Genomic DNA, 57,671 nt, shown 5'->3' on the forward strand with positions numbered 1-57,671 from the left:
AATAGACCTTGATACAACAAAAAAATACGCTGCAGATATTTTAAAAGTGCAAGGAAAGGGGGGTACTCGTATGGGTGGACTTATTGGCTCTGGTACGCTGGGTGAAAACAGCTACCTAAGTGCTGAGCAACGCCTTTCTTTACTAAAAGCCCTTTCAAGTGTTGCTAAAGAACACAACGTTCCTTTAATCAGTGGCGCAGCGGCAGAAACCAAAGAAGAACTAGCCAAAATAGTAAAAGAACTCGCAACGGTCGGCGTAGATACCGTTATGGTAATGCCACCAAAAACCAAAGAAACACCTTGTGATGAACAGATGTATGCTTACTACGCGCTTAGCGCCTCAGCGGCAAAAGAGGCCGGCATAACAATAATGCCCTATAACAACCCTGACGCAGCGGGCTACCATGCGCTTTCAACTGATCTGCTTACAAGGCTTGCAGCTCTACCAGAGGTAACTGCGCTTAAAATATCAACTATCGATGTGTCAGTTATTGAAACAATGATGTTAGAGAACAAAAATTTAAAAGTATTGGCCGGTGTTGACACCGTTACTGTACATGCAGGACTCGCAGGCGCATGTGGCGGCATTACAGGTGTGGGCTGCATATTCCCAAAAGCGAGTATTACAATGCAAGAGTATGTAAATAACGGAGAATGGGCCGAGGCAAACAAAATCTCTCAAGCGATGAACTCTATATCCTATCTTGATGCACAGCCGTTACTTTTAGAATACCTTAAGTTTGCTTTTGGCATTCATCATAATGATCTAACAGGTGGGCTTCGCACCTTTGGCAAGAAGTTAACCCAACAGCAAATTGATGACGTGCACACACGGTATGCCCTAGCAAAAGAACGACTTGAGGTCCTCGATTTACTAGACTGATGTTTTAAAATATTCAAATAGCAAAAACTCCGTTGTTACGGAGTTTTTATCTTTACAGATTGGCTATTTTTGAGATTGTTACATCTTATTTTATTCAAAACAGGCCTAGGCTACTTGCCATGATTAGGTTAACCGATGAATGTCTCGGCTCTGGCATCCTGCTTCGTTCTACCTTCTAAATCTATTTAGTCGTAGTGCCCCAGAAAGTCCAAAAGGATATGGGAAAAACCTGGCTGCGATAAGATCGCAATAAGAGATTACTGCGTAACGCACCCTAGATGTGTTTGCCGTAAGCTACTTGCTTAACAGCCACATCGACATACGAAGTAAACGAATTTGCTTATTGAATTAGAGTTGATTTTTGATTGACCTTCAATTTATAAAACGGTCAAAAAGAACACTATTGCCTATTGACAGAGTTAAGGCTCATATGTATTAGGCAATTGATTCTGCAACATAAATACATCAAACGCAATTACTAACTTCACCCGCAGCAAATGTAAGAGTTTTACCTTTAGTTTTAATAAAGTAAGGTGTGATTTTATGACGTTGATCTGGATATTGAGGATGAGGCACTTCAAATGATGGTTCGTCCATGTCGTTCCAAGGATACTTCCAAATATTAATACCATTGATTTTTTTAGTTTGGGATTCAAAACCAATATCGTGATACTGCCAACCATCCATGTAAATCACCTAACGAGGCTGTAGTATAACTCCAACAGCCAAATTCAATTAAAAGACGAGCTCCTGTAATTAACTCTAAGCGTTTTTAAAGCATTAGGTAATGCATTTGGAACCCATAAAACTGGCTGTCTTTCTTAAAAAAAGAGTAATTCTACAGCCTCAACCCCCAATTAAGGTGTGGGCCACGCTACCACGATGCTCAAATTGAACACCGTAAACACTGAACTAGCCCTAAACTGAAACTGCCAAGCGTGGGGAATCACTCTTAAATTGCTTGTTAGCTATCTTTTTCACAATGCAGTGGGAAATGCTGCGACACTCCCATTGCAGAACCGCATGATAACCTAAGGTGTGTATCACGATAGTGGTCATAGCAATTATCAACTAAATTGATTGTAGCTCTTAATGCCACCTGCACTTCTTGAACTACTAGATCACAAATTTTGTCACGGGAGTTTTCATAAATACCGACCAAATCATAATCAGTGTTGTCGATAACTTTGCCTTCCATCCACGACATATTTTTGAACATTTTATCATCGCCAGTATAGAGTTCACTGAATCCCTTGTGTGCTCGGTCATTACGATCAGTCCGCAATTCTTCACCGGTTTTATCAAGAGTTTTTAAGTCCTCTAGAATTTCAGGGTACTCTGTTTTGAGAGCTTTTTTGAGTTGCTTAATATTTAACTGAAAATCAGAAAGTCCTAGCTCCAAAACTTCATTCACAAAATGAAAGGCTATATCTCTCAAGCTGGAAAAACGGAATAAAGTCAAATCAACGATAGATTTAAGCCAGTCGTATCTATTTATGTCTTGAACGCTGGATTTAACTGGAACAGTTTCAACCCCAAGCATTTGAGGGATAACCCGCAAATCAATGAATTGTTGTTCAAGCATGTTAAATCGGACATAGGTTAATTGTGCATAAGCCATATGTGGGTCAGCTTCAGAAAACTCTTCCCAGTTTTTGTAAGGCAAGTCATGCAAGAAATAACAATTTATCGAGTCGTATAAAACACCCTTGAAGCTAGAGTCTTCCAGATCCCACCAATGATATTCATTATTCATAGATACTCGCAATTTCTGACAGATAGCTAACAGCCTTTTACCAAGAATACCGATAAACACTCTTGAGTGATTACCCTGAACTGCGTAAACACACATTAAAATTTATAATAACAACTTATTAAGGTTACCTTTTTTCGTCTTCGATTTTTAATAATAGCTTTTTAATGTCGTTTTTGGCGCCCAAGATATGCTTTTTCAAAAAGTCACAGGCTTTTTTAGTGTCTTTTGCGCGACAGTGATTTAACAATGTGCGGTGCTCTTCGGGTGCGGTGGTTAAACCACCAGCCAGTAAAATATGCATGCGCACGTAGCGCTCTGAATTTTTACTATACATATCTACCAGCTCACGGGTTTGTGGCCGTTGCGCGCGCGAATATAATTTACCATGAAATCGACTATTTAAATCGCCTGTGGCAAGGTGGGTGTCGCCCGCATCCATAGCGCTTTCAAGCTCAGTTAAAATAAGCTCAGCGTCGATTAAATCTTGATCTGTTAAACCGTCTATTGAATGGCTTAATAGCTCTGCTTCAAGTAAGGCTCTTAAATCAAAAATCTCATCAATTTGTGATGCTGAAAGCTCTGTTGCCGTAGCTCCTTTGTGCGCTTCAAAGTTAACAAGCCCTTCGGCTTCAAGCTGAAGAAGTGCCTCACGTACAGGAATACGACTTACGTTCATCTCTGTTGCCAGTGCAGCTTGACGTAAGGGCTCGCCTGCTTTAATTTCACCAGAGAGAATTTTTGCGCGAATTGCTTCTGCAACAAGCTGGGTGCGGGTTTTGTGCTCGATAGCCATGGTGATCCTCTTACATTGCATTTAGCATACATTATACTCAAGTTCACTCATATGCCAAGTGAGAATCTGTCTGTACCCTATATAAACAAGGGGGAAAGCGGGAATATACAATTTGCATATCCCGCCCAATAAATCCTATGCTTGATAACAAATTGGTCGCATAAAACGTAACATTGCATTTGCGCCCACAGAGGTACTGCGTACATCGGTTGAACTTGGGAACGGCCCACCGTGGTTCATTGAAGCGCACACTTCAACACCTGTTGGCAGCTGATTTTTTATCAAACGACCTACTTTATATTGCAGCGCTTCGATAAGGCTATCGGCGTTGTTTAAATCAGCTTCAGTGCCATGAATACTGGCGGTTAACTGCCCTTGTAATTGGTTTATCAATGTCATGAGCTGCTGTTCACTGTCGTAGCGCACCACTAACGCAGCAGGGCCAAACACTTCTTCTTGCAAAGCTGAGATTGCTAAATAGTCATCAGCATTACAAGCAAATACATGTGCATTAGCATGAAATTCATGCTCCAGCTTGCCTTTACCCAGCACGCTAAGCTTATCAAGCTGAGTTCGCTCTGCTATTTGGTGTTTAAAGGTTTTAACAATCCCAGGGGTGAGTAAAGTGTCTGATGGGGCATCATTAATACACGCTGTTATATGTGCTTCGAGTTCGTCACACCCGGTTGGTACTAACCAAAGCCCTGGGCTAGTGCAAAACTGCCCGTTCCCCATCAGCATTGACTGGCAAAGTGATTGTGCCATCTCTTTGCTATGTTCAATGGCTTTATTGAGTAAAATAACTTGTGGGTTAATACTGCCAAGCTCACCATAAAATGGTATCGGCTCTTCACGCTTGGCAATTGTTGCTTGCAGCTTGCTGGCCACATTAAATGAGCCTGTAAACCCCACCGCTTTTATTGCCGGCGCAGCCACTAATTGATGCGATATGTCGTAGGCTTTACTTTGCACCATTGCAAACACGCCTAACGGCATTGCACATTCTTTAATGGCTGCAAGCGCCACACGTGCCATCAACTCACCCGTTCCTGGGTGCGCGGTGTGGTTTTTTACAATTACTGGGCAGCCTGCTGCAAGGGCTGCGGTGGTATCGCCGCCCAGTGTTGAAAAGGCGTAAGGGAAATTAGATGCACCAAATACAGCCACCGGCCCCAGCGGTAAATAGTTAAGTTCAGTGTGCGGCTTTGGTAACGGTGCTCTGGTGGCATCTGCTTCATCCACTATTTTTAAACCCAGTGGCGATTCAGGGTTGTCACGTAATGCATTAGCAAAGGCTTTAAGCTGATTTACGGTGCGCATACGCTCACCTTGCAAACGTGCCAGCGGTAAGTTGGTTTCTTGCTGTGTTTGCTCAAGTAACTCATCACCAAGCGCTAAAATATGATCAGCAATACATTCTAAAAAATCTGCTCGTTGTGCAAAACTGGTTTTACGATATTCATAAAACGCCGATTGTGCGGCTTCTATTGCACTGTCTAACTCAGTGGCGCTGAGGTTAAAAAAGCGCGTTGCGAGTGGTTCATTGCGGGCGGGGGAAAATGCGTTAAATTCACCATTTCCAGAGTGACCGAGCCATTGCCCTGCTACTAAACTTTGTCCTGTTAATGTCATGCTTTGCTCCTCATTAAATTACTTGAAACCCAAATGCGTATGGGTCATCGTCATCTACGGTGATAGCACTTGTGCCCGTCACCCTAGACCAACCTTGAATACTTGGTAAGATAGCTGTTATGCCTGCGATCTCTGTTACGTGTTCAATGCAACCAATAAACTGGCTGCCAATATAACTTTCGTGAATAAAATTTTGCCCTTGAGCCAACTGCCCTTTGGCAAATAGCTGTGCCATACGGGCGCTGGTGCCTGTTCCACATGGCGAGCGATCAATGGCTTTATCACCATAAAAAACTGCATTTGCGGCGTCTGAATTGGCATTTTTTGGGGTGCCTGTCCATAAAACATGGCTTGCGCCTTGAACGGTTGAGTCAAGCGGATGAACACATTTAATTTTGGCGTTTATTGCATCACGCACTAGCGGGCTATATTGCAAAATTTGCCCAGCCGTTAAATGTTCAATGCCTTTATAATTACCTTGCGGTTCAACAATAATGTAGAAGTTGCCGCCATAGGCGATATCTACTATCAGCTCGCCCAATTCAGGCACTTCAATAACTATCGACTTATGTGCTAAATACGCAGGTACATTATAAATTTTTACCCACTGTACTTTGCCATCACTCATTTCATAGTTGATCTGGACACGCCCAGCAGGTGTGTCTAGCAGCAGAGTTCCCGGCACTTTTGCCTGTAACAAACCATGCTCTAAAGCAAACGTAACGATACCCATTGTGCCGTGGCCGCACATAGGCAAACACCCAGATGTTTCAACAAATAAAATAGCGGCATCGCCGTCTTCCGTGGTCGGTGGATATAAAAATCCGCCCGACATCATGTCGTGACCGCGAGGTTCAAACATCAGTGCTTGGCGGATCCAATCGTGATTTTGCAAAAAATCTTGGCGCTTCTCACTCATGCTCTGCCCGCTCAATTGCGGGTGACCACTGGTTATAAGCCTAACTGGGTTGCCGCAAGTATGGCCGTCAATACAAAAAAAACTTCCTTTACGCATCACTTAGCCCACTTTAATTTTGTTAGGTTAGTAGGGCTTGCTATAGCCAGTGCAATCATGCCGTGAACAGCTTTGTTGATCAGTTCATCGCTCATGTTTGCTGTTGTTGCAAAGTTAATGGAGTCGTCTGCACTAAACTGAGCCATTACTGCTGCACAGACTCCTTGCCAAGTTACTGTCATTTTAATTACCTGATTGATGTTTAGGCTTGATATCATAGGTATATTGTATACAATAATCAATATCCCACCTTAAAGTTTGTTAAAAGGTTTATCTTCTGAGGCTCTTTTGGGATTGGGAATAACTACTTAAGAAACTGAAAAACAATGCTTATTTACTGATTTAATACAGCGGGATTTTTTTCATAAATCACTGTTTAAAGTGAGATGCAATGTATACGCGCCTACAAATCAAGTGTTTGGTATTACTTTTATAGAAGAGGTAAATTATTTTGGCGGATAAAAATAAACAGCAAGTCGCCGTTATAGGAGCTGGTATTATTGGCATTTGTAGCGCATTACAACTACAACGAGCAGGTTTTGCAGTCACCTTGTATGATGAAAATGGTTTAGCGCAAGGCTGCTCTAAAGGCAATGCTGGACACTTTGCGACTGAGCAAGTGTTTCCGCTTGCGCACCCTTCACTATTAAAGAAGCTACCCGGTATGTTATTCAATCCATTAGGGCCGCTACGGATTGATTGGCGTTATGGCTTTAAAGCCCTACCTTGGTTTTGGCAATTTGTTAAAAACATGCCAAGCAAGACTTATCGCACTAACACACAAGCACTTAAGGCGTTAAACCAACTAGCGATCCCCGCTTATGAGCGCTTACTCAGTGAGTATAATTTAGGCCACTTACTAACTAAAAAGGGCAGCTTACTGACTTTTGAGACCACCCCTCTTAGTAAAATTAACGCTATGCTGCGCAGCTACCTTGATCAGGGTATTGAGGTGGAGTTACTTGATGGCGAACACGTGCGTCTACTAGAGCCCAATTTAGCTAAAACCATTACCTACGCTTTATTATTTAAAGAGGTGGCTCACAGTGTTGATCCGCATTTATTTTGCCTCAACTTAGCAGAACAATTTAGCGCGTTGGGCGGCCAATTTTGCCAACAAAAAATCACCTCGATACAGCCTGCAAAGCAAGGTTATACACTCAGTTGCCAAAATCAAATTGTCACAGCGAATAAAGTAGTCATCGCCGCAGGCGCATGGAGTAACACACTATTGAAACCTTTAGGCTACAAAGTGCCGCTTGATACTGAACGTGGTTACCATTGCATGCTAGCCAGTAATTACGGGCTTTCACGCCCTGTGGCCTCTGCCGAGCGTCACTTTATTATGACTCCCATGAGCCAAGGCCTACGCATTGCTGGCACGGTAGAATTTGCCGGCACCAAACGAAAAATGAATAACAAACGCGCATTAGCATTATTACCCAACGCTAAAGCATTACTGAATAGATCAGCCTTTTCATTACATGCTAACAGTACCTGGATGGGCTGTAGGCCATCGCTACCGGATTCATTGCCCGTTATTGGTAGCGCCCCGAACCACGATAACCTGTACTTTGCTTTTGGCCACCAGCACTTAGGATTAACCCAAGGCGCCGTAACCGCAGAGCTAATAACCGCACTGTGTTTAAACCACCCGCCGCAAATAGATATACACCCTTATTGTGTGAGTCGCTTTTCAACGCAACCCGCTTGCAGTAAAGCACAGCCACACGCACAATAGCCGCATATAAATAAAGGAGAGCACCATGACAACATTCGGAATTGGTACGCAAACTAAAGAGCAAGCACTCGCCGGTCTAAGCGATATGACGGGCGATTTAATGCCTATTCAGGCTGATGAGCATTTAGCGCGTATTGCCAAAGCACAAGCCTACATGCAAGCCAATTGTATTGATGCAATTTACTTAAATGCAGGCACTAACTTAACCTACTTTACCGGTATGCGTTGGTATGCCAGTGAGCGTATGGTAGGCGCAATATTACCGGCTAAAGGCGACGTACAATACATTGCCCCGTATTTTGAAATTGGCTCACTAAACGGTTTTAAAGTCATCGATGGCCCTATTCGTGGTTGGCAAGAGCACCAAAACCCTTATGCTTTATTTGTTGAAATACTCGCAGAAATGGGCATTGCGGCTAATGGCACTGTTGGCATTGACGAAAGCGCACAGTTCTTTATTTTTGATGGTATAAACAAAGCACAAACTGGCTTAAACCTAGTCAATGCACAACCTGTGACCGCTCATTGTCGAATGCATAAATCAGCCAACGAGCTGGCACTGATGCAACGCGCTATGGATATGACGTTAGCGGTTCACCAAGCAACTGCAAGTATGTTACACGAAGGAATCAGCACGAGCGAAGTTGAAGCGTTTATCAAGCAAGCACACCAAAAAGTAGGTGCTCCAGGTAACTATTTTTGCATCGTATTATTTGGCGTTGCAACCTCGTTCCCACATGGCGTGAAAGACCCGCAAATTCTTAAAAAAGGCGATATGGTACTGATTGATACTGGCTGTAAAGTACATGATTATTTATCAGATATTACCCGCACCTATGTGTTTGGTGAGGCCACAGAGCGCCAACGCCAGTTTTGGGATTACGAAAAAGCCGCGCAAATCGCCGCCTTCAACGCTGCAAAAATTGGTGCGCCTTGTGAAGCAGTCGATGCCGCCGCGCGTAGTTACTTAGCCGCGCAAGAGCTAGGTCCTGAATATCAAACGCCAGGTTGCCCCCACCGCACAGGCCACGGTATTGGCTTAGATATTCACGAATGGCCTTATTTAGTCGGCGGCAACAAAACCCCACTTGCAACAGGTATGTGCTTTAGTAATGAGCCTATGCTAGTTATACCTGATGAATTTGGCGTTCGCTTAGAAGATCATTTCTATATGACTGATAAAGGGCCAAAATGGTTTACTGAGCCTGCCCATAGCATCGAAGACCCTTTTGGTTTAGCTGACTAAGCTAGTCCATCATAACGACTGCACGGTAAACGCTTACCGTGCAGTTTAAGCACTTATTTCTGTAAATTGAAAATCCCCCCTCTTGAATTAACCCCTTCGCGCCTGCATATAGACCCGTACACACTGTAAAAAATAGGCTCACTCATGAAAAAGCTAAAAATCGACATCGTTTCAGACGTAATGTGTCCTTGGTGCATTATTGGTTATAAAAACCTTGAAACAGCATTAGCGCAATTAAGTGACGAATTTTCAGCTGAGATCAGCTGGAAGCCATTTGAGTTAAACCCAGATATGCCAATTGAAGGGCAAGATTTAAATGAGCATTTACAACAAAAATATGGCCTGAGCGAGGAGCAAGGCGACGAAAACCGCAAACGTATTTTAGAGATGGGTGAAAAAGCAGGCTTTACCTTTAATTTTGACGGTAAACGCATCATGATCAATAGCTTTGACTTACATCGCTTACTCACTTGGGCTGCCACTGAAGGCAAACAAACCGAGCTAAAACTCGCTTTATTTAAAGCCCACTTTACCGATTTAATTTTCCTTAATGAGCAAGACAACCTACTTGATGTAGTACAAAGTGTTGGTCTTGATAGAGCCCGCGCAAAAGAAATTTTAGACTCAGGCGAGTATTTCCAAGAAGTACGCAGCGAGCAAAATGCGCTACAGCAAATGGGCATTTCCTCAGTGCCAACCTTTATCATTAACGATCAATACGCCCTCACTGGCGGCCAGCCAAGCGACGCATTTGTGCAAGCATTTAAACAAATCGCCGAGCAAGAAGCGTAATAAAATGACAAGCGACGCAATTTACCTGTTGCGTCGCTTTTTAACTAACTTTCTTCTTTAACTTAGTGCCCCCCGTTACATTCCTTTACAGACTGACGTTGCTATTTTTATTGTGATTTTATAACTCGTGTTATCCTTAACAAAAAACAGCGAGGCATATCTGCTGCGCCAATTATAAAAATGGAGAACGTATGAGTAATTCTTTCAAAGTACCGCATACTTTGATTTTACTGCTAGGTATGATGGTCACTGCGTTAGTTGCTACCTGGTTAGTACCACAAGGTTTTTTTGACACAACACTCACCGAGTCTGGTCGGGAAATGGTCCTTGCGGGCACCTATCATACGGTCGCTGAACGTCACTATCTTACCCCTTGGGATTTATTAACGGCGATTCCGCGCGCCTTTGCTGCGGCGCAAGATGTGATCTTTTTTGTCTTGATTGTTGGCGGTGTACTGGCCATTGCCCGTGCTACCGGCACGGTTGATGCGTTGATTGGCCGTTTACTTGAGCGCCATGGTAAAAAGCCGCAACGACTTATATTTATGGTGGTTTTTTGTTTTGCCTTAGCATCAAGCAGTATTGGTACAGCGGGTGAATATATTCCATTTGTATTAATATTAGTCGCTCTTTGTAAAGCTATGCGCCTTGATGCAATGACAGCAGTAGGGATGATTGTAGCCGGTTACGGGATTGGTTATGGCGTGTCTGCGTTTAACCCATTCACAGTGTTAATTGCCCAACAGATTGCTGAAATTCCTGTTTATTCTGGTTTATGGTTGCGCTTAGCGATATTTGTGCCCTTTGTACTAATTGGTTTTCATCATGTGTGGCAGTACACTAAAAAGGTGGCCGCCGATCCAAGTAAATCCATGATGCTTGATGTGCCTTGCCCTCTCAATGATCAAGCAACACCGCATTACCCTGAACTTGCACTGCGTCATAAATTAATTTTAGGTAGCTTTATTGTCACGCTAGGTGTTGCTGTATGGGGTATTGCAACCAAAGGCTGGTACTTATACGAATTAGGCGGCGTGTTTATCGCGTGGGGTGTGTTGATCGCTATTCTGGGCCGTTTATCTGCCGATGATGCTGCAAACCGCTTTATTGAAGGTGTTTCAGATCTCGTCACCACCGCTATTTTAATTGGTGTTGCCCGTGGTATTGCTTTAATCCTTGAAGATGGGCAAATATTGCATAGCTTAGTGCATGGCATGTCACTGCCATTATCTTATGTGAGTGCTGAAATATCAGCCATTGGCATGTTAGTAATTCAAACAGTGCTTAATACCTTTATTCCGTCAGGTTCTGGGCAAGCGTATGTCACTATGCCACTTATGGCACCACTGGGCGATTTAGTCGGCGTGCCACGCCAAGTTGCAGTGCTTGCGTATCAATTTGGTGATGGCTTTTCAAATATGATTATCCCTACCAATGCGGTATTAATGGGAATTTTAGGCATGGCGGGTGTCCCTTATGGGCATTGGTTCCGTTTTTGTTTACCACTATTACTTAAATTGATGTTAGCAGCATCGATTGTGCTCGTACTTGCAGTGATGTTTGGTTATGGTTTGGATGTACAACCAAGTGCCGTTGGCAGCTAAAGTTACTGGATACTTAAACGAAAAAACCACCTTTGTAGGTGGTTTTTTCGTTAAATCGAAGTCACTCGTTTTTCTAGCTAACTTTACTCTTACGTTCTATAAAGCACTTTTATCACATGCCAACCAAATTTAGTTTTTACTAAATGTGGTTCTAATATTTCTGCGCCAAAAGCCACTTTATCAAATTGCGGAACCATTTGGCCACGTTTAAATTCGCCTAAATCACCCCCTTTTTTACCCGATGGGCAAGAGGAATGTTTTTTAGCGAGCACATGGAACTTAGCGCCTTTTTTTAACTGCTGAATTATGTCTTCGGCAAGTTCTTTATGCTTAACTAAAATGTGTAATGCGTGTGCGGTGCTAGCCATGATCTATCTCTACAAAATTAAACTGAGGGGATTTTATCATAATAGATAAAAACTAGTCATTATCACTGGCCATAATAGCCAATTAAACGAATCGCGAATCCTACTTCGTCGCGATAATTGAGTTCTTCTCGGTATTCTATAAACGGCTCTAATTCATAAAACAGCCAACTGTATTTTACTTGCTGCCGGTAACGGTACGATACTGTATAGATAGTAAAGTCATCAAAACTATTCTGTACATTGGCACCAAACACTGCGGCTCGCTGCGCATCGGGTATATAACTTAAATAAACACCTGAGCGCATTTCGCTATCTATTTCGTCATCAATTTCACGGTAATTAGCAGAGACATTCAGCGAATAAAACTCATTGATCTTAGTATCACTGGAGAGCTTAATAAAGTAACCAAAGCCATCAGAGAAGTAATACTCTAAGCCGGCAGATGCAAAGTACTGCGTTTGATTAAATGTTTTATTCCAACGAAGTGCACTGCGTCCATAAAGTTGGCTACGTGATATGCCAACACGATTATCAACCTCTAAGTTAGCGGTACGCTCAACTAAAAATTGCAGCGCAGCATTTATGTCTTCAGTACCATTGTTTTGATTAGCTGGGGAGTCGGTTTCAAAAGGCAACCGGCTAAATTCGTCAGCGTCATTATCTATTATTAGATTTAAGCGGTTTTCCCAGCTAGGTAAGCTTAATGATACTTTAAAGCGTACTTCTGTTTCAGCTAGATCAGCACTGCGGGGAAGCCAGCCTAACCGCAAAAAACCTCTCGCATGGGCTTTGTTTGGGTTAACCTCTTCACCGAGTAAATCGTCTAACCACTGGGCGGTATTTTGCATCCGCAGATTAATTCTGTCGCGAACATCTACCACGATTGCAGAGTCATCATGGGTGTCATTTTGAGCATATAGTCCAGCACTAAACACTAAAAACAGTATATTAAGTTTAACCAAATAACCTGCCAACAGTCCGCCTTGTAAAGAAATTATAAGTAGTGGTGATCATACTCATGACTTGGGATCACGCAATAATTATATTTTCCAAATAAGCGATACCGGTTAAGTGCAATGGCATCATACCCCCAGTTGCGTATCCGTTTCGGTATTATTCGTAATATGTTAGCTAAGGGCCATGGCCAACCCAACTGTGAAACAACATTAATCACACCATCACTTTTGGTAACACACTGATTATTTTCAACATAGATCATGGTTTTAAAATTAGCTGTTGGGTAACCAAAGTGCGTGAGGATTGCTTGGCCTTTTAAAGACTGCACACTGCATAATTTAAAACACAGCTTTTTATCGTGCTTAATAATAAAATTACACCATGCATTACAAAGCTTACACTGCCCGTCAAAGAGTATTATTTTATTGTTTTGCATAAGCTGTTGAGCATTTATTTCACACATACTTAGCCTTTAATTGAACGTTTATATCAATATTTATTTAGCCCTACTCACACCAACGTCCTTGTTTTTGCATTATCAACAATAAATGCGCGGCACTCCACGAGAAATTAGGCGCGCCTTGTTGTTCGCCCGTCAAAGGATTGTAATTTTCGCGAATAGGAGCACTGGCCAATAAGCCATCAGCATGAGTAAGTAGTTGCTCACTGAGTTGCTGCGCCTTTTCACAATAACCGTAATGACTCATACCCACCAAACCAAAATACAGCTGATCAAGCCATACTCGACCTCGCCAATAGATATCTGCACCAAAAGCAGGGTTGCTCAAAGCCGCGCTGCCAAGTGGTACGTAGGTATTGAACTCTTTTTCATCAAGCATTACATCAACCACTTGCTGCGCTTGTTCAACCGTGGCTACTTGATTAAATAGCGGCGACCAGCCTTCAGGGCCTTTACCGCGCTTAACTAACGGCTTGCCTGCACAGCCACTTGCTAACGGTTGTGGTGCTATTTCAATGTCATAATAATAGCCAGTTGTTCTATCGAACATACATCGATTTATATACGCTCTTAGTTTGGTTGCTTGTTTTAAAAAATAACTCGCTTGGCGAGGATAATTCAGCTCTTTAGCAATTTTACTTAAATAGCGATTATCCGCTGCCATGTATGATGCCTGATCGACTGATTCTTGCAGTAATGAGTAGCCAATCAAACGCCCCGCTTTATCAAAATTTTCGGCAAAACCTACGTGCCAATCAGTGGCTTTACCGCCATTTTTTATATACTTCGCGAGTTGTTCACTGCTAATGAAACCAAACACCGCTGCATCATCTCGGCCCGACTCCCACGATGCCGCTGTTTGCGCAGGGATCTTTATCTGTTTTTGTGGATGGGCGATAAGCTGATCCTTATAATTTTCAAGACCACTTTGCGCAGCCCAACCCGTTGCTGTTTGCACCTCAAAGCGTAATTTACCGTCATCCGTTGTATGGGCCTTATCAACTGTTGCGCCATACTCTGGCACACCATTGCCATTGTGATCTCGATTAGTTAGCCACCAGTTTCTATAGCTGACCAACTTTGGGAATATTTCCGCAAGCCACTGCTTATCATTTGTGTACTCATAAACTTGCCACACAGCCCAAGCGGCTAAACTGGGTTTAGTATTACGTTCGTTCCAGTTAGTCCCATCACCACCCCGTTCAGGGCTTAAATTATAAGCCACTAAATCAGGAATAAACCCTACATCCCACGGTCTTACAGCATCATTTGCTGTTATTTGGTGCTCAAATACCGCATTGAGATTTTGCTTTGCGAGTACTGGGTGAAAAGTCGCCAGGGCAAAAGCGTGCTTATAACTATCCCACGGCCAAGTCTGATTACCGGAAAACCAGCGTCCCGTCACGGCAGGACTTACGGTATCAAAGCCAACAGCACCGGCTTTAGAACGCCAATTACCAATCAAGGTTTCAATACTTTTGACGGCTAACTTTTTATGCCTTTCATCGGCACTGGCTAACGGGCGCAGCGCACTATTAATATACCCTTGCCAACGCGTGGCACTGCGGGCTAAATACAGCTCGGGCTGGTTTAAAACATCTTTTATAATAGCCTGCTCGTTTGCCGCTTCTTGGCTATTTAATAAGTACGAATAAGTTGTGTAAAACGTGGTATCGCTATCAATTGTTGTGTCACTTGCATAGCTTAATGCTTCATGAGTGGTGTTGACTGATAGCGTTTTATGCAATTGTAACTGCGAGCTGCCAGAAGTTAGTAACTGGCCATGTGCACGCACTTTGCCAAACTTTAGCGTGATAGTATTATCACTCACTTGCCATTGAGGTAACAGTTGCGGGTATACTTCAAAAGGTGAACGCGCATCTTTTGCGATACCGTCTTGAGCTGTTAACTTACTCACTAACCGCCCTTCCCAGCGCAAAATGAGTGGTTTTTTGGTTGTGATCTGTGTTTTAACTAACGAAGTACGATTACTTACAAAACGTAACTCCATGCGAATACTTACGCCATCACCCGTTAATTCTTGCACTAAAGCACCCGGCAAGCTGTAACTATTCATGGCGAGTTTAACTTTATGACTTTGGTCTTTATAGACGCTGAGCTTTTCTAAATAAGGGGCGATAAAATTAAGGTATTCTTCGCTAATAATTGCAGGCCCGGTAAAGCTTCCGATATTGTCATCGCTTGGCAGTAAATGACCATGCCATGCACCTAAGTCAAATAATGGACTAAAGCGTTGATGCTCGCCTCTAGCAAAGTCTTGCATATAATATGGACTTCCCGTGCGATCAATTAAATTTTTATAATGACTATTTTCACCGCTCACTGGGTCATTTGCTGTGGCTTGTAAGCTCAACATCAGCATGGCAGCTATTAAAATAAGTCGCTGTTTAAGTTTCACTGTGGGTATCCTTATTATTTCGCGCTAGAAGGTAAAAACCAAAGCCAGTGAAAAGCGCGATCATTGCAAATAATAGCCACATGAGTGCCGGACGTTGCAGCTCTTTCACTAAGTAACCATAGCTCCAACCTGATAAAAAACCAGCAAATAAAAAACCCAGTGCCATAGATACAAAATAATAACCCATAAACATTGCAGCGCTATCTTTAGGGGCAATACTGGCAACATATTCTTGGCTTTTTGGCGAGGTGAGCATTTCACCCAAGGCAATCAATAAAATAACCGTGATCATGACCGCTCCGCCCAGTTGCGTCATTAATAAACCCGCGCTCATTAGCAATAACACTAAAAAAGCACCCGCAGTAACAATCAAACCACTGATCAAAACCGATATCACCTTAAATCTTTGGCATTTTACACTAACGATTATTTGTAATAATACTATGGCCGCAAAGTCTAAATTAATCAGGTACTCGGGATTAACTTGTCGGTAAACCAGCCATTGCTGGGCAAGTTGTTTACTTTGTTGCAGGGTAAAGTCGCTAGTCGCTATTTGCTCAATAAAAAGCGCTATTTCGCTCACTGGCACGTTTACTTTTAAATGCACTAATTCAAGGCGTATTGCTTCAAGCTCAGTGCTCGCTAAAGGTGATGAAGATGCATAATTGACTGATAGAAGCTGAATTTTTTCACTCAATGCTCCACTATCAACAAACGCAAAAAAATCCACTGTTGATTGACCAAAGCAACTGAGTAAAACAACTAAGTCTTGAGTGTTTGTATAATCGCGTATAAACAACGGTAAAGTGTAAAATAGCTGATTATACACAGTCCAAAACCCTGTCAATATGGCTAAGTACAAGGCAAAATTACGGTTACTTACCCGCACCGGCTGTAAGTGCCAGTTATGGCTTTGCTTAGTACTGACACTTTTATCCCACAACCAGTTTGTCCCTAACCATAGAGCAATTAATACAAAAGCTTGCGTATAACTGAGCCAACTCACGCCTGCGGTCATTAGAATAATCACACAAGTAAATAACAACAGTGCAAAGCGGCTGTTGCCTAATACTTGTTGAGCTTGTTGTAATACCTGCTTAAGGCTGGTATTTGCTTGCGAAGATGGGGTTGTTTCGCGATAAAATAGCAGCGGAATAAAGTTAAGCAAAATCCACACGGCCGACATTACAAATACCGCATCCCAGCTGATCGCACGCATATAACCGGCGACTAATGGGCCAATAAAGCCGCCCAAATTAACCATAGTGTAAAAAATACCAAACCCTAGGCCACGGTTAGTATCATTCGTGCTGCGACTTATAGTACCAACCACCACAGGTTTAAAACACGCCGCACCAAATGCCACCAACATTAAAATCATAAAGAACGAATTAAAGTCAGTTACTTGGCCTAAAAAGTAGTAACCTGGCGCCATAATTATAAAGGAAATTATAAACAGCCTTTTATAACCATACCGATCAGCCAGCGCGCCTGTTAACACCGGTAATAAATATAAAAAGAAAGGAATAATACCTTGCACAGCACCACGCTGTGCATCATTAAAGCCCACCCCACCTTGTTCAACTGGGGTAGTCATATAGACAGATGAAACCGCAAAAAAGCCATACCAAGCTAAGCGCTCAAAAATTTCCATGGTGTTTGCAATATAAAATGCCACACCAAAGCCTTTATTAGCTGGGGTTTGCTTACTCTGCTTTGCTGCTGAGTTGGTTGTTATTGGTATTTGATTATTATTCATAGTTTACTTTCACAATTAAACACAGTATTTTATATTGCATACAATATACACATAAAACAACTATAATTATGAAAAAACTCTCACTCACTTTGTTATTACTGTTACTTGCCGCGTGTCAAAAAGAGCCGCAAGCCGATACTGCGCAGACCGTACAACCACAAACAACAACGTCAAGTGCTATGGAAACTGATCCACAACAGATGCAAGTAGACCTATCAGTACAAGGTTACACCAGTACGTTACACAAAATGGACATTGCATTCTTAGGGAAAACCATCCCCTATACATATAGCGATGGCAAAATTGGTAATAGCCGAGGATATGATTGGTGGGTAAGTAAACACTTTGCACTGAAGAGTGATTTACCAAAAGAAAAAGTAACGCTGTATTTAGCGCTTTTAGAAATGGCTTATCCACACTATGTTGCACTATTCGGTATGGAGCCACCTAATATTGAACGCCAGCGTATCGCTGTAGTGTATGGTAGCAGCCGCGATAGAGTGCGCGAGGCCATGCTTGATGACGGTTTTTTAAGAGGCGTACATAAAACCGCAGGCGGCGAAACTATGTTTTATAACCGCGCAGGATATAACTTCCCAAGCCATCGTGAGCATCACCAACGCTATATTGTCATTCACGAAACCATGCATGCTTTTCACATGGCTTTAAACGGTCATTCAACCTGGGCGCCTAATTGGATCACCGAAGGCTTAGCCGACTCGGTCGCTCACCATGTTTACGATGCCAAGCAAAAACAACTGACTGTGATGGTGTTTGATCGTGCCCCTATGAATTATATTGAGACCGGTTTAAAGCAATATTACAGTGCTGATAAACCCACTCTTGAGCAAATAAACGATGATCCTGCACTTAAACGCGGCCTTAATTTTTTTATCATTCATTACCTTTTAAGCTCTCCAGAACGCGCACAATATTTTGCATATTTTGTGCAGCAACTTAGGCTTGCCAACCCACACAGTGACGCCACGCTCAGCACAGCCAATTCACTCCTTAAACACACTTTTAAAGATTGGCAGGCAATAGAGCAAGGCTTTGCTGACTTTGTGCAAAATATAAAACCCAGTTTTCATATTGTATCAGGCCCGTGGGAGCAAAATGGTAATGCTTATTGGCTACGAAATACAGATTCAAATACCTTATCTCGATTGGATATAAACCCCGCTCTCACTACTGATGTATCGCACCCAGTGATGGACTTTCCCGCACCACAAGTAAATGCGTTAATCGATCTGACAAATAAGCACCAAGTGGCTGCTTTAATTGAATTTGAACCGGCACAATTACAGCGCGGTGAAATAGGCATTGCCATGCAAGGCAAGCGCAGCGAGCAAAACCAACAATACCGCACTACGTTTATTGGTAATGAGCAAGCGAATGACGACCAATTACTAAAACTATTAACAGTAGATGCTGAGCGGTTAATAATAACCGCACGTAATTTCAAGGATTTTCAGCCTGTGCAAATCGCACTTAGTCCTGAGTTAAAAGCCGCTTTAGCTCAACACGCAACACTTGGTTTAAACCTTACATTAGGGAGCAGCCAACTAACGGTGGGCTTAAAAGCGGATAACGGGACGAATATCATTGGGCAAACATTTACCCTTGCTTTATCGACTAAAATAACAGCCGCACTCGATACACAAAAAATCAGCTTATTAAGTAAAAATAACAATCACCAGATCACACCTTACTTATTTGCAACGCCAGCTGGCGATGCTAAATATTTAAATTTAGCAGCACAAAACCAAACACAGCTTACTGATCCGTGGCTATTTACAGGTTATAAATTATTAAATCGAGTGTTTAGAACCTGCCAACAACATCAGCGCAAACTGGTTAATTGCGATGTCGAGCTGAGTAAGTTAATGGCAAAATTACCTCAGCCGAGCAACCATACAGCCATAAATGCTGAACTTGCAGTTATATTTAACCGCTATAAAACCCTATTAGGTAATAGTGGTTTTAGCGCACTCAGTGGTATTAATTCTGGTGTTTACTATCACCACAACAAAGCCTTTTTACGCGTCGAAAACCCTACCGATTTTGAGCTGCAATTGGCCGCCCAAGTTAGCTTTGCAACTGCAGGTAAGGTGCTTAACAAGCACCATCTCCGTCAGCTCTTAAAACCCGGTATCCACAACATTCACTTACCAGCGTCAACACAAGCTCAAACAATTGTTGTCGAACAAGATCTTAATTGGCAAGGATTAAATAAAACCCGTGAAATTAGTGCTGCTAATGTCCCTTTCAACGGAGTTGGGATGACACTCACTCAGACTAAAAATAACGCGGGTGATTGGCTATTTACCGCGACCCTATCAGGCCCTTATTCAGGTGCGACAACGGGGCAAATAACACTGACAGCTACGCCCTTTATACAGCTTGAAAGTGTAATGACACAAAAACACCCTGTGGAGATTGCGCCTTATGCAGTACAAAACTATCAATTTAAATTCACAGCGAGTAGCGAACCGATGTTGATCACCGTCACTGCGTTATTAGATGTCGATGGGGAGGAGATCCGACTTATCAAACGGATAAACTTATAATTTAGTTAGCAGCTAAGAAATAACCTCTTAGCTGCTTTGCTTTAGCCACAACTCAACGACCCGTTGGCACGTCCCTAATATCGCCAAATGCTTTATAAATAAAGACAAAATAGAATTTAGTCCGTAAAATTAGTATCCTTGATTTTAGTCATGGTTACATATATGATAATGCCTATCATTTACAATCATCTTTTCGGATCCACTTTCATGAAAGCATTATTTAAATCAGCAACAACCTTAGGTGTGAGCCTTCTTTTAGTATCAGCATTTGTTGCGCAACCTGCATTTGCTAATGGCCCTATTGGCGAACATGTAAATCACTTACAAGCAAATATCAAAGATTACTCAGAAGAAGTTGAATGGATGATCGGCAAAGTCGATACCATGGTAAGCGACTATGAAAGCAAAGGCGTAAAAGCAGTAAAAAGCGATGACCTAATCGAGTATTGGGAATCAGTGAAGTTTCACAGCGCGATTGAAACAAATTTTGTGCCGGTATATGCGTCAATCTGGCAAGGTATTTATGGCGTAAAAATGGCCATTGATAATAACAAGCCGGCGACTGAAGCTCGTAAAGAACAACAAGCGATGAATGCTGCCTTGTGGCAAGGTCTTGGCGCAGTTAAACTAGCGGCGCAATTTCAACAAAAAGGTTTGCTTGCAAACGTTAAAGCAACTGCAACCACAAGCATGACTCAAAGTGCTACAATCGATGAAATTAAACATAAACTTGATCGTGTCATTGCCAAATATGCAGAGCGTTTAAGTGATGAAGCAACCAGCATTGTGCACGATACTTACCTTCACCTATTTGAAGGTGTTGAAGGCACACTTATCGAACAAGATGCCAAACTTGTTGAAATATTAGAAAAAGATTTTAACGTGACACTGCCAAAAGCAATTTCAGATAACAAAAGTGTTGATGAAGTACGCGATGTGGTAAGTAGCATGCACACTAAATTAGACCGCGCCAAGGTATTACTCGAAAAAGCCGAAAAAGCACGTAAGGATGTATTTTAAGTGAAGCGTAGGACCTTTATACAAGGCCTAGCTGCGTTTGGGGCAATCGGTGCATTACCATTGCCTCTTTCTCGCGCACTAGCTGCCAACATAGCAAACCCAGTTTCTGTTGATGACTTACCTAAACTTGAAGGTGAGCTGACCTTATACCTAGGTCGTGGTGAAGGTGGTTTGTATGAAAATGTGCTACAAGCAATTCAAGACAGAAACCCCAACTTTAAACTAGGCATTCGTCGTGGTCCTACAGCAGCTTTAGCCAATACCATTGTTGCTGAAGCAAAAGCAGGGGTGCGTAGAGCCGATTTGTTTTGGGCTGTTGATTCTGGCGCTATTGGCTTGGTTTCAGATGCCGGCCTTGCACAACCTATTCCGAGTGATTTATCAGCGCAGTTGCAACCACAGTTTCGCTATAAAGATTGGGCCCCTGTCACCGGTCGTGTGCGCACCATACCCTATAACACTTCGCGTTTGACCAAAGAGCAAATTCCAACCAGTATTATGGACATTGCTGATAGTGACTTAAGCATTGGCTGGGCACCTGCGTATGCATCGTTTCAATCATTTGTAACGGCAATGCGTATTCTCGAAGGTGACGATAAAACAGCGAAATGGCTGAAAAAGATTAAGAAGCGTGCTAAAACCTATGCCGGTGAGTTGGGTGTAGTAATGGCCGTTGAACGTGGTGAAGTGGATATTGGTTTTGCTAATCACTATTACACCTTACGTTTAAAATCAGGCAAACCAGATGCCAAACTTGATTTAGCATTTACCCAACAAGATGCAGGCTGTTTAGTCAATGCATCAGGTATTTTGGCATTGAACGACGACCCTCTTGCCACTCACTTTATGCGCTATTTATTAAGCATCGAAGTGCAAGGTTACTTGGCTCGTGAAGCCTATGAAATTCCGCTGGTAAATGGTGTCCCTCTACCTGAAGGGTTACCATCTTTAGCCAATATTTCACCACCCAAAGTGGACTTAACACAGTTAGCTGATCTTCGGCCAACCATAGCTTTGATGCGAAATAGCGGCGTACTGTAATGCGACTACCAGCTTCTTACCCAATGGCGCTGCTTGCAGCGCTTATTGTTTTATCTCCTATCTTTATTTTAATAACGCTGGCCACTGATGCCAGCTCTTTGTTTGATAATCATAATTTAAGTATTCTCGGCAATACTTTGTCCTTGATGGTATTAACGGTCATTGGTTCTATTTTAATCGGAGTACCGTTAGCATTTATCAGCGCTTATGTGCGCTTACCGTTTAAAAAAGTATGGTTGGTGTTTTTTGCCGCGCCTCTAGCCATTCCCAGTTACATTGGTGCATTTACGCTTTATGCGGCTTTTGGCTCCGGCGGAGAGATACATAATCTACTTGGTATTGAACTGCCATCGATGGATGGACTCAGCGGCGCAGCTATTGTCATGACTCTTTACACATTTCCATTTGTAATGATGACTACCCGCTCATCTTTACTTAGTCTTGATGCAAGCATGGTTAATGCGGCCCGCACCTTAGGTATGTCGATGACCGAAAGTGTATTTAAAGTCATTTTACCCCGTGTAGTAAATGGCATTGCCGCAGGTTCGTTATTGGTTGCACTGTATACTTTGTCTGACTTTGGCACACCTGCAATGATGCGCCTTGATACCTTTACCCGGGTTATTTATGTCGAGTACAATGCGTTTGAGTTAAGTCGTGCAGCAATGTTATCGTTACAGTTGTTGGTGATTGTGGGCTTTTTACTGTTGATTGAGTCACAAATTAAAACGGCTAGCGAACGCCATGGCCGGCCATTAATTTTGTTTCCTAGTAAGTTGCAACTAGCGGCTATGTTTGCCACTTTTGCGCCTATTTTATTATTAGCCATTGGCTTACCTCTGGCGATATTTTCGCTGTGGTTAGCACGTGATGGCTTTAGCTCATTTGATTTTAGCATCGCGTGGAATTCAGCGTATGCCTCAGCCATTGCTGCAGTGGTTGCGGTGATTGTAGCTATCCCTGTTGCCCATGCTGCACTTAGCGGTAAAGCGGGTCGTATCATGGAGCGTGTTACTTACTTTGGTTTTGGTATTCCAGGTATTGTAATGGGCACAGCGCTAGTTTACGGTGGTTTGCAATTGCCGTTTTTATATCAAACATTAGGGCTGTTGATCATTGCCTATATGCTGCGTTTTTTACCCTTAGCGGTAGGCTCTGTGCGCACTAGCACTGAGCACCTTGATCCAAGTTTAGTTAAATCTGCGCGGGTCTTAGGCGCCAGTCCGCGCGAAGCATTTACCCGCATAACTTTACCACTAACAATGCGTGGGATCATAGCCGGTGCCGCTTTAGTATTTTTAGAATCCATGCGTGAATTAGAAGCAACCTTATTACTTGGCCCAACTGGCTTTGAAACACTATCGACTTATTTATGGCGTGTTTATGAGGCGGGCTATTTTGGTCGTGCTGCTATTCCTGGGTTATTGTTAGTACTGATTTCTGCGTGCGGTTTAGCTATTATGATGTCTGGCGAAAAACGTAACCAACTCGAACATTGAGGATTTAAATACAAATGCTATCTGTAAGCCAGTTGTCTATAGATTATGGCAGTAACCGTGTAGTAAGCGACCTAAATTTGTTGCTTGGTGAAAGTGAAATTCTCATGCTAGTAGGCCCTACGGGCTGTGGTAAAAGCACAATTTTACAAGCGCTCGCCGGACTAATTCCTATTAGCGAAGGTGAAATTAACTTAGGTAAATGGCAGGCTACCCCTAAATTGACTGTGCCACCTGAGAAACGCAGCGTAGGTATGGTATTTCAAGACTTTGCGTTATTCCCTCATTTAACCGTTGAGCAAAACATTGGCTTTCGTTTAAAAGATACCGCCGTTGCTGATCATTGGATAGCCCTACTGGGTCTTGATGACTTTCGTCATAAAAAGCCAGCCACCCTTTCAGGCGGTCAAAAACAACGAGTTGCACTAGCACGTACCCTTGCCCACCAACCTGACTTTGTGTTACTTGATGAGCCGCTTTCAAACCTTGATGCGGCACTAAAAGATATGCTGCGCTGGGATATCCGAAATGCCCTGAAAAAAGCTGGCGTGCCTGCAATTTGGGTGACTCATGATCAAGAAGAAGCTTTATCAATAGGCGATCGTGTGGGTGTGCTCAAGGCCGGAAAAATCCAGCAACTTGATACTCCTGAGCGTTGTTTTAGTGTGCCCAACAATCGCTTTGTTGCACGTTTTTTAGGTGAAGCAAGTTTCATTAACGGTTTTTTTGAGAATAATCAAGCAACTACAGCCATCGGCAATGTGCCCGCTCAGGGCGTAGATTGCCAACAAGGTGAGGTGGATGTCCTACTTCGCCCCGACGATGTAATGCTAGTACAAGGTGAGATCGGCAACAACGGTGTGGTCGTATGGGTACGCTTTGAAGGAGGGAGTCGTTTATGTGCAGTAGAGCTTGCCTGTAAAACAGTGGTTACTAGCCGCGTAAGCCACGAAGTCGTTGTATACCCTGGCGATAGCGTGCACGTATCGTTAAGTACTTCGCATCCACTCGCGGTGTATAAACGAGCAATCTAAACTCACTTTAACGCTTAAGTTACAACACTAAAAAAGCCCATATAGATGGGCTTTGCTGTAGGTGCTTTACTTTTTTAATATGATAATTTTAACGACACCCTTGGCTATTAAAATCAACCACTAGACTTGCACCAGTACTATTGCCCGACACCTTTAAATAACCCCAATATTGGCTTTGATCACTAATATAAATACATTCGCTATTGCCGCTATTACTGGACTGAGCCTGTTCATTACTGCCATTTGGCCAGCTGCTGTTTGAATAACTTAGGCTGATGTCGCCACTGCCATTAGCGGTAGTTATCGCCACACCACTTTGACTTTGTACGTCAGCAATACTAAACCACATAGGATCGCTGTTACCCAAACAAATCACTTCACCGTCATTTAAACGGCCATTGCTACGACTACCTTGGGTAGCACATGCATCAGGTACACTACTACTTACTCCTGTGTATGAAGCGGTTAATTTCACATTATCAAACATGTTATAGCCACGAATCATTACTTGATAAACACCTGCTTGCGCAGGATTTATTACACATTGTTCACTATTACCACCGACATAAGGACGACAATCATAACTATCCATTGTTGGTGTAGCAGCATAACTCACATATAAATCAGCATCGCCCGTGCCACCACTTAAGTTAAACACTAAGTCGCTGGCACCTTGCGGTACATCAAAGCTGAAATACAACAGCTCATCTTGCTCGCCAGCAATAGTCATTGGTTGAGCGTTTATCAACTCGCCGTTACCAACGCTGCTATCCTCTTCAATACTAGCCAATGTTGATGCGGTTTGGCTGGCACCTTGGTTATCAACAACCGTTAACGATACGCTATATTGTCCTGATGTTGTATAAGTATGCACCGGGTTTGCTTGATTAGAACTACTGCCATCACCAAAGCTCCACTGATAACTAACAATTGAGCCGTCACTGTCAATACTGCCATTGCTCGTAAAATTGATCTCATTGTTTTGCATACCGGCATAAGGTCCATTGATGTATGCGATTGGTGGCGTATTAGTGGTTGTACCTGCAACTAAGTCATCACACCATTGTACAAACTCGTTTTCATAATTATTTGCCCACTGCACAGTTTTCGCTTTATAAGCACTCCAATTACCAATGCGTGTATCTGCAAGCATGGCATTAATTTCACTGTAATGGCGTTCGAACATAAAGCGCACAGCTAAGTAACCCCAGCGATAAATACGGTCTTGATCAAAACCGTCATAGTTAGTGGCAAATACTTGCGCTAAGGTATAACGCGAACCATCACTGATGGTATTTTTAGCGGCGTCATTATTATCAAGATTAGCAACATATTCTGCAACGCCTTCTGACCACCACACAATATCTTCAGTTGGTGAATTAAAGTTTCCATATAAGTCAAAACGACCATCTAAGTAATGCACATATTCATGCTCTAGATTCCACACGTAATGCTCAGCATTGGCGTAGCTCGCCTCATAGGCAATAAAATTTGCTTGATTACCCACAACTGCGGGGTCACCTTCTAAATACATGCCGCCATTATTGGTGTTAATGCCAAAAATCGCACCTGCGTATTTACTATAATCATCGCTGCTATCAAATATATTTACTTGTAAAAAACTATTGTTATCATCGGCAACTGGGGCGTTATTGGTGGCAAGTTTAGTGTGAAATAAACCTTCTTCTGCGCCCATTGCAGCACATGCAGCTGTATGTTGTGCTGCAGTCATATTTTGTGAGCGAATTTTAATAGTGCTACTACAGCTATAATTTTGCGAAAGCGCTTGCTGAGTAAGTTCATCAACAAAGCCACAAATACCATAGTCATTACAATCAGCGTAATAACTGACAGAATCTGCCGCCGCAAGCCATACTGCATCACCATAGCCAAAGCTGTTATAAGTACTAAAAACCGCTTTTAAGCCAGTATCAACAGTAGCTTGAATAGCAGTGTCGGAATATTGCTTAAGGCGCGCAAGCTCACTGGCTGCATTAACAATTAAATATTGTGCGTCAGAGTCAATCATCCACTGCTTTTGGGTAAATGCATTCAGCTTAGTAACTAAATCAGTATCGCTAGCTACAGCTGTAACAAATGCATCATTCCACTGGCCGCGATAAAGCAAAGTAAAAATACCATTCACCGCACTGCGTATATTCCATTTTGCAGCATAGCTTTCGTTAAAACGCGTTAGCCACTGTTTCACCACATACAAGTAACGATGTTGCTGTTCAGCGCTGTCCATCGTAATGATCACTTCAGAAAGCGTTTTACCGTGGCCGTCATTATCGTCATAAAAATGGCTGTTGTTTACAAAAGCATCTATCGCATCAATTACGGCAGGCGTAACCCAAGAGCTAAAGCTCACGTTGTCGTTGTAAAATTCCGCATAAAAACCAGCTCGTAAATATAGGAACAATGCCTCGAGTTCAATGTCACCACCGCCAGCATAAGTCTGTGAGAGTGACTTTGCATGATTAGCAACCGCATACATATTATCAGAACTAAATACTAGGCTCTGAGTTGATGCTGATGCACTAAATAGTTCATTAACACAGCCACTACCTTGATTTTTAAGCTCAGTAATAATGCTCGTTGAACTAGCATTAGCCAGTGCATTTAAATCGCAGCTGACTGTGGCCGCTTGGCTACGCATCATTAACATACTAAATTTTTGGGGTTGTGATTGCAGCTGTGCTATTGGTGCTTTTTCATTATGGCCGTGTTCAACGCCATGATGATGCACACGTTCAACAATCGCAGCTTGTGGCTTGAATACGCGCTGATGGGTCGTATTAGCAAGCGCCATAGAGCTTGCCCCTAGTAACGGTAACGCCAAAATCAATCTATTCATTTTCATAATTTACCTTTGATAAATTTTATTATTTCAATCCAGAACGGGTTATCGAGGACGCAATTTGCAACATATAATCGCCATTACATACAATATACTTTGCCTAAAACTAAAAAACTTAATTCATTAGTTGTAGCAAAATAGAAAACACCAGTACTTTACCATCAAAAAGGGTACATATGTAAAGATATAAATGATAAGGCGACTTTGTGAAAAATCACCCAAACAGTAACGTGTGAGTTAGTAAGCTAGCAGATATAAAAAAGCCAGTACTTTATTATTAATAACAACCACTTTCTAGTTCATTCTTGTTCCTAATACCTAATTACGTAACTTGCTATACACGCTACAATATAATTAACACTTTGATTTAGCGTGAAATATGGTAATTTATTAGTGAATCGCGTTCACTATCATGAGAAGTCGTATGACCCAAAAAAAACATTGGACATTAAAAAGCATCGCCAAAGAATTAGGCGTTTCTAACGCCACCGTTTCAAATGCATTTAATCGTCCAGATCAACTATCAAAAAGTCGTCGCGAGTCTATTTTATTGGCGTGTAAAGAGCTTGGCTATTTTGGCCCCAATAAAGCAGCGCAGTCATTACGCCGTGGTAAATTTAATATTGTTGCGCTGGTATTACCTGACAGTATTGAGTATATGGTGTCGGATCCTGTGGCCAGTAGTTTTATGCGTGGTGTGGCTTCTATCCTTGAAAAAAACAATATTAACTTATTATTATTTTCGGGAAATAGTCAAAACCTTAACAGCGTATTAGATTTTGTTGATGGCTTTATTTGTTATGGTCGTCCGCGCAATCAATCACTTGTAGATCAATTAAAAATTGTACCCAAACATGTGGTTACCGTTGATTTTGATATTGATCGTAATGCCTCAGTAAACATAGATAACGAACAAGCTAGTTATGAAGTGGCCAAACACGTATTAAAAAGCAGTGCTGATCAGGTCGCTATATTGGGACTGCGGTTATTAGATGAAAATGTATTGTGTCGTGTATATGAGCACCATGAATGCGAAGCCGGTCAATCAATTGCACATCAAAGATTACGAGGTTATCAAAAAGCATTAAGCGAAGTTAACATTACCTTAGGTGACGATAGAACTTGGAATATTCCAGAAAGTAGCGAACGTTATGCAAGCATCGCAGCAAAAGAAGCGCTCAACTGCATACCTAGACCCAATGTATTACTTTGTATGAGTGATCTTATTGCCCTCGCGGCAATTCGCGAAGCAGTTAAAATAGGTATAAAAATACCCCAAGAATTGCGAATTGTTGGATTTGATGGCATTGATGAAGCGCAGCGCTCTATGCCAACATTAACAACTATTCATCAAAATAGTGAAGAAAAAGGAGCATTAGCAGCTAATTTATTTATTAGCAAAAAAGAGCAAAAAGCACTTATCAACTACCAATTACAGTTAGGTCATAGTGGCTGATAAGTGACTGATTGTAAGGTTAACTTAGTTTAACAAATCATTTAGTGAGGTGAGTATTTGCTCATTCCCAGTGCGTGCAATTATTAACGCTTCGCGACGTGCAAAATTAACTTTTAGGACAATTTCACTGTCGTTTAATAGCCACTTTAAAGCACAACTATTGTCATCACCTTCAACACTAAACTCACCTGCAAAGGCACTGTGAGTATTACGTATCTCAATTAATTTTAGTAATCCCTGTACAACAGGCTTTGCAAGAGACTGCGCAATGATATCAGCATCTAAATATGGACGATTAATATCACGACCTACATTTGATTTTGCTAGTAACGCCATATCATTTTCAGCTGCGAATAAGCCACCGTAGTAAACTTGTGGTACGCCGGGTGCAAAAAATTGAATCGCGCGCGCAACTAAATAGTCAAAATCATTTGCGCCTAACGCATTGTAATAAGTGCAATTTACTTGGTACAAGTCGACATTACTGGCAGCAGCCCCAGTTGCTTGGCGGCTTTGGTTATTGCTATTTGCATGAATAGTTTCAACTAGATTATCAATTTGCGCTGCATTTAATAATCCTGGCTTATCACCCATTGGACCCGCATCAATAATACCAATGCCATCATGGGTATCGAGTACTGTTAAGCAATTACGTGGTGAAATATTTAACCACTTTACAAGTGCATCACTGTTATTGGTAAATAAGCTGTGCAAAATCAATGGTGGTAATGCGAAGTCATAAACCATATTGACCCGCTTTGCGACGTCAACTTGAGTTTGATAATGGCTGTGGATTTCAGCAATTGTTTCCATACCCAATGCATTAGCTTGCGCCGATAACTTATCTAAATAATCAAACGTTTCATCTAGCATAAAGCAGTTTGTGCCGGCTTGCTTAATCGCGTAACCCGCCGCATCTAAACGAATAATATTAACGTTATTAGCAGAGAACTTCGTTAATACATTATTTAAATACGCAATGCCCGCAGCAACTTTAACATTAATGTCGATTTGATTATCGGTAAACGTGGTCCAAAAATCATACGTTTGACCATCGCCACATGGCATTGGAGTAAAACAACTGCCAGGGCGCGGGCGATAAATCGCTTTTTGCTCGGCGTCGCTCATGCCATTTGGAAAGACATCTTCTTTAGTTAAAAATAAATCCCAAAACGAAGATGCTTTGCCTTTTGCCAGTACGTCCTGAAACTGAAAAGATTGCGCCGATACGTGGTTTACAATCAAATCGGCCATCAGATCATAGTCTGCGCCTAACACTTGAATGTCTTGCCAAGTACCGATCCGTTCATCCACGGCACTATGATCAATAGGGTCAAAGCCTGCATCACTACCATCAATTGGATTATAGAAGGGCAATAGGTGCACACCTCCAAATACGCCGTGTAATGGGCCATTTAAAAGTGTGGTCAATGCGTTGATATCTTGACCAGTGATCCGATCAGCGTATGTGATCAATTGAACTTTATTCTTCATCATTGTGTGATTACCATGTTGAAACTTAATCGATTAAGATATATCTTTAACTAGCGAGTGAGAATTTACAAGTAATTTTTAATAATTTTACATACAAAAATCGTGGCTTACGTAATACTACAATAAGTAACTAACTGACTTACTGAGTGTTAACTGAGCATTTAACGAGGAAAAAAGTACATGACAAAATCACACACACACGTAAGCAGCGACCCGTTGCAACAAATACGCTGGCTTACATATATGATGTTTTTTATGTTTGCCATGACTTCTGATGCGGTGGGCATGATCATACCTGAACTTATTAAAGAGTTTGGTTTAAGCATGACCCAAGCAAGCGCGTTCCATTATGCACCTATGGCGCTAATTGCTTTTAGTGGATTGTTTTTAGGTTTTTTAGCAGACAGTTTAGGGCGTAAAACAACCATCATGCTAGGCCTTTTAATATTTTCGGCGAGCTGTGTCTTGTTTGCGTTTAGCACCAGCTTTACCTTCTTTTTATTGCTACTTTGCTGCATAGGCTTAGCCATTGGTTTATTTAAAACGGGTGCGCTTGCGTTACTTGGTGATATTTCACATAGTAACGAAGATCACACTAAAACGATGAATAAGGTAGAAGGCTTTTTTGGCATAGGCGCCATTGTAGGGCCAGCTCTAGTAGGCGTCTTACTGGTGCAAAATGTAAGCTGGACTTACCTGTACATTATTGCAGGTGTAATGTGTTTAATTCTCGCTTTACTAGCGTGGCGTGCAGACTACCCAGCCGTTGTAAAAACCACAGCAAAGCCCACTTCGCTTGCCACCACCATGAAAATGATCAAAAATCCGTATGCGCTAGGTTTTTCTCTGGCAATTGCCCTTTATGTGGCCACGGAGGTTGCTATTTATGTATGGATGCCTACGCTGTTAAAAGATTACACTGGCTCTTGGCCACTACTTGCAACCTATGCATTGACAATATTTTTTGTACTGCGTGCCGCAGGGCGATTTATTGCCGTATGGTTACTAAACCGCTATAGCTGGCAAGGTGTTATGGCCTATTTAAGCTTAGGCATTGCGCTGTGTTATGTCGGTACATTATTCGGTGGCGTTGATTGGGCTGTGGGTTTATTGCCGCTTTCGGGGTTATTTATGTCGATGGTTTATCCGACTTTAAACTCTAAAGGTATATCCTGCTTTGCAGTGCAACAGCACGGTGCTGTGGCGGGCGTGATATTATTTTTTACCGCACTTTCGGCGGCTTTAGCACCCTTGTTCATGGGTATGATCAGCGATTACTTTGGCCATGTGCGTTACGGTTTTTATTTAGCTACGGGCTTTGCTGTCATTTTATTTTTAGCTATGCTGTTTAATTATTTTAAAGATCCATCAGCAACGGCTTTACAGCAAGATAACCCTGTAACTGAGTAAACCTATATTCTAAGACAATAAAAAATACTTTATAAATCAATGAATGAATAAAAAAAGAGCAAATTAAGCACAAAATAATTTGCTTCTTGTAAAATATTTGTTATTTTTACTTAATCGATTAAGTAAAAATACAAATCCAATTGGGTTCAACACAACGAGGCGTAACCATGACAACACACAACACACCTTTATATTTAATCAGTGCATTAGCACTTGCCGTAAGCCAAGGCGTACATGCGCAACAACAAGATCAAAATTCTCAAGTACAAGCTAACAAAGGTCTTGAAACAATCGTTGTAACTGGTGTACCACGTCGTACAACGATTATGGCATCAAGCGTATCAGTCAGTAGCTTGTCGCTTGAACAGGTTGAAGTGTCTACACCTCGCTCAACCGCTGAGGCGTTTAGAATCATTCCGGGTATTCGCGCAGAATCGACCGGTGGTGAAGGTAACGCAAACATTGCTGTGCGTGGTTTACCTGTGGCATCTGGCGGTGCGAAATTTTTACAATTACAAGAAGACGGTTTACCTGTACTGCAATACGGTGATATCGCTTTTGGTAACGCTGATATTTTTATGCGCTTAGATAATACCGTACAAACAATCGAATCAATTCGTGGCGGCTCAGCATCGACGGCTGCAAGTAATGCACCTGGTGGCATTATTAACTTTATTTCTAAAAATGGTGAAAACGAATCAGGCAGCGTATCAACTACTCTGGGCCTCGATTACGATAGCGTTCGTACAGACTTTGAATACGGTACTTACCTAAGCGATAGTGTACGTTTTCATGTCGGTGGCTTTGTTCGCCAAGGTGAAGGTCCACGCGAAACAGGTTACACATCAAATAAAGGCGGGCAAATTAAAGCCAACCTAACCAAAGATTTTGAAAAAGGCTATGTTCGAATTTATTACAAGCATTTAGATGATAAAAGCGTAGGTTACTTACCGATGCCAATGTATGCAAATGGCGATTCTATCCCTGGGTTTGACGCACAATCGGATACACCACACTCGGCATTATTTACAAAAACAGTGCGTCTAAACGGCGAAAACCAAATTAGCAGTGGCGATATTCGCGACGGTATGAACCCTAACGTTGACTCAATTGGCTTTGAAGCAGTATTTGACTTAGATAATGATTGGCGTATCGAAAACCGTTTTCGTAAATCATCTGTAAGCGGTAACTTTAATTCACTTATTCCTGCTGAAGTAGGCAGTGCAACGTCGATTGCAGAAAGTATTGGCGGCGCAGGTGCAACACTCAGCAATGCAAATACTGGGGCTGCATTTAAAGACAATTTAGCAATGCGTATTCATACGTTTGACGTCACAATGAACGACTTTGACTCTATTGTGAACGACTTTAAATTGACTAAATCGCTCGATGACGACACCAGCATTACGTTTGGTTACTACGCATCAACGCAAAACATTGCCATGTCGTGGTTATGGAACTCTTATCTAATGGAGCTTAAGGGCGATAACGCAGCCTTATTAAATGTCACAGCTGCCGATGGTACTGAGTTTTCTGAAAATGGTTTATACGCATACGGAACACCTTTTTGGGGTAACTGTTGTCAGCGTGATTACGACACAGAATACGACACTCGCGCCCCGTACGTTGCATTTTCTACAAAACTTGGCGATGTAAGTATTGATGCAAGTGCCCGTTACGATAGTGGCGAAGCTCGCGGTAATTACGCAGGTGCAGTAACCTCTACAGTTGATATGAATCGTGATGGTGAAATATCCGTTCCTGAACAAAATGTTGCAGGCATTGATATTACTAATGCCAGCCCAGTTAACTACGACTGGAACTACACATCTTATTCAATTGGTGCTAACTATCAAATTGACCCAAGTCTGGCAACATTTGCTCGTATCAGTAAAGGCGGACGAGCGAATGCTGACCGACTTTTATTTGGTAAAGTACGTGCAGATGGCTCTGTTGCGAAAGAAGATGCTGTAGATGAAGTTAATCAATATGAGTTTGGGGTTAAAAAACGTTTTGATTCCTTCTCTGTATTTGCAACTGCTTTTTATGCAGAAACTGAAGAGCAAAATTTTGAAGCTACATCACAAACCTTTTTCGACCGTGAATACGAAGCCAAAGGGATTGAGATTGAATCAACTTACTTCATCGATGCGTGGGATTTTCGCGGTAACTTAACCTGGACCGATGCTGAAATCGTTAAAGATGCACTAACACCGGAAGTAGAAGGTAATACGCCTCGACGCCAAGCAGATTTAATTTACTCACTAATGGCGCGTTATAGCTACGAGAAAGGTGCAGCTGGTGTAAGCTTTATTGGTACTACCGATGCATACGCTCAAGACAACAACGACCTTAAATTTGATGGTTACACCCAAGTAAATGGCTTTGTAAGCTACGATTTATCTGAAAACCTTAGCATCGCGCTTAATGTAAATAACCTATTTGATACAGTCGGTATTACTGAAGCCGAAGAAAGTTCTATCCCAGATAATAATATTATTCGTGCCCGCACTATTAACGGCCGTACAACGTCACTAACACTTAAATACCTATTTAATTAACCGAGCTTTAGTATTTTTAAGCGCTGAATAATGTATTTTCAGCGCTTGATCTCCTAACATCTATTTACCTTGAAAGACTCTCCCACTACTTTTGACCTAGCCCTTGCTAGGTTTTTTAGGATTTACAATATGACCAAATTACTTAGCCTTGGCGAGCTGCTTATTGATATGCTGCCGCAAGATTCTCAAAACAGTGCTTATTTACCCATTGCTGGCGGCGCTCCTGCCAATGTAGCGGTAGGTTATGCCAAACTGGGCGGCAAAGCGGCTTTTTGTGGCGGTATGGGCGATGACTATTTTGCTAAACAATTAAGTAAATCGCTTGCGCAATATAAGGTAAGTACAGAGTACTTATTTACAATTAAAGACTCTCAAACGGCCGTGGTTATTGTCAGTTTGGATGAAACCGGTGAACGCAGCTTTAATTTTTATCGCCACAATACCGCCGATTTACTGTTAACGAGTGAGCATTTAAACCATATCAAATGGGATGAATTGAGTACCCTACACTTTTGTTCCAACACGTTAACTAATTTAGCCATTGCGCGCACCACGATCAATGCTTTAAAGCTGGCTAAAAAGAACCATAAGCTAGTCAGCTTTGATGTGAATTTACGCTATAGCTTGTGGCAAAATAGCAATGACATTGAGCAAAATGTACACGCGTGTTACGCCTATTGCGATATAGTTAAGCTATCGCGGGATGAGCTAAATTTTTTAGCTGAGCAAACACAGCAAACACCTGATGATTACTTGCAATCGATTCTAGATACGGATGTTAGCTTAGTGTTTTTAACCGATGGTCCCGCGCCTGCAACCGTTTACCATAACGCATTTGCATTTACTGAAGCTGCACCAATTATTACGGCGGTTGATACCACCAGTGCGGGCGATGCGTTTATTGCCGGGGTTTTGTATTATTTAAATCATAATGATGAAAATATATTGCTCACGGATAAACTCAACAATCAGCAAATAGTAAAACGCGCTTTAAATTTCGGCCTTCGCTGTGGTTCAAAAGCCTGTTTAGCCAAGGGAGCATTTCCCGCATTACCAATGTTAGTTGATGTAGTTTAAAAGATTAAAGCCCATGTTAATGCCAGTTAATTAGTATTGACTGGCATGAAACAATAACAGCGCTTGGTATTTACAGTATTTTATAAATACCCTACTCTTCTAGCCACTCAATTGCAGCTGTCGCATTTTCAAAATAGGCCATTTCACCTGATACAACGCGGTTTCCTATTTTAGCAATATTGGACTGCCATTTTTTATTGCCATAAATAGCAACTTTTTTCAGCTCTTTATTGTGTTTTATACCTAACTTTAAATCATCCCATGCGGCTCTAAAGCCACCGCCCTGAAACTCGATACTATCAATGAGTACATTTATTATTGGCTGTTTTACTTGCGATAAGGCTGAATCAATCATCGGGGGGATGGTTTTATAATCTTCGTGAGTAAGCTTGCCAACCGCTTTTAAGGTTAAGAAAAACTCACGGCCTGCGCCTTCAATATCAATAGATAAACCATGGTTTAAATGTGTCATAACTTAGTCTCATTTATACGTTAAGGTTTGAGAATACGTTAAGTTAGATTAATAAATTATGAAGCAAATCAAAATACAGCTGGAAAAGTAAAAAGTGAGCATTTGCTCACTTTTTATATAAGCTTTAAGGGTTTTCCAAGCGATGAATTTGCTTATCTGCATCCGTTAAATGACCTGTTTTAAGCCAAACTTTTGCGCCTTCACTGCCTGCTTTAGCATTAACCATGCTGTTTATGGGAACTCTTAACCAACTGTTTTTTACAAGTGTATCGCCCTGCTCTTCAAGTGAACCTTCAAGTACTAAAAGCTCAGCCCCACCGGGTGCATTTATCGCTATCTCGGCGTTCGCTTTAAAATGCATTAAACTCACCTCTTCAAAGGCGTCTTTATAAAGAGGAGCTACATTTACATCACTAAACTCAGCGTGAGGAACACCTTGCATGGTATTAGTTTGTAAACGTACATGCTCTCTGTCCTCTGGCTGAAACTGCCATAATTTTACAAATATAACGCAGCCGCTTTCGGAGCCTGGAGTATGCTTTGATTCGGGCGGATTACGAATATAAGAACCCTTGGGGAAATCACCATGTTCATCTTGAAAAACACCTTCAAGCACAATAAATTCTTCACCGCCGGTATGTGTATGGGCAGAAAAATGGCTATTTGGCGCATAACGTACAATGCTGGTTGCGCGTGCAACCTCATCGCCTACTCTATCAAGTGGACGCCTATCAACACCCGCCATCGGTGACGCTATCCACTCGAGTGATTCACTGTGCACGACAACACGTTTGCTAAAGTCTGCTGCAATTTTCATATTTGCCTCCAAATTATAAATCTATTTAGCAATACTTGGACGCTGCGCGACCTTTTGTTGCCATGCAATTAAATGTGATAGCTCACTTGGAATAACAATTTGTGCAAAGCCTGCAAACACCAGACCGGCGTACAAAGTAATATCTGCAACAGTAAATTGCTCACCGGCAACATAAGCAGAATTGGCTAACACTGTATTAAAATAAACAAAACCTTGGTGCGCTTTTTCACCTTGCTTTGCTCCCCAAGCAACATTTTGATAGGTTTCAAGTGCTGGGCCTAAACCATCCGTTGCATGATGAAAGTAACTGGCTACCGCATCAAGGACCATTGACTCCGCACGCTTTTGCATCATATTAATCACCGCGCGTTCTTTTGCCTCAATACCCGTTAATGAAGGGCCAGCAAAAGTGGTATCAATATATTCAGTAATCGCGGTGCATTCCGCTATATATGTCCCGTCATCTAGCTCTAAAACAGGCACGCCTGCTAAGGGGTTTTTAGCTAAAAAGGCTTCAGTACGATGCTCACCATTTAATAAATCAACAGCAACAAATTCAACTTTGTCAGTCGCATTTTTTTCAGCAAGAGCAATACGTACACGTAATGGATTAGGAAAGTTTTCTACGTCATAAATTTTCATAATTATCTCTTTATATTTTTAACCACAGTTTGAACTAATATTGGTAAGATCAAGCCCGCCTACCTACTGATAGGTAACTTATATTAAGATCTCGATCTTTGCAAACTAAAAATAAAAGAGCTTGAAAATAACTACCTACTGGTTGATAATTTTTTGCAGCGATATGAAGGAAGTTTTAAAATGACAAAAAAAGCAGCCCTGTTAAAAGCAGCAGAAAATAAGGTTAGACTTGGTGGCTATAGCAATTTTAGCTTTAGAGAGTTGGCGAATGAAATTGGTATTAAAAGTGCGAGTGTGCATTATCATTTTCCAACCAAAGCTGATTTAGGTGCTGAACTCGCGCATCAATATACGGATGCCTTTATCGCTGTGCTTGGCGAACCGGAGGCACACAAAGCAAACGGTAAAAACCCTATTGATATTTACACGCAATTATTTACAAACGCGTTAGTTATAGATAAAAAGATGTGTTTATGTGGTTTACTTGGCGCACAAAGTGACAGTCTTCCTGATAAAGTGCGCGATGAAGTAAAACGCTTTTTCATTAAAAACTTAGCCTGGTTAACTCAAGCACATAAAATAAATGGAGAGCTTAATCCTGAACGTGCCGCGATTAAAACAGTGAGTTTATTAGAGGGCGCGATGATGATCAGTAACACCCTTGACGATATTAGTTACTTTGAACAAGCCATTTTCTAACAGGCATTACGTCACTTTAGAACTATAAAAAAAAGCGAGCTTTACAGCTCGCTTGTTACGTCATTAATACACTGCAGTGTATTAATTTACACGCACTTTATGTTTTGAATGTACTATAGCTAGTGCAATAAATCCTACCACAGCAACCACAACACCAATTGGTTTGCCCATATCACTTGATAAGTTAAGGCCAATTGCAGCGGTCATGATGTACGATAACGTAACGGCTGTAGCTATTACTGCAGGAATACTCGCAATCCAATGGAATGTTCCACGGTCAAATAAGTACTTAGTCGCAAGCCATAACACACTCGTAGAAAGCAGCATGTTTGAAAATGCGAAGTAGCGCCAAATAACAGAGAAATCGAGTTTTGTCATAAAGTATGCGATTGCTAAAATTGGCACCGCAAGCAATAAACGATTACGCAAACTTTGCGGAATATTAAACGCATCAACCACGGTTAAGCGCAGTGAACGAAACGCCGTATCACCTGAGGTAATTGGGAATACTGCTACTGCAATAATCGCCATAATTCCACCAAACACACCTAAATAACTGTTTGCTATATGATTAACCACTAAACCTGGGCCGCCTAAATCAAGCATTGCTTTTAAACCTGCATAGCCTTCTGGGAACGCAGCAATACCAGCCAGTGCCCATACACAACCAACAATACCTTCACACATCATTGCGCCATAATAAACTGGACGAACGTATTTTTCGTTAGTTAAGCAACGTGCAATAATTGGTGCTTGCGTAGAGTGAAAACCACTAATCGCACCACAGGTTATGGTAATAAACAATAATGGCCAAGTAGGTAATCCATCTGGATTTGGAGTTAAAAAGTCGTGGGCATGATCAGCTTCAAAATACGCTAAAAAATCACCTGCTACTGGTAAATGCGGCGCATTAATTAACAGTGATACAGCAATTGCAACTGTCATCACAATCATTAATAAACCAAAAACAGGGTAAAATTTAGTAATGATTTTATCAATTGGCAGTAAAGTAGCTAAAAAATAATAGGCCAAAATTGCCAAAACCCAAAAGGTATTATTGGCAAATATAGTATCTTTAAATACGTCTAAGTTACTTAATAATCCAGCGGGGCTCATTATGAATACCACGCCGACAAAAAACAGTAACATCGCCGTAAATATTAACATCAAGCCTTTAAATACAACGTTATAATATTTACCTGCAATTTCTGGTAAGCTTTTGCCATCCTCTTTGATACTCATAACACCTGAGTAAAAGTCGTGTACAGCTCCACCTAATACATTACCGAGTACGATCCAGACCAAAGCAATTGGTCCATATAGAGCACCTAGAATAGGGCCAAATATTGGGCCTACCCCTGCAATATTTAAAAACTGAATTAAAAACGCACGAACAGGATGAATTGCAACATAGTCAACACCTTCGCTAAAGCGTTTTTGTGGTGTATCAATGGTGGCGTCCATACCAGCTTGTTTTTCTACAAAGGGACTGTAGAACTTGTAACCTAATATTAAAATAGTCAGGCAGATAAAAAAGATGATCATAAGCACGTTTCTCTTTTTGTATTATAGAGCGCGTTGTCAGTCGCCCCGAATTTCAAACTATGGGTAATCGTTGAACGTTAGCAGAGCCTGTTAAAATCCACAATACGACTATCTGATAATATTATTAGATGTTTGAAGTGCCGAGTTTAACTATCAGGAACAATATAGTAGGCAATAAAAAAGCCTTGCAGGGGAACAGCAAGGCTTGGGACTTCACGGGGAATTATTTAAATGTTAAGTGCACTTATTCAAATGTCACTGTTACGATATTTGAACATACATCTGCTGTAACACAAACTTGGTAATCATAGGCTGGCAAAGTTGCATTACGTAAGAAGTCACGGTGACGGCCGTTATCAGTCGTTGTTCCTACAAACTCACCATTACGATATACATTAAGTGACTGAGCACCCACTTGTTCCCAGCTAAGATCAACACGCATAGTATTAAGGCGTGTTTTATTGGCACGTACCAAACTCAACTCTATCTCAACATCACTCACAACCACGGTTTGCGTTGTTGTATCAGTATTGCCTTCGCTATCAGTAACCGTAAGGCTAACGTCATAATTACCTGCTTGTGCATAGGTATGAGCGGGGCTTGCATCGGTTGACGTTGCACCATCACCAAAGTCCCAGCTCCACTGCGTGATATCATCATTTGCATCACGGCTGCTGTCTGTAAAGCTCACAGAAAGACCTTGTGCATCAAACTCAAAACCGGCCTCTGGTGGCTGCGGGCTGACTTCACCAATGGCACTAAATGTAAGTGACCAATTATTCAGCGTACCTGTATCTGCTGCATAGGTATCTTCAATATGTAATACCCAATCACCCGTTGCCACTTCACCATTAAAATCAGCTAAAGAGTAGCTTTGAACTATATCATCTGCGCTACCGCCTGATTGACTATGTAATGTAGAGCTTGTTCCGCTAGGCGAAGTTAACGTAACGATTAAATCACCAATGTAAGTATGTGAAATATCAATACTCGCTTGAGTTGCAAAAACAGTCAGTGGATCATTTACGGTGATCACAGAATCAACACCGTCAACATTGTTATCGGGGATTGCTACTGCGGTATCATTCGTATAGGTAAAATCATTTAAGCCAACAGGATCAACTAATAAGCTTACTGACTTCTGCTTAGCCAACTCGCCAGAAGATGCATTTACGCTAAAGTCATAGCGCCCCCATTGTGTTGACTCTTGAGTTGGCACACTAAGTATCACCACATCACCAGGCGTTGCAGTGTTTGCTGATAAACTAGCACCAGCTAAATCGCCAATTAATTCAAGATCTACAACCCCTTGCCACTGGGCAATTGAGCCAATTTCAAATGTATATGTTGCCGTTTCACCGGCAGTGATCTGCTGAGCTGTTGGTGTAACAGATAGTTTAAAGCTTGGTGTAGGGTCTGCCTGCTCAAGAGCTTGATTAGCGTTTAAGCGTTTGCCCGATACGGTCTTCCCTGCCAGTTGTGCATTATCATCGCCACTATCCATAAGCAGCTGTTTAAGCTCACTTGTTGATAAGTCAGGATTGAGTGATAGTACCAAAGCAGCGACACCCGCAACATGCGGTGTGGCCATTGATGTACCAGAGTAAGTGGCATAACCATTACCCGGTACGGTTGATAAAATAGCGCTCCCTGGTGCGGCTAAATCAACACTGGTTAAACCCCACTGTGAAAAGTCTGACATATTATCGTTACGATCAGTGCTGGCCACTGACAACACGCTTTCATGCTCATAATTGGATGGATAATGTGGATTTTGATCATTATCAACGGCGTCATTACCTGCAGCGGCAACAAATAAAATGTCAGCTTGTTCGCTGGCGGTTATCGCATCAGCAAGCGCTTGGCTAAAGCCACCACCGCCCCAACTATTATTTAGTACGCGAACATTTACACCCGCATTTTTCAGACTCACCATATAGTCAATACACTTAATAGCGTCGGATGTAGAGCCACTGCCTGATGCATCTAAGAACTTACAACCAACAATCGCCGCTTCATGATTAACACCCACAACACCATTATTGTTATTACCTGCAGCGCCGATTGTCCCTGAGACATGCGTACCGTGACCTTGGTCATCCATTGGATCGCCAACATTTGTAATGGCATTAATACCATGCACGTCATCAATGTAGCCATTACCATCATTATCGATGCCATCGCCTGCGATTTCATTCGGATTTATCCACATATTTGCCGTTAAATCACTATGACTGTGATCTACACCAGTATCGATAACGCCCACAACGACATCTTTACCACCTGTTGTAATTGACCATGCTTCGAGTGCATCTATATCCGCATCGGCCGTTCCACCAGATTGGCCTTCATTGTGTAATCCCCACAACTTTGAAAAATCAGGGTCATTAGGAGCCGTAGCAATGCTCACGCGATAATCTGGCTCAACATATTCAACCGCTGCATGTGTTTGCAGTAATTTAATTGCTTGCTTGGTGCTCATGCCAGTTACTTCAAACTTAGCTAGACGACCAGATAAAATCGACGAATAGTTGTCATCAACACCATCTTTATTTAAATCACTTACTTTAGCTTTTACTAAACTGCGGGCTTGACTACGCATTGCCACAGAAGTGCCTTTTTTATACATAACAAGCAATGAGTCTTGAGAAGCTCGTGCTGAAGGCTCTGCAGCAATGGTTGTTACTTGTGCTGCAGCTAAACATGGCAAAATAGCCAAGCTTAAAATAGATAATTTAGTTTTCATATTTTGTATCCATAGTTAGAAATATTAACTTAGCTTTGTTACTAAGTTTCGCTAACTTCACTACTTTTGAAATATCACTGGCAAGCACCATAAATGACAGAGAAAACCAAAACCAGACAAGAAAAATTCAATAAATTACTAAAAAACCAGTCTTTAACACTGTTTTTAACGGTCAATTTATTAACAACACAATCGTTTTTATGAGTAATTAGCGCTCAGTAGATGCCTTACTCGCCTCATCTTTTATTACCAGATTATTCAACATTCCAAGCTGATTACGGTGGAAAACAAGTAAGCAATTGAAAAGAAAGTAGATTAAAAATCATAAAAAGAGATGATTTCGAATATTACGTTTACACAATAAAGTTAACCGTCAATTGGTAGCAGTGCGTAAGTAAAAAAGCATTAATTGCATAAAACACAACACTGCATATCAATATAATTCTTCACTCACTTTTGTATGAGTGAGCTTTTTGCTCTTGATATCACAAAACTTAAATCGGCAAGGCATGCCGAACAAACTATGCAGAACATTAAGGTATCCACAACCCATTAATGACTGCTCTAATAATTATAAGTTAAGGAAAAATCATGAAGTTAAATAAATCTTTATTGACATGTGCAATCACAGTTGCATTAAGTTCAAGCTTTGTTGCACACGCAAATATCGACGATAAAAACCAATCAACCTCTGTATTAGCAAGTCAAGTGTCAACTACTGCGGTAGGCAATGTCCTCACTATTGAACAAACATCATTGCAAGGTATGGGTAACGATGTAATGGTCACGCAACAAGGTGATGGCCTTGAAGCAAACGTAACAAGTTTAGGCGATAACAACAGCATTAATGTTGATCAAAAACAAATTCAAAACTTGTCTTTAACGTACGTAATAGGCGATAACAACACCCTAAGTCACAGCCAAGATGGTGAAGTTAATGGCGCTCTATCAGACATAACAGGCGATGATAACTCAGTCAATGTTGCGCAGTTTGGCACGGGCTTTTTTGGTATTAATAACGAAGCGATTAACGTAGTTCAAGGTGATGCTAACGACATTGCAGTTACTCAGCAAGATGGCGGCCATTGGTTTTATAATTTGGATTTGCAAGGTAATAGCAACAAAATTAGCGCATCTCAAGCAGGCCTTTTAAATGAAGCAACGCTGGCAACTATTAGTGGTGACGAAAACACCATTGAAGTTACTCAAAACGGCTTGTTTAACGCTTTTACACTTACTGAACTCGTTGGTAATACGAATGAAGTAGTAATAGCACAAGAAGGTAATTTCAACGGCGTTACGGTTGCTTCTGTTCGCGGCGATGAAAACAGCTTAGACATCGAACAAGCGGGTGATTCAAATACTGCGACTTTTGCAAGTGTTGAAGGAAACGAAAACACCCTATCAATCGACCAAGAAGGTAATACCAATACCTTCACATCTGAGTTATTTGCCGGTAATGACAATCAAGTTTCGGTTGATCAACAACAAGATAATAATCAAGTTGGGGCTGATGTATTAGGTGATAACAATGAACTCACTGTTATGCAAAATGGCTCAATGAACGAGACCTACTTGGGCACAATTGGCGCTGACAATGAATTCTCAAGCGTTCAAATTGGTAACGAAAACAGCGCTCACATCGCTAATTTTAATGGTCAAGGCAACGACGTTGATTTAGCTCAAGCCGGTGACATGAATACCGCTTTAATTCAATCTTCGTACCCTGACACATCGCTTACTTCAAACGATAATGACATTAATATCAGTCAATTAGGCAGCACAAATGAAGCAACATTAACCTTTGCAAGTGTGCTAAATAGTAATAACAATAGCGTTGATTTTAGCCAAAGTGGCGATCTGAATGCGATTGATTTAGTTATGGAAGGCAGCAACCATTCTATTGATATTTCGCAGCAAGGCGATATGAATATGGTAGCAGGTATCGATACGGGTGCATTTATCGTTGGTGGTGACAACATCAACTTCACAGTCACACAAGTAGGCAATGGCAACTTAGTTGAAGGTGCTATTACCGCTTCTAACACTTCAGTCGTGATCACCCAAGTGGGCGATTACAACACAGCAACTGTGAGCCAAGAATAAGGATATTGGGGGGCACGTCCCCCCATATTAAACATGACATTAGTTAGAACGCTTATTACCGCGCTAAGCCTGCTTTTTTTAACTACCTTTAGCCACTTATCTCAAGGCGCTGACGAATTAGAAATAGATGGCCTAGTGCTCGATCGCAGCATTAGTCGCTTTGGTCACCAGTTTTATTTTGAATTTTCAAACCTTTGGCGCGACCTACCCTCAACCGCTGGTTTTAATATAGAAATAAAAGAGACCGTACTTCCTCGGGCTGGCACAAAACTGACCTTAGTAATGAATAATCAAATTGTATATGTAACCTATTTAGGGCGTCGCTTGGAGCCTATTGATGAGCGTGTAGAACACGCTTTATACAGTGTTATGGATGCGATGGCGCGCTCTAATTTACATAAAGCTTCGCCCGATATGGCAAAAAATGGATGGTAAAATGGCCCCCTACTCAAGAAAATATATAACAACAATTATAATGATATTACTCCCCTTATCTGTATCTGCAACAGAGCTTGTGTATACCCCCATTAATCCAAGTTTCGGAGGTAGTCCACTCAATGCCAGTATGCTATTAAATAAAGCGCAAGCGCAAAATAAACATAAAGCACCAATAATTGAACAAAGCTACGCTGAGAAATTTCAAGATTCTCTAGAACGTACCTACTTAAACCGCATGGTAAGAGAGATCACTGATATTGCCTTTGGTGAAGATATAGATGAAAGTATTTTTAACCAAGATTCAATTTTTTTAAGTGGTGATTACGAAATTCAAGTGATCACCAGTACCGTAGATTCAATTACAGTGCGAATAACCAACACCACTGACAACAGTGTCGTGGTCATTGAAGTACCGAGGTTTAGCTAAATGAAAGCGCTATTTATTGCAGTACTTACCCTGGCATTATCCGCATGCAGTAGCATGGGCAATTTGATCCCACCTTCGCAACAGTTGGCCGCAAGTTTAACCCCCACTGAAACCTTTAAAGCACTTCAACAGTTACCAACACCTGCTGGCAGTATCGCCGTATCGGTATATTCTTTTCGTGATCAAACGGGGCAATATAAACCGCAAGGCAATGTTAGTTCATTTTCAACCGCCGTCACTCAAGGGGCTAATTCCATCTTAATACAAGCGCTGCACGAATCTGATTGGTTTATTCCGGTTGAACGTGAAGGTTTGCAAAATATTCTGACTGAAAGAAAAATTATTCGTGCCGCCCAAGCCGAACAGCCAAATGCTGTTGAATTACCACCACTGACCACCGCTAAAATCATTTTAGAAGGCGGTATAATTAGCTACGACACCAATGTAAAAACCGGTGGTTTTGGCATGGAATATTTTGGCATCGGCGCGTCAGAACTCTACCGCGAAGATGCAATCTCGATTTACTTACGTGCCGTAGACGTGCGTACTGGGCAAGTATTATTGTCCGTAGCCACCAGCAAAAAAGTGCTCAGCCAAGAAATGCGCGCAGGGTTTTTCCGTTATGTTAGTTATAAACGTTTAGCCGAAGCCGAAGCGGGTTTTAGTGATAACGAACCGATGAGTATTTGCGTAACCCAAGCAATTGAAAAAGCACTCAGTGATCTAGTCATCAAAGGCATAGATAAAGGCATATGGGCAACAAAGCGTAGTTAATTAAACACTTAACATGATTGCTTTGGTAAATAGTTAATTCATTTACTAAGGCCACATGCTAATCTCTAAAATTAATCTTGCTTGAAAAGGAAGCTGTATGTCATCAGTCCAAATTGCCCGATATATCATTAGTTTTAGCTGGTTATACCACGGCATATTTCCAAAACTTGTGCATATTGCCCCGCTTGAAAAACTAATAACTGCAAGCCTTGGCTTTTCAGAATCGATGTCTTATTTAATCACTAAATCGGCGGGGGTCGGCGAGGTCGCCTTCGCTATACTGCTATTTATATATTATCAATCTAAAATAATCATTGTTTTAAATATCATTGCATTAGTTGGGTTACTATTCTTTGTTGCTGCGCTACAACCACAACTTTTAGTTGAAGCATTTAACCCCGTGACTACAAACTTGCCAATTATTGGCCTAAGCTTAGTGCTATTAAATTGCCTAAAGGCTCAGCCCAATAACTAAGTTGGGAAAATAATCCAATGGTAATTACCGATTGAGTGCTATATAAAACAAAGGTTATACGTGCTCTGAGATCTGTTTGGCTAAAGCTGCAAACTCACTGTCGTCGGCTCTTTCACAATCGTGAGATGATAAATTTCAAAAACATACCTGTTCGCCCCACTCCCTCTAGCGCAGAGTCAAAAATGCCAAGGCACCTTGTCTTCCCAAACAGGATGATAAGGTGCCTTACCTGAAACAATATAACAAAATATGCAGTTACTAATGGTCCATCCTACTGATTATAATTGGGCGTATATTATGTTTGATTTGTCAGTCATGCAACGGTAACCGTACCGCCATATAGCGCTGTGCCCAATTAGATAGCTCAATACGATTTCGTGAGTTGGTTTTTTTAAATGCGCTATAAAGGTGTGTTTTTACGGTGTGATCACTGATATTTAACCGCTCTGCGATACTATGATTATTCGCCCCTTGTGCGAGTAAATGGATCACTGACTTTTCACGTTTGGTTAGATTTGCTAGTGCTTCATGTTCACTATCAGCATCGTAGTTAGAATGTGGCTCAAAACGACTTACCATGGCGAGCACTTCATTAAATGTAGAAGAAATAATCTTGCGACTGAACCAGAGTTCATCATTAATGATCCGCATTAATCCGGTAAATACGTCTTCAGGAAGATCATTGTTATAAAAAACTCCCTTAAAGTTATTAAGTAATAAGTTTTTTTCACAAATAGCGTCAGAATGCGCATTAAACACAATTACAGGTTTCACTTTGGCTAAGGCTAATAAGTCTGCTGGTATTAAATTTTGCCAATTGCAGCCGCTGCTATCAATTAAGAAAAGATCAAACTCATTACGGTTGTCATTATGGGGGAGACTGTCGTCCATTTTTACTTTACTAAAAAATGCATCTAGCGTTTTAATTAAGTATGGATAACACTGTGAACGAACTGGCATTTTAAATACGGTTTTGATAAATACGGAGGTTGGTTGAATCATTGCATCTCGTCCTTGAAACATTTCGTTCACAATACCTAAAACAACTCCAATGTTCAACCTATTTCACTCAAATCTATTGATTTATAAAGAGAATAAAAATTCTAGACGTCTAGATACTTGACTGCCAAGTAGTTTAAAAGTCAACCCTTTTAACTATAAAACCTATTTAAATCAACCATTTGTTACTAATTTGTTACTTTATTAAATGATAAAATCGAGAAGTAACTCCATTGGTCCAACCAAAGCCTTGCTGCACTTTGTACTCGCCACCTCCAGCTCTATTTTCAGGCTCATAAACATTGTATTTTTCGAGTAGACAGTGGTCGGTTTTAAAACTGTTTTCTATCATCTGTAACCAATTGCTCATTATGATGTTTGCATCTGCAACAAAGCCATACTGGTGAAATCCGTGTACAGCAAACCACTGCAGTGGTGCCCAACCATTAGGGCTATCCCATTGCTGGGAAGTCTCATTGAGGGTTGTTACTAATCCGCCTGGTTTTAAAAAGTCACTCATAAGCTTATTTTTAACCAACACCGCCTGCTCTTCGCTGGCACAATTGACAAATAATGGGACGGTGGCGGCAAGCGACAGCACTGTAGATTGTTGCTGGCTTTGATAATTAAAATCAACAAAAAACCCCATATCAGTACTGAATAAATACTGATTAATTGCCGCACGTCTTTGAGCTGCTTGTTGCTCAAAATACTGTTGCTTATTTGTATTGTTTAATACCGCAAAATAATGACCCAGCTGTTTTTCAAGGTAATAAAGTAAACTATTGAGGTCCACAGGAATGATATCTGTGGTTTGAATACTGGTAAGCTTATTATTACCCAGCCAGCGACTACTAAAATCCCAACCAGACTCGCACGCAGCTCTAATATTTCTATAGTAATTAGCTCTTTGCTGTTCAGGAAGTAATGAGGCATCATGCAAATCTTCACGCAGTGATTCTGGCCGTGGTGTTGCTTGATCATCCCAATAACGGTTAAGTAATGCACCTTTTGCCATTTTTACTACACGCTTATGGCTTGATATTTGCTCACTCAGTAGCTCTGCCCCCTGCATCCAAAATGTATATTCTTGCTCAAGGGCAACAACGCAATCAGTTAACCATGCAAAGTCACTATTTTTACAGTATTTTGCTTGCCAAATTAAATCAACCATCAGCGCTAGAATAGGAGGCTGCGAGCGAGAACTATAGTAACTGCGGTTGCCATTGGGAATACAACCATTACGATTTTGCAGATCAATAAAATTAGCAAGCATGGCTTCGATACTGTCTATATCGCCAATATCTTGCAAACCTAACGCAGTAAAATAACTATCCCAATAATATATTTCTTGAAAGCGCCCACCCGGTACTATGTAGCTGTGTTTAAGTGGTAATAAAGAGCTGGCTTTAGCTGTGTCTGCATTGCGATGCAAATACGGCCATAAATTAGCAATATAGCTTTGCACACTATCGCTGCTGCTTTGCTGAGTTGGGAGCTGTGTTGATTCAAACGTAAAATGCTGTGCTACAAATTCTGTTAACTGTGGTGTAGTAAGTGGTTTAACGCGTAAGTAAAGGTCGCATGCTAACTGCCAACTATCATTAGCAATCGCATCAGCAAAAGTTTTACTGTCACTAAATATAGCCGCCAGTTGCACATCTAAAAATAATTGGCTATTTACAAAGTTCATATCGTTCCTTTTTCTGGCACTGCGCCTAAGTTTACTGTCATTTTTTTAAATAAAGTTACACTGATCAACAACAAGCTAATTGGGATCAAGGTAAGATAAAAGGCATGTTGGCCACTAAATTTATCAAAGATGAAGCCGGTAATTACTGAACCAGTGGTGCCGCCTAATGCTGAAAAAACCACGATAAGTCCGGTCATAGCTGCCTGCTGGTGAGCGGCTAACGCACTGAGCATCACAGAGTTAAGTAATGGGTAAAGAGGAGCCATAAAAAAGCCAATGAGCGGCAGCATGTATGCTGCAAAAGGCACATCAAATACACTCGTTACTTGGCTGCCATCAATTTCATGAGTCAGCGGTAAAACTAGTAGCACCAGCACGGCCATAGCAACCAAGCAACTTAACAACAAACTATACCAGCCAATAACGCGTAATATCTGCCCCGCCACTAGTCTACCTAGCGCCAGTGCTGCGGCAAACACACTGGCCAATTGAATACTAATATCAACTGGCAGCTTAAGTACTTGATTATTAAAAGTAGGTAACCAAGTCCCTACCCCTTGCTCAATCAACACATATAAAAATGCACTGATAATAAATATAACCACTAGAGGTTTATAAGTGAGTGTTAGCATGTCAATAAAAGCAGCTAATTGACTGGTACGTAATGTTGCTTTTTGAGGTGCTTTTATTGGCGCTATAAGCACTGTAATAAAAGCCATACCCGCTAACAAAGCCAGCAAATAATACACGTTCAACCATGCTGTATTTTGCGCATTACTACTATCAATAAACCATGAGAACACCCAATAGCCAGATAACACCCCAAGCATAAAAATACCTTCAATGGTGTTAAGCAATGCTGAGTGCTGATTGGCGTTATCAGTGACTTGGCCAATAACCGAGTAAACGGATACTTTCATAATCGCGAAACTGCAACCGATCACAGCAAACAATACTTTGAACGCATAAAACTGTGCAATTGAGGGCATTAACAAGCACATTAAGGCAACCAACCCCAACGCTACAAGCATGGCCAGTTTATAGCCAAGTCGTGGAATAAATGATGCAACAATAAAAGAAACTATTGCTATGGTAAGGTCTTTATAGCCTTCTAAAACAGAAGCTTGCGTTTTTGTTATGTCAAAACTATTGATGGCTTGTAAAATTACGGTGCCAACACTATTGAGTAAAATAGCGAACACGAAATAGCTACACGCCAACGCTATGGTTATTCTTATTGGGTTCATACACGTTAACCTGATGTTGATTTCTTTTAGCATAGTGTAGCGCAAAATAAAATGCAAACGTTTGCATTTTATTTCTAAATTGAGTTAACTCACCCTACAGTTTATCCTTTGCTAGATTGACGATTAATTAATTCTATTTCAACAACTTGCGATTCAGCTGACTGGCCTTGTAACTGCGCTAATAATTTTTCAACCAGTAATACTGAGGCTCGCTGAGTGTTTTGTTTAATGCTCGAAAGTGATGGGTGACTCACATCTGCCATGGCAATATCATCAAAACCAACTAACGTAACATCGTTAGGAATACTGATATAGCGCTCTTTTAACGCTTTCATAGCGCCTAGTGCCACCATATCGCTGCACGCCATAATGCCGTCGAAACATAAACCTTTCGCGACTAGTAATTGGTTGATCCCGTGGTATGCTGCGCTACTAGTAATATCGATAGACACTACGTGTGCTATAGCGTTAGCCGTATTTAGAGCCGCTAAATAGCCACGGTAACGTTCGCCAATTTCAGCATGTCCTGGGTCTCCCAAAAATACAATATTTTTAGCGCCACCTGCTAATAAGTGTTCAGTAGCAAGACGACCCCCAACAAAGTTATCACTGCCTACAATGGGATAATTACTGGGAGTTTTTGGGTCACCCCAAACAACTAAGGGCACGCCTGCATTAGCGGCGGCTTCAATGTTTGCCGGATCTTTGCCTTGCCCAACCACAATAATGCCATCAGCCCGACGGCTATTGATAAAGTAATTAGCCCAGTCATCACCGGCCATAAATGAGTTTGAGAGTAGAAGTTCTAGCCCTTGTTTATTCAACGCGAGGTTTATCTCTCCGACTACCTTAAGCAAAAAAGGGTCGTTAATTGATTGCTCAGTGCCACTGTCGAAATTTATGATCACTGCTACAACATTGGTTTTTTGTGAGCGAAGGCGGCTCGCAGCCGTATTTAAACTGAAGTTATGTTGCTTTGCTAACTGCTTTAATTTATCTCTAGTTTCTTTTTTTATCAATGGGTTATCATTTAACGCACGAGAAACAGTCGAGGTTGATACTCCAGCAAGCTTGGCTAGATCCGCTAACTTTAGTTGTTTGTTATTCATTGCTAAGTACGAAGCCTTCCTTAAATCGTGAAGTTGCAATATACCATCATTATTAAAATTAGGCTGCGCCAAGGCCTAAATTTAGTCATAAACATAACCGTGTATAAAAATAATACAGAAAGTTAAAAAAATAATTGCAAACGTTTGCATAAAGTTCTAAGGTTTAAAAGAACACAGCATTAACATTTCATTAAATTAGTTAGTGCTTTGTTATTTATAGTTTTTTAAATAACGAACAAAAAATGGGAATACCAACATGACAACAACACACACACCAAGCAAACTTGCTTGCGCTATTATTTTAGCGCTATCCAGTCAAACCGTGCTTGCAGATCAACCAGCAACAAGCGCGCAAACAACCACAGATAAAAAAGTTGAACGCATTGTGGTTTCTGGCACACCTGCAGGTATGGGCGTTCGTAAAATTGATGCCAGCTATGCTGTGACAAATATTGATGCTGAGCAAATAATTAAACTATCACCAAAAAGTACTGCGGACTTATTTAAAGCAGTTCCCGGTGTGTGGGTTGAAAGCTCGGGTGGTGAATCTGGCGCTAATGTATTTGTTCGTGGTTTTCCTGGTGGTGGTGATGCGCCATTTTTAACCCTAAGCCTTGAAGGCTCTCCTATTTACCCAGCACCAACATTATCGTTTTTAGAAAACTCATCATTATTTAGAATCGACGAAACCATTGAAACCATGGAAGCATTACGTGGTGGTCCAAACCCAGTGGTTTCTAACGGCCAACCGGGCTTAACAACCAACTTTCGTTTAAAGCGTGGCAGCGAAGATACTCAAGGCTTATTTAAATACACCACCTCTGATTACGATTTGCAACGTGTTGATGCTGTTTTAAGTGGCGAAATCAGCGACGACCTATATTTTATGGTAGGCGGCTATGTAAAAAGCTCACCAGGTATTCGTGATGCAGGCTTTACCTCTGAGAAAGGCAGCCAGTTTACGGTTAATATCACCAAAGAACTCGAAAACGGTGAAATGAATTTCTACACTCGCCAAACAGACGATCATGGCGCATGGTACTTACCAACACCACTCAATGTTAATGGCATTGATGCTGAATATACCCAACTTGGCACACTAAACCGCCAAGCGACCATTTATACCGGGCCAAATAATGACGCGCACCAAGTTGATATTGGCGATGGCCGCGGTTGGAATGGCCATGTATCTGGCGGTAGTATTAAACTTGAATTTGACAATGGCTGGAGTTTTTCAGACCGCTTTAATATCACCAAAGGCGATGCTAATACACTTGGTTTAGTGCCCGCAGGCTCCGCAACAACACTAGGTGAAGTGGCTGATAATGGTCAGTCTGCAACAGGCGCCGCGACAGGCACAGCTTATGACAGTGATACACCCGTACAACAAGTGGGTCGTTGGGTGGTACTCAAAGAAATTAGTTCATTTACTAATGATTTAGCATTTTCAAAGCAATTTGAAGACCTATCTGTTGCTGTCGGCTATTACACTGCAAGCACCTCTGCCAACGACTGGTGGAGCTTAGGCAATACGGCCTATCATGTTCTTGAAGCGGGTGGTGAAATGCTCAATGATATTACTTGTAATGAAAGCGCCGAAGGCTGTGACTTTAACTACGACATTAATTCATCAGGTGATGCACGCACTAATGCTTTTTATACCACGGCACAGTACAAGCTAAGCCAAGATCTCACTCTTGACGGTGGACTACGTTATGAAAGCCATGATGTACAGTACAGTGTTGATGAAGGCCTTGACGGTATTATCAATAAAACCGTTGATTACGATGAGAGTAAAACCTCATGGACAACCGGTTTAAACTATTCAATTAATGATGACATGGGCGTATTTGCTCGCGTTAACCGTGGTTATAAAATGCCATACTTCGATGATTTTAGAGATAACTACGTCGCATACCACCAAGACGGCGAGAAACTCATTAAAGAAGTCACTCAAGCTGAACTTGGCTATAAACTGATCACTCAAAGCACTGACTTTTTTGCCACTTTATTTACCAACGAAGTCAAAGGCGATACCTTTGTAAGTCGCCCAGACGTGCCCGCTGAAATCTTAACCAACGAAGCGTATGGTGTTGAACTTGATTACAACTTTAATCATGAATCTGGCTTTTCTGTTAATTTAAATACTACATTACAACAAACAGAAATCACGAAAAGTCCAAAAAATAAAGGCAAAGAAGCACAGCGCCAACCTAAATGGCAAGTACGTGTAACACCAAGCTATGACTTTGAAGTAGACGGCATGTACGCCACACTCTATGGTACTTTGTCAGCAGTGGATGACCGCTTTGGTAATAATGAAAACACCGTGACACTTGATGGCTACGAAAAAGTTGACTTAGGTTTTATCCTTGAGCCAATGGAAGGGATCAAACTGCAATTAGCAATTGATAACTTAACCAACGAGCAAGGTATTACCGAAGGCGACCCACGTAATGCTGACGCCCCCAATGGCCGTTACATTATGCCTCGTACAACACGCTTAAGCGTAAGCTACGAATTCTAACCCTCATCTCTCTGGATCAATACCCAAAGCCGTGGTGGTTAATACACTGCGGCTTTTTTAAATCACGTTTTGAACAAAAAGCTGCTCTTGCGACTCGCTCTCTTGGCGCTTTAAATAACTAAATATTATTAAAAAAGTCATAGCAATGCTTGCCGCAATAAGCGAGCCTAGCGTGGCAAAACGAAAACTAAACCACTGTGCAATTAAACCGGTACTGGCAGTACCAAGCATGACCCCTACTTTAATGGCATTGCCATAAAAAGCAGAGGTAAAACCAATTCGTGATGGTAGCTGCTCTTGTAAAATAGTCAGGCCGATACCCGCAAAGATCCCATAAAAAATAGCATTTACACCTTGCAGTACAAAGAATTGCCATACTTGATCGGCAAAAAATACGCCAATATAGAACAAAATAGCGCAACTAAAAGCAAAACCTAACAAGCCTGTTTTAGTGATGCGTTTACTGAGCTTTGCGCTATACAACATCACAGGGATCTCGATTAATGCCACCATGCCCATAAATATTCCAGGTATATTATTAGCAAAGCCCAGTTCATTTATTGTATAAAGCGGTAAGGCACTGGCGTACATAATATTGCCAATTGAACCAAAGGTTATAGCAGCCCCTAAGGCCCAAAATGATTGATTGATCGGCTGATTTGGCTCAGCTTTCTTAGCTCTGTCGTTAGCATTAACACTGGGCAAAAACTTCATTGCAAAAATTAATGCCAACAACGCAAACGTAGCTGCGGTATAAAATGAGCGACTAAAGGCAACTCCTGATGCAAGTAAATAGCCAAGCGGCGGGCCTGCGACCCATGCAAATGAAATTGCCGCTCTAAGGCGAGTATTAAACTGGGTGATATCAATATGATCTTGCTCATCAGCCCACTGGCGAGCAATAGTCATAACTTGCGGTATCGCGGCATTGCCCATTGAAAGCAAGAGTACTCCGGCAGCAAATACCTGCCAAAAAGACGTTGCGTTAGCGAATATGATTAACGCCATCCCCATGCCAGAGACCGCAATCATAAACATCTTTTTAGCGCTCACGCCCTTATCGGCCAATCCACCTAACCATTGGCTAAAAAGAATGCCCATCAAAGTGACACCTGTAGTGTACACACCCAAATATATAGGTGGACTTTGTAAGCCTTCAACAATAAACAAACCCATTAGTGGATTAACAAATGCGCCTATTAAGCCCGTTAATAAGCTTAACAAGATAAATACCACACCATATTGTTTGAATATCGACTTCAAAAAACACCATACAGACACTAAAAATAAGCCGCGCATTATACGTGGCTTTAAGTAATATTAAAATACAAAGCGGGTTGTTTAATAATCACGATATACTCTCTATAGTTGATGAGCAAAACCTTCTCATTGTGTCAATAAGCTAACTAAGTGCTCAGCAAGTAAGCTATGTGTAGCTGGTGCTAAGTGAATCCCTTCATCAGAACATGGATTTACTTGCGAATAAGCATCTAAAAAATTACATCGATGCAATTTTGTAACGTCAGCAAAGTGTTGTGCTAACTGTTGTGATTTAATTTCAGCACCAGCATAAATACGTTGATATTGATTAACTTCATAAACTTTAGGCGGGCTAATAATAATACGTTTTGGTAAAGTGGTATTACTATAAAAGTTATCTATCTCAAGCAGTAACTGATTTAAGCCCAGCGAAATTTGCTCTGGTGTTAAGTCAAAGCGCGCTTTTAAATCATTAGTACCGAGTTGAATAATAACAACATCAACAGTATGTGCTTCCAAATACGGTTTTAAATACTTAATGCCCGATTTGTCGCCCATAAACGGGGGATTATTGACTAAAGTACGATTAGGCTCCCCGGCTTCAATCACTTCAAAGCCTGTGCCCAACAGCTGCTTTAATAAAGTAGGCCAGCGTTCAGTTTCGCTCAGCCGTTTCCCATCAACAGGAGAAATACCAAAGGTATTAGAGTCGCCAAAACACAAAATATTCATTTTAAAATGGATTCAGCGTGTAGCCTTGTTGCTGTAACTGCGCATGAGCGGTCATTGCCGAAAGCGCCATTTTCACCCCTGGGATAAGCTGCTCTGCTGCTACCTTCATATGCATTGCCGACTGCCCGCACACATACACAACCGTGTTATTAGCGAGTAGCTGGGTGATCAAAGACTGGTTTTTATTATCAACATCAAAGCGGCTTTTATAAACGCTGTTTTCCAGCACATCAACACTCGCGCTACCGTGTACAACGAGAGCTAGCTGGATGTTTTCCGGCTTTACCCCATGGGTAACATGCATATTGATAAAGCGCGCTAACGAATTAATATGATTATTTTGCGCGCCTTTTTCAGCGCCATCTCCTACATCAAAGGCAATTTTAAACTGCGCTTGGCTTAAGTCTGATACATGAGCTGGTACATTGTAAAAATAACCAAAGTCATTGATAACAGGAGTTGGCTCAGCAGCGATCGTTGTTAAGCTAGTTGCAAGAAGGCCAAAGCCTAAAAGTGAAGTTTTCATAAATCATCCTTTTTTGTTTAGCCTACCCGTATTTAACCAGCCTGTACATGTGAATGAGCTTTAAAAGTCATTCCTAAATAATTAAAGGTTTGTTTAAACATGTCTATAAATGCGTCTGGCGCAGAGGGAGATGAGGCATTAGACAATAGTGAAAACTGTTTTTGACGTAAAGTTCTAAGCTTCGGTTTTAACGCCTCGTCATCCATGTAATCTGTGATCCTATCCATAAATGCTTTCATTTGTGGCGTGGTGTTATACCAGTACACAGGCGATGCGAACACCCAATGTTCGTAGCGAAGTAACACTTCAAACAAATTATAAAAATCATCATTGTGATACTGCTTATCGTAGCGATAAGGTGAAATAACATAATCATCTAAGCAAAAAACAATGCCGCTTTGTTGCTTACTATAGGCATTAACTTGCGCCGTAGTATTACCGTTTTTACGGCCACTTGAATAAATAATAGCGGTGTTATGCATTGATTTTTCTTGCATTTTATTTCTCCTTTTTTATGGTTGCAAAGAGCATAAAACCTCAAGTAAGATTGAGGTCAACCTTAAAAATTGATTTTTAATAAAAAAGAAGAAAACTATGACCGATCAACAAAAAAAACTTGTTGAAGCTAATTTAACTGTGGGCTTTGTAGCTAAACGCAGCGGCGTAAAAGTCTCCGCACTACACTTTTACGAAACCAAAGGCTTGATCCGCAGCTGGCGGAACAACGGCAACCAACGCCGTTATAAGCCTGATGTACTGCGCCGTGTGGCGGTCATCAAAGCAGCGCAAGCAATGGGCATTACTCTTGAAGAAATCAAACAAACCCTCGCCACTTTACCTGATAAACGTACCCCCACTAAAGAAGATTGGTCAACATTATCAAAAAACTGGCAAGCACAACTTGATGAACGTATTGCTTTTATGCAGCGCCTACGCGACAGAGTCGACGGCTGCATCGGCTGCGGTTGCCTGTCAATGACAAAGTGCCCGATT

Annotated in this window: 48 protein-coding genes (2 of these 48 cut by a window edge); 22 read left to right on the forward strand and 26 right to left on the reverse strand. The window is 41.4% G+C overall.

The features are described 5' to 3' along the window. Positions 1-883: the 3' portion of a dihydrodipicolinate synthase family protein gene (locus tag H5201_RS01250; protein ID WP_182767334.1), read on the forward strand. It extends 86 nt beyond the left edge of the window; only the last 883 of its 969 coding nucleotides appear in the window; its start codon lies beyond the left edge, outside the window; the stop codon is at positions 881-883. 465 nt (positions 884-1,348) lie between these two features. Here the strand turns inward: H5201_RS01250 and H5201_RS01255 are convergent, their stop codons facing one another. The 6 genes from H5201_RS01255 to H5201_RS01280 form a co-directional block, all read right to left on the reverse strand. After that, positions 1,349-1,570 carry a hypothetical protein gene (locus H5201_RS01255; RefSeq protein ID WP_182717613.1) on the reverse strand — a complete coding sequence of 74 codons (222 nt, stop codon included), beginning with the start codon at positions 1,568-1,570 and terminating at the stop codon, positions 1,349-1,351. Between the two features lie 277 nt (positions 1,571-1,847). Further along, a complete protein-coding gene (locus tag H5201_RS01260; RefSeq protein ID WP_182717614.1) occupies positions 1,848-2,639 on the reverse strand; it encodes a Cthe_2314 family HEPN domain-containing protein in 792 nt (263 codons plus the stop codon). Between the two features lie 124 nt (positions 2,640-2,763). After that, positions 2,764-3,432: a GntR family transcriptional regulator gene (locus H5201_RS01265; RefSeq protein WP_145234461.1), complete on the reverse strand. Its 669-nt coding sequence runs from the start codon at positions 3,430-3,432 to the stop codon at positions 2,764-2,766. 135 nt (positions 3,433-3,567) lie between these two features. Continuing rightward, positions 3,568-5,064 carry an aldehyde dehydrogenase (NADP(+)) gene (locus H5201_RS01270; RefSeq protein WP_182783543.1) on the reverse strand — a complete coding sequence of 499 codons (1,497 nt, stop codon included), beginning with the start codon at positions 5,062-5,064 and terminating at the stop codon, positions 3,568-3,570. Positions 5,065-5,077: 13 nt separating this feature from the next. Further along, on the reverse strand, positions 5,078-6,079 hold the full coding sequence (locus H5201_RS01275; RefSeq protein WP_182739491.1) for a 4-hydroxyproline epimerase: 1,002 nt from the start codon (positions 6,077-6,079) through the stop codon (positions 5,078-5,080). Beyond that, positions 6,079-6,261, reverse strand: a complete 183-nt coding sequence (locus tag H5201_RS01280; RefSeq protein ID WP_145234469.1) for a hypothetical protein — start codon at positions 6,259-6,261, stop codon at positions 6,079-6,081. The genes H5201_RS01275 and H5201_RS01280 overlap by 1 nt, the downstream gene beginning before the upstream one ends. A 269-nt stretch (positions 6,262-6,530) precedes the next feature. On the opposite strand from H5201_RS01280, the gene H5201_RS01285 reads away from it, so the two are divergent. From H5201_RS01285 to H5201_RS01300, 4 genes are all read left to right on the forward strand, one after another. After that, complete coding sequence (locus H5201_RS01285) at positions 6,531-7,820, forward strand: FAD-binding oxidoreductase (RefSeq protein ID WP_145234472.1); 1,290 nt, start codon at positions 6,531-6,533, stop codon at positions 7,818-7,820. Positions 7,821-7,845: 25 nt separating this feature from the next. Beyond that, the gene (locus tag H5201_RS01290) at positions 7,846-9,066 is read left to right on the forward strand and encodes a Xaa-Pro peptidase family protein (protein WP_182717617.1); all 1,221 of its coding nucleotides are present in this window, start codon (positions 7,846-7,848) and stop codon (positions 9,064-9,066) included. A gap of 144 nt (positions 9,067-9,210) precedes the next feature. Further along, on the forward strand, positions 9,211-9,858 hold the full coding sequence (locus H5201_RS01295; protein ID WP_138554903.1) for a DsbA family oxidoreductase: 648 nt from the start codon (positions 9,211-9,213) through the stop codon (positions 9,856-9,858). 191 nt (positions 9,859-10,049) lie between these two features. Continuing rightward, positions 10,050-11,462, forward strand: coding sequence for a YfcC family protein (locus H5201_RS01300; RefSeq protein WP_145234478.1), 1,413 nt, complete (start codon positions 10,050-10,052; stop codon positions 11,460-11,462). A gap of 89 nt (positions 11,463-11,551) precedes the next feature. Here the strand turns inward: H5201_RS01300 and ppiC are convergent, their stop codons facing one another. From ppiC to H5201_RS01325, 5 genes are all read right to left on the reverse strand, one after another. Next, entirely contained in the window at positions 11,552-11,830 is a 279-nt protein-coding gene (gene ppiC, locus H5201_RS01305) for a peptidylprolyl isomerase PpiC (RefSeq protein WP_145234480.1), read from the reverse strand. A 62-nt stretch (positions 11,831-11,892) separates the two neighbouring features. Beyond that, entirely contained in the window at positions 11,893-12,804 is a 912-nt protein-coding gene (locus H5201_RS01310; RefSeq protein WP_182717618.1) for a hypothetical protein, read from the reverse strand. A 20-nt stretch (positions 12,805-12,824) separates the two neighbouring features. Then, entirely contained in the window at positions 12,825-13,250 is a 426-nt protein-coding gene (locus H5201_RS01315) for a thiol-disulfide oxidoreductase DCC family protein (protein ID WP_145234484.1), read from the reverse strand. Positions 13,251-13,293: 43 nt separating this feature from the next. Continuing rightward, entirely contained in the window at positions 13,294-15,666 is a 2,373-nt protein-coding gene (ygjK, locus tag H5201_RS01320; RefSeq protein ID WP_182739489.1) for an alpha-glucosidase, read from the reverse strand. Next, positions 15,656-17,425, reverse strand: coding sequence for an MFS transporter (locus H5201_RS01325; protein WP_182783545.1), 1,770 nt, complete (start codon positions 17,423-17,425; stop codon positions 15,656-15,658). The genes ygjK and H5201_RS01325 overlap by 11 nt, the downstream gene beginning before the upstream one ends. Before the next feature lie 68 nt (positions 17,426-17,493). Here H5201_RS01325 and H5201_RS01330 point away from each other — a divergent pair, with 68 nt between their 5' ends. The 5 genes from H5201_RS01330 (at position 17,494) to H5201_RS01350 (ending at position 24,586) form a co-directional block, all read left to right on the forward strand. Then, entirely contained in the window at positions 17,494-19,995 is a 2,502-nt protein-coding gene (locus H5201_RS01330; RefSeq protein WP_182783547.1) for a hypothetical protein, read from the forward strand. Positions 19,996-20,202: 207 nt separating this feature from the next. Next, positions 20,203-21,015: a hypothetical protein gene (locus H5201_RS01335; protein WP_182717622.1), complete on the forward strand. Its 813-nt coding sequence runs from the start codon at positions 20,203-20,205 to the stop codon at positions 21,013-21,015. Further along, a complete protein-coding gene (locus H5201_RS01340) occupies positions 21,016-22,056 on the forward strand; it encodes an extracellular solute-binding protein (protein WP_145234493.1) in 1,041 nt (346 codons plus the stop codon). Beyond that, complete coding sequence (locus H5201_RS01345) at positions 22,056-23,555, forward strand: iron ABC transporter permease (protein ID WP_149981801.1); 1,500 nt, start codon at positions 22,056-22,058, stop codon at positions 23,553-23,555. Before H5201_RS01340 ends, H5201_RS01345 begins: the two co-directional genes overlap by 1 nt. Positions 23,556-23,569: 14 nt before the next feature. Beyond that, positions 23,570-24,586: an ABC transporter ATP-binding protein gene (locus tag H5201_RS01350; protein ID WP_182760781.1), complete on the forward strand. Its 1,017-nt coding sequence runs from the start codon at positions 23,570-23,572 to the stop codon at positions 24,584-24,586. Between the two features lie 88 nt (positions 24,587-24,674). Here H5201_RS01350 and H5201_RS01355 read toward each other — a convergent pair whose 3' ends face one another. Continuing rightward, positions 24,675-27,449: a collagenase gene (locus H5201_RS01355; RefSeq protein ID WP_182783549.1), complete on the reverse strand. Its 2,775-nt coding sequence runs from the start codon at positions 27,447-27,449 to the stop codon at positions 24,675-24,677. 421 nt (positions 27,450-27,870) lie between these two features. Between H5201_RS01355 and H5201_RS01360 the strand changes: the two genes are divergently transcribed. Further along, a complete protein-coding gene (locus tag H5201_RS01360; RefSeq protein ID WP_149981804.1) occupies positions 27,871-28,902 on the forward strand; it encodes a LacI family DNA-binding transcriptional regulator in 1,032 nt (343 codons plus the stop codon). A 24-nt stretch (positions 28,903-28,926) separates the two neighbouring features. On the opposite strand, the gene gtfA is transcribed toward H5201_RS01360, so the two are convergent. Beyond that, the gene (gene gtfA / locus H5201_RS01365; protein ID WP_182717626.1) at positions 28,927-30,399 is read right to left on the reverse strand and encodes a sucrose phosphorylase; all 1,473 of its coding nucleotides are present in this window, start codon (positions 30,397-30,399) and stop codon (positions 28,927-28,929) included. A 177-nt stretch (positions 30,400-30,576) separates the two neighbouring features. Here gtfA and H5201_RS01370 point away from each other — a divergent pair, with 177 nt between their 5' ends. The 3 genes from H5201_RS01370 to H5201_RS01380 all read left to right on the forward strand — a co-directional run bounded on the left by H5201_RS01370 (position 30,577) and on the right by H5201_RS01380 (position 35,444). Next, a complete protein-coding gene (locus tag H5201_RS01370; RefSeq protein WP_182783551.1) occupies positions 30,577-31,806 on the forward strand; it encodes a sugar MFS transporter in 1,230 nt (409 codons plus the stop codon). Positions 31,807-31,973: 167 nt separating this feature from the next. Next, the gene (locus tag H5201_RS01375) at positions 31,974-34,367 is read left to right on the forward strand and encodes a TonB-dependent receptor domain-containing protein (protein ID WP_182783553.1); all 2,394 of its coding nucleotides are present in this window, start codon (positions 31,974-31,976) and stop codon (positions 34,365-34,367) included. A 129-nt stretch (positions 34,368-34,496) separates the two neighbouring features. Further along, a complete protein-coding gene (locus H5201_RS01380; protein WP_182717628.1) occupies positions 34,497-35,444 on the forward strand; it encodes a carbohydrate kinase in 948 nt (315 codons plus the stop codon). Positions 35,445-35,535: 91 nt separating this feature from the next. On the opposite strand, the gene H5201_RS01385 is transcribed toward H5201_RS01380, so the two are convergent. The 3 genes from H5201_RS01385 to H5201_RS01395 form a co-directional block, all read right to left on the reverse strand. After that, complete coding sequence (locus H5201_RS01385) at positions 35,536-35,916, reverse strand: STAS/SEC14 domain-containing protein (RefSeq protein ID WP_182739483.1); 381 nt, start codon at positions 35,914-35,916, stop codon at positions 35,536-35,538. Positions 35,917-36,040: 124 nt separating this feature from the next. Next, the gene (locus H5201_RS01390; RefSeq protein WP_182717630.1) at positions 36,041-36,733 is read right to left on the reverse strand and encodes a cupin domain-containing protein; all 693 of its coding nucleotides are present in this window, start codon (positions 36,731-36,733) and stop codon (positions 36,041-36,043) included. Between the two features lie 21 nt (positions 36,734-36,754). Next, positions 36,755-37,375, reverse strand: coding sequence for a glutathione S-transferase family protein (locus H5201_RS01395; protein ID WP_182717631.1), 621 nt, complete (start codon positions 37,373-37,375; stop codon positions 36,755-36,757). Between the two features lie 180 nt (positions 37,376-37,555). Here H5201_RS01395 and H5201_RS01400 point away from each other — a divergent pair, with 180 nt between their 5' ends. Then, on the forward strand, positions 37,556-38,074 hold the full coding sequence (locus H5201_RS01400) for a TetR/AcrR family transcriptional regulator (RefSeq protein WP_182717632.1): 519 nt from the start codon (positions 37,556-37,558) through the stop codon (positions 38,072-38,074). An 81-nt stretch (positions 38,075-38,155) separates the two neighbouring features. Here the strand turns inward: H5201_RS01400 and H5201_RS01405 are convergent, their stop codons facing one another. Next, the gene (locus H5201_RS01405) at positions 38,156-39,619 is read right to left on the reverse strand and encodes a carbon starvation protein A (RefSeq protein WP_182783555.1); all 1,464 of its coding nucleotides are present in this window, start codon (positions 39,617-39,619) and stop codon (positions 38,156-38,158) included. Between the two features lie 244 nt (positions 39,620-39,863). Continuing rightward, entirely contained in the window at positions 39,864-42,365 is a 2,502-nt protein-coding gene (locus tag H5201_RS01410; RefSeq protein ID WP_182717633.1) for a S8 family serine peptidase, read from the reverse strand. Between the two features lie 591 nt (positions 42,366-42,956). Between H5201_RS01410 and H5201_RS01415 the strand changes: the two genes are divergently transcribed. The 5 genes from H5201_RS01415 to H5201_RS01435 all read left to right on the forward strand — a co-directional run bounded on the left by H5201_RS01415 (position 42,957) and on the right by H5201_RS01435 (position 46,585). Beyond that, positions 42,957-44,471, forward strand: coding sequence for a curlin (locus H5201_RS01415; protein WP_182783557.1), 1,515 nt, complete (start codon positions 42,957-42,959; stop codon positions 44,469-44,471). 33 nt (positions 44,472-44,504) lie between these two features. Next, positions 44,505-44,906, forward strand: a complete 402-nt coding sequence (locus H5201_RS01420; RefSeq protein WP_145234525.1) for a curli production assembly/transport protein CsgE — start codon at positions 44,505-44,507, stop codon at positions 44,904-44,906. Next, the gene (locus H5201_RS01425) at positions 44,896-45,336 is read left to right on the forward strand and encodes a curli assembly protein CsgF (RefSeq protein ID WP_149981821.1); all 441 of its coding nucleotides are present in this window, start codon (positions 44,896-44,898) and stop codon (positions 45,334-45,336) included. Before H5201_RS01420 ends, H5201_RS01425 begins: the two co-directional genes overlap by 11 nt. Beyond that, positions 45,337-46,110: a CsgG/HfaB family protein gene (locus H5201_RS01430; RefSeq protein ID WP_145234530.1), complete on the forward strand. Its 774-nt coding sequence runs from the start codon at positions 45,337-45,339 to the stop codon at positions 46,108-46,110. Between the two features lie 97 nt (positions 46,111-46,207). Next, entirely contained in the window at positions 46,208-46,585 is a 378-nt protein-coding gene (locus H5201_RS01435; RefSeq protein ID WP_182767329.1) for a DoxX-like family protein, read from the forward strand. 309 nt (positions 46,586-46,894) lie between these two features. On the opposite strand, the gene H5201_RS01440 is transcribed toward H5201_RS01435, so the two are convergent. The 4 genes from H5201_RS01440 to H5201_RS01455 all read right to left on the reverse strand — a co-directional run bounded on the left by H5201_RS01440 (position 46,895) and on the right by H5201_RS01455 (position 51,633). Further along, positions 46,895-47,608 carry a LuxR C-terminal-related transcriptional regulator gene (locus H5201_RS01440; protein ID WP_310736214.1) on the reverse strand — a complete coding sequence of 238 codons (714 nt, stop codon included), beginning with the start codon at positions 47,606-47,608 and terminating at the stop codon, positions 46,895-46,897. A gap of 172 nt (positions 47,609-47,780) precedes the next feature. Then, on the reverse strand, positions 47,781-49,277 hold the full coding sequence (locus H5201_RS01445) for a trehalase family glycosidase (RefSeq protein ID WP_182783558.1): 1,497 nt from the start codon (positions 49,275-49,277) through the stop codon (positions 47,781-47,783). Then, positions 49,274-50,524: a sugar MFS transporter gene (locus H5201_RS01450; RefSeq protein ID WP_182717637.1), complete on the reverse strand. Its 1,251-nt coding sequence runs from the start codon at positions 50,522-50,524 to the stop codon at positions 49,274-49,276. The genes H5201_RS01445 and H5201_RS01450 overlap by 4 nt, the downstream gene beginning before the upstream one ends. Before the next feature lie 101 nt (positions 50,525-50,625). Next, positions 50,626-51,633 (reverse strand): LacI family DNA-binding transcriptional regulator, encoded by a 1,008-nt coding sequence (locus H5201_RS01455; protein ID WP_182717638.1) that lies wholly within the window; start codon positions 51,631-51,633, stop codon positions 50,626-50,628. Between the two features lie 256 nt (positions 51,634-51,889). Here H5201_RS01455 and H5201_RS01460 point away from each other — a divergent pair, with 256 nt between their 5' ends. Further along, a complete protein-coding gene (locus tag H5201_RS01460; RefSeq protein WP_182767330.1) occupies positions 51,890-54,160 on the forward strand; it encodes a TonB-dependent receptor in 2,271 nt (756 codons plus the stop codon). A 57-nt stretch (positions 54,161-54,217) separates the two neighbouring features. Here H5201_RS01460 and H5201_RS01465 read toward each other — a convergent pair whose 3' ends face one another. The 4 genes from H5201_RS01465 to H5201_RS01480 form a co-directional block, all read right to left on the reverse strand. After that, positions 54,218-55,423: a sugar efflux transporter gene (locus H5201_RS01465; RefSeq protein WP_220496100.1), complete on the reverse strand. Its 1,206-nt coding sequence runs from the start codon at positions 55,421-55,423 to the stop codon at positions 54,218-54,220. Positions 55,424-55,546: 123 nt separating this feature from the next. Further along, the gene (locus tag H5201_RS01470; protein WP_182717639.1) at positions 55,547-56,152 is read right to left on the reverse strand and encodes a GDSL-type esterase/lipase family protein; all 606 of its coding nucleotides are present in this window, start codon (positions 56,150-56,152) and stop codon (positions 55,547-55,549) included. A gap of 1 nt (position 56,153) precedes the next feature. Continuing rightward, positions 56,154-56,678 carry a DsrE family protein gene (locus tag H5201_RS01475; RefSeq protein ID WP_182783561.1) on the reverse strand — a complete coding sequence of 175 codons (525 nt, stop codon included), beginning with the start codon at positions 56,676-56,678 and terminating at the stop codon, positions 56,154-56,156. Positions 56,679-56,710: 32 nt separating this feature from the next. Next, a complete protein-coding gene (locus tag H5201_RS01480; RefSeq protein WP_182717641.1) occupies positions 56,711-57,175 on the reverse strand; it encodes a flavodoxin family protein in 465 nt (154 codons plus the stop codon). Positions 57,176-57,272: 97 nt separating this feature from the next. Between H5201_RS01480 and soxR the strand changes: the two genes are divergently transcribed. Continuing rightward, positions 57,273-57,671, forward strand: partial view of a redox-sensitive transcriptional activator SoxR gene (soxR, locus tag H5201_RS01485; protein WP_182717642.1) — the 5' portion only. The gene runs 63 nt beyond the window's last position; the window shows 399 of its 462 coding nt (coding positions 1-399); the start codon lies at positions 57,273-57,275; its stop codon lies beyond the right edge, outside the window.

It is taken from the genome of Pseudoalteromonas sp. SG43-6 (assembly GCF_014164365.1).
Classification (GTDB): Bacteria; Pseudomonadota; Gammaproteobacteria; order Enterobacterales; family Alteromonadaceae; genus Pseudoalteromonas; species Pseudoalteromonas rhizosphaerae.

Coding starts and splice junctions, on each gene's coding strand:
- H5201_RS01425 (WP_149981821.1), top strand. CDS start 44,896: ATGGATGGTAAAATGGCCCCCTACTCAAGAAAATATATAACAACAATT.
- H5201_RS01255 (WP_182717613.1), bottom strand. CDS start 1,570: ATGGATGGTTGGCAGTATCACGATATTGGTTTTGAATCCCAAACTAAA.
- H5201_RS01415 (WP_182783557.1), top strand. CDS start 42,957: ATGAAGTTAAATAAATCTTTATTGACATGTGCAATCACAGTTGCATTA.
- H5201_RS01375 (WP_182783553.1), top strand. CDS start 31,974: ATGACAACACACAACACACCTTTATATTTAATCAGTGCATTAGCACTT.
- H5201_RS01475 (WP_182783561.1), bottom strand. CDS start 56,678: ATGAAAACTTCACTTTTAGGCTTTGGCCTTCTTGCAACTAGCTTAACA.
- H5201_RS01290 (WP_182717617.1), top strand. CDS start 7,846: ATGACAACATTCGGAATTGGTACGCAAACTAAAGAGCAAGCACTCGCC.
- ppiC (WP_145234480.1), bottom strand. CDS start 11,830: ATGGCTAGCACCGCACACGCATTACACATTTTAGTTAAGCATAAAGAA.
- H5201_RS01470 (WP_182717639.1), bottom strand. CDS start 56,152: ATGAATATTTTGTGTTTTGGCGACTCTAATACCTTTGGTATTTCTCCT.
- H5201_RS01330 (WP_182783547.1), top strand. CDS start 17,494: ATGAAAAAACTCTCACTCACTTTGTTATTACTGTTACTTGCCGCGTGT.
- H5201_RS01410 (WP_182717633.1), bottom strand. CDS start 42,365: ATGAAAACTAAATTATCTATTTTAAGCTTGGCTATTTTGCCATGTTTA.
- H5201_RS01440 (WP_310736214.1), bottom strand. CDS start 47,608: ATGTTTCAAGGACGAGATGCAATGATTCAACCAACCTCCGTATTTATC.
- H5201_RS01430 (WP_145234530.1), top strand. CDS start 45,337: ATGAAAGCGCTATTTATTGCAGTACTTACCCTGGCATTATCCGCATGC.
- H5201_RS01335 (WP_182717622.1), top strand. CDS start 20,203: ATGAAAGCATTATTTAAATCAGCAACAACCTTAGGTGTGAGCCTTCTT.
- H5201_RS01325 (WP_182783545.1), bottom strand. CDS start 17,425: ATGAATAATAATCAAATACCAATAACAACCAACTCAGCAGCAAAGCAG.
- H5201_RS01360 (WP_149981804.1), top strand. CDS start 27,871: ATGACCCAAAAAAAACATTGGACATTAAAAAGCATCGCCAAAGAATTA.
- H5201_RS01265 (WP_145234461.1), bottom strand. CDS start 3,432: ATGGCTATCGAGCACAAAACCCGCACCCAGCTTGTTGCAGAAGCAATT.
- H5201_RS01460 (WP_182767330.1), top strand. CDS start 51,890: ATGACAACAACACACACACCAAGCAAACTTGCTTGCGCTATTATTTTA.
- H5201_RS01405 (WP_182783555.1), bottom strand. CDS start 39,619: ATGATCATCTTTTTTATCTGCCTGACTATTTTAATATTAGGTTACAAG.
- H5201_RS01300 (WP_145234478.1), top strand. CDS start 10,050: ATGAGTAATTCTTTCAAAGTACCGCATACTTTGATTTTACTGCTAGGT.
- H5201_RS01435 (WP_182767329.1), top strand. CDS start 46,208: ATGTCATCAGTCCAAATTGCCCGATATATCATTAGTTTTAGCTGGTTA.
- H5201_RS01380 (WP_182717628.1), top strand. CDS start 34,497: ATGACCAAATTACTTAGCCTTGGCGAGCTGCTTATTGATATGCTGCCG.
- H5201_RS01280 (WP_145234469.1), bottom strand. CDS start 6,261: ATGACAGTAACTTGGCAAGGAGTCTGTGCAGCAGTAATGGCTCAGTTT.
- H5201_RS01270 (WP_182783543.1), bottom strand. CDS start 5,064: ATGACATTAACAGGACAAAGTTTAGTAGCAGGGCAATGGCTCGGTCAC.
- H5201_RS01450 (WP_182717637.1), bottom strand. CDS start 50,524: ATGAACCCAATAAGAATAACCATAGCGTTGGCGTGTAGCTATTTCGTG.
- H5201_RS01345 (WP_149981801.1), top strand. CDS start 22,056: ATGCGACTACCAGCTTCTTACCCAATGGCGCTGCTTGCAGCGCTTATT.
- H5201_RS01275 (WP_182739491.1), bottom strand. CDS start 6,079: ATGCGTAAAGGAAGTTTTTTTTGTATTGACGGCCATACTTGCGGCAAC.
- H5201_RS01395 (WP_182717631.1), bottom strand. CDS start 37,375: ATGAAAATTTATGACGTAGAAAACTTTCCTAATCCATTACGTGTACGT.
- H5201_RS01370 (WP_182783551.1), top strand. CDS start 30,577: ATGACAAAATCACACACACACGTAAGCAGCGACCCGTTGCAACAAATA.
- gtfA (WP_182717626.1), bottom strand. CDS start 30,399: ATGATGAAGAATAAAGTTCAATTGATCACATACGCTGATCGGATCACT.
- H5201_RS01390 (WP_182717630.1), bottom strand. CDS start 36,733: ATGAAAATTGCAGCAGACTTTAGCAAACGTGTTGTCGTGCACAGTGAA.
- H5201_RS01400 (WP_182717632.1), top strand. CDS start 37,556: ATGACAAAAAAAGCAGCCCTGTTAAAAGCAGCAGAAAATAAGGTTAGA.
- H5201_RS01355 (WP_182783549.1), bottom strand. CDS start 27,449: ATGAAAATGAATAGATTGATTTTGGCGTTACCGTTACTAGGGGCAAGC.
- H5201_RS01480 (WP_182717641.1), bottom strand. CDS start 57,175: ATGCAAGAAAAATCAATGCATAACACCGCTATTATTTATTCAAGTGGC.
- H5201_RS01350 (WP_182760781.1), top strand. CDS start 23,570: ATGCTATCTGTAAGCCAGTTGTCTATAGATTATGGCAGTAACCGTGTA.
- H5201_RS01445 (WP_182783558.1), bottom strand. CDS start 49,277: ATGAACTTTGTAAATAGCCAATTATTTTTAGATGTGCAACTGGCGGCT.
- H5201_RS01260 (WP_182717614.1), bottom strand. CDS start 2,639: ATGAATAATGAATATCATTGGTGGGATCTGGAAGACTCTAGCTTCAAG.
- H5201_RS01420 (WP_145234525.1), top strand. CDS start 44,505: ATGACATTAGTTAGAACGCTTATTACCGCGCTAAGCCTGCTTTTTTTA.
- H5201_RS01295 (WP_138554903.1), top strand. CDS start 9,211: ATGAAAAAGCTAAAAATCGACATCGTTTCAGACGTAATGTGTCCTTGG.
- H5201_RS01315 (WP_145234484.1), bottom strand. CDS start 13,250: ATGTGTGAAATAAATGCTCAACAGCTTATGCAAAACAATAAAATAATA.
- H5201_RS01455 (WP_182717638.1), bottom strand. CDS start 51,633: ATGAATAACAAACAACTAAAGTTAGCGGATCTAGCCAAGCTTGCTGGA.
- H5201_RS01385 (WP_182739483.1), bottom strand. CDS start 35,916: ATGACACATTTAAACCATGGTTTATCTATTGATATTGAAGGCGCAGGC.